The 57,183-nt window shown below is 59.7% G+C and carries 50 protein-coding genes and 1 pseudogene (1 of these 51 only partly in view); 28 read left to right on the top strand and 23 right to left on the bottom strand.

What is annotated here, in order from left to right:
- Positions 1–144 precede the first annotated feature (144 nt).
- Complete coding sequence (locus ASC74_RS09995; protein ID WP_056741249.1) at positions 145–969, bottom strand: SDR family oxidoreductase; 825 nt, start codon at positions 967–969, stop codon at positions 145–147.
- A 140-nt stretch (positions 970–1,109) separates the two neighbouring features.
- Positions 1,110–2,150: a threonine aldolase family protein gene (locus ASC74_RS10000; protein ID WP_046045314.1), complete on the bottom strand. Its 1,041-nt coding sequence runs from the start codon at positions 2,148–2,150 to the stop codon at positions 1,110–1,112.
- 133 nt (positions 2,151–2,283) lie between these two features.
- Between ASC74_RS10000 and ASC74_RS30920 the strand changes: the two are divergent.
- The 8 genes and pseudogenes from ASC74_RS30920 (at position 2,284) to fdhA (ending at position 11,995) form a co-directional block, all read left to right on the top strand.
- A pseudogene (locus ASC74_RS30920) lies at positions 2,284–2,615 on the top strand (TraX family protein).
- A gap of 284 nt (positions 2,616–2,899) precedes the next feature.
- On the top strand, positions 2,900–4,153 hold the full coding sequence (glyA, locus tag ASC74_RS10010; protein WP_033053962.1) for a serine hydroxymethyltransferase: 1,254 nt from the start codon (positions 2,900–2,902) through the stop codon (positions 4,151–4,153).
- Between the two features lie 23 nt (positions 4,154–4,176).
- Positions 4,177–5,427 (top strand): sarcosine oxidase subunit beta, encoded by a 1,251-nt coding sequence (locus ASC74_RS10015; protein ID WP_007947735.1) that lies wholly within the window; start codon positions 4,177–4,179, stop codon positions 5,425–5,427.
- Positions 5,428–5,441: 14 nt separating this feature from the next.
- The gene (locus ASC74_RS10020) at positions 5,442–5,771 is read left to right on the top strand and encodes a sarcosine oxidase subunit delta (RefSeq protein WP_008147095.1); all 330 of its coding nucleotides are present in this window, start codon (positions 5,442–5,444) and stop codon (positions 5,769–5,771) included.
- Positions 5,768–8,785 (top strand): sarcosine oxidase subunit alpha, encoded by a 3,018-nt coding sequence (locus ASC74_RS10025; protein ID WP_056741251.1) that lies wholly within the window; start codon positions 5,768–5,770, stop codon positions 8,783–8,785. The genes ASC74_RS10020 and ASC74_RS10025 overlap by 4 nt, the downstream gene beginning before the upstream one ends.
- A 166-nt stretch (positions 8,786–8,951) precedes the next feature.
- A complete protein-coding gene (locus ASC74_RS10030) occupies positions 8,952–9,584 on the top strand; it encodes a sarcosine oxidase subunit gamma (protein WP_056741252.1) in 633 nt (210 codons plus the stop codon).
- A 126-nt stretch (positions 9,585–9,710) separates the two neighbouring features.
- Complete coding sequence (gene purU, locus ASC74_RS10035; RefSeq protein ID WP_008147101.1) at positions 9,711–10,568, top strand: formyltetrahydrofolate deformylase; 858 nt, start codon at positions 9,711–9,713, stop codon at positions 10,566–10,568.
- Positions 10,569–10,795: 227 nt separating this feature from the next.
- Positions 10,796–11,995 (top strand): formaldehyde dehydrogenase, glutathione-independent, encoded by a 1,200-nt coding sequence (gene fdhA / locus ASC74_RS10040; RefSeq protein ID WP_007947729.1) that lies wholly within the window; start codon positions 10,796–10,798, stop codon positions 11,993–11,995.
- Positions 11,996–12,082: 87 nt separating this feature from the next.
- On the opposite strand, the gene ASC74_RS10045 is transcribed toward fdhA, so the two are convergent.
- The 3 genes from ASC74_RS10045 to ASC74_RS10055 are packed head-to-tail and all read right to left on the bottom strand — an operon-like array spanning position 12,083 to position 14,033.
- Complete coding sequence (locus ASC74_RS10045) at positions 12,083–12,757, bottom strand: anti-sigma factor (RefSeq protein ID WP_056741253.1); 675 nt, start codon at positions 12,755–12,757, stop codon at positions 12,083–12,085.
- Positions 12,754–13,389: a sigma-70 family RNA polymerase sigma factor gene (locus tag ASC74_RS10050; protein WP_056741254.1), complete on the bottom strand. Its 636-nt coding sequence runs from the start codon at positions 13,387–13,389 to the stop codon at positions 12,754–12,756. Before ASC74_RS10050 ends, ASC74_RS10045 begins: the two co-directional genes overlap by 4 nt.
- 53 nt (positions 13,390–13,442) lie before the next feature.
- Positions 13,443–14,033 carry a fasciclin domain-containing protein gene (locus ASC74_RS10055; RefSeq protein WP_056741255.1) on the bottom strand — a complete coding sequence of 197 codons (591 nt, stop codon included), beginning with the start codon at positions 14,031–14,033 and terminating at the stop codon, positions 13,443–13,445.
- 214 nt (positions 14,034–14,247) lie between these two features.
- Here ASC74_RS10055 and ASC74_RS10060 point away from each other — a divergent pair, with 214 nt between their 5' ends.
- Positions 14,248–14,808, top strand: a complete 561-nt coding sequence (locus ASC74_RS10060) for a DUF2780 domain-containing protein (RefSeq protein ID WP_056741256.1) — start codon at positions 14,248–14,250, stop codon at positions 14,806–14,808.
- A 1-nt stretch (position 14,809) separates the two neighbouring features.
- Here ASC74_RS10060 and ASC74_RS10065 read toward each other — a convergent pair whose 3' ends face one another.
- Complete coding sequence (locus tag ASC74_RS10065) at positions 14,810–15,697, bottom strand: acyltransferase (protein ID WP_056741257.1); 888 nt, start codon at positions 15,695–15,697, stop codon at positions 14,810–14,812.
- A gap of 269 nt (positions 15,698–15,966) precedes the next feature.
- On the opposite strand from ASC74_RS10065, the gene rloA2 reads away from it, so the two are divergent.
- From rloA2 to creD, 4 genes are all read left to right on the top strand, one after another.
- Entirely contained in the window at positions 15,967–16,473 is a 507-nt protein-coding gene (gene rloA2, locus ASC74_RS10070; RefSeq protein WP_033053442.1) for a retropepsin-like aspartic peptidase RloA2, read from the top strand.
- A gap of 74 nt (positions 16,474–16,547) precedes the next feature.
- On the top strand, positions 16,548–17,228 hold the full coding sequence (gene creB, locus ASC74_RS10075) for a two-component system response regulator CreB (RefSeq protein WP_056741258.1): 681 nt from the start codon (positions 16,548–16,550) through the stop codon (positions 17,226–17,228).
- Positions 17,228–18,646 (top strand): two-component system sensor histidine kinase CreC, encoded by a 1,419-nt coding sequence (gene creC, locus ASC74_RS10080; protein ID WP_056741259.1) that lies wholly within the window; start codon positions 17,228–17,230, stop codon positions 18,644–18,646. The genes creB and creC overlap by 1 nt, the downstream gene beginning before the upstream one ends.
- Before the next feature lie 88 nt (positions 18,647–18,734).
- Positions 18,735–20,105: a cell envelope integrity protein CreD gene (gene creD, locus ASC74_RS10085; RefSeq protein ID WP_056741260.1), complete on the top strand. Its 1,371-nt coding sequence runs from the start codon at positions 18,735–18,737 to the stop codon at positions 20,103–20,105.
- Between the two features lie 210 nt (positions 20,106–20,315).
- On the opposite strand, the gene ASC74_RS10090 is transcribed toward creD, so the two are convergent.
- The 8 genes from ASC74_RS10090 to ASC74_RS10125 form a co-directional block, all read right to left on the bottom strand.
- Entirely contained in the window at positions 20,316–20,945 is a 630-nt protein-coding gene (locus ASC74_RS10090; protein WP_056741261.1) for a glutathione S-transferase, read from the bottom strand.
- Positions 20,946–21,153: 208 nt separating this feature from the next.
- Positions 21,154–21,333 (bottom strand): hypothetical protein, encoded by a 180-nt coding sequence (locus ASC74_RS10095; RefSeq protein ID WP_046045329.1) that lies wholly within the window; start codon positions 21,331–21,333, stop codon positions 21,154–21,156.
- Complete coding sequence (locus ASC74_RS10100; protein WP_056741333.1) at positions 21,330–22,460, bottom strand: PepSY-associated TM helix domain-containing protein; 1,131 nt, start codon at positions 22,458–22,460, stop codon at positions 21,330–21,332. The genes ASC74_RS10095 and ASC74_RS10100 overlap by 4 nt, the downstream gene beginning before the upstream one ends.
- A gap of 72 nt (positions 22,461–22,532) precedes the next feature.
- On the bottom strand, positions 22,533–24,962 hold the full coding sequence (locus ASC74_RS10105) for a TonB-dependent siderophore receptor (RefSeq protein WP_056741262.1): 2,430 nt from the start codon (positions 24,960–24,962) through the stop codon (positions 22,533–22,535).
- 218 nt (positions 24,963–25,180) lie between these two features.
- Positions 25,181–26,149, bottom strand: coding sequence for a FecR domain-containing protein (locus ASC74_RS10110; protein ID WP_056741263.1), 969 nt, complete (start codon positions 26,147–26,149; stop codon positions 25,181–25,183).
- Positions 26,146–26,664: an RNA polymerase sigma factor gene (locus tag ASC74_RS10115; RefSeq protein ID WP_056741264.1), complete on the bottom strand. Its 519-nt coding sequence runs from the start codon at positions 26,662–26,664 to the stop codon at positions 26,146–26,148. The genes ASC74_RS10110 and ASC74_RS10115 overlap by 4 nt, the downstream gene beginning before the upstream one ends.
- A 221-nt stretch (positions 26,665–26,885) precedes the next feature.
- Complete coding sequence (locus tag ASC74_RS10120; protein WP_056741265.1) at positions 26,886–27,593, bottom strand: 3'-5' exonuclease; 708 nt, start codon at positions 27,591–27,593, stop codon at positions 26,886–26,888.
- On the bottom strand, positions 27,590–29,524 hold the full coding sequence (locus ASC74_RS10125) for a putative nucleotidyltransferase substrate binding domain-containing protein (RefSeq protein ID WP_330219781.1): 1,935 nt from the start codon (positions 29,522–29,524) through the stop codon (positions 27,590–27,592). The genes ASC74_RS10120 and ASC74_RS10125 overlap by 4 nt, the downstream gene beginning before the upstream one ends.
- A gap of 260 nt (positions 29,525–29,784) precedes the next feature.
- Here ASC74_RS10125 and ASC74_RS10130 point away from each other — a divergent pair, with 260 nt between their 5' ends.
- The gene (locus ASC74_RS10130) at positions 29,785–30,231 is read left to right on the top strand and encodes a response regulator (protein WP_056741267.1); all 447 of its coding nucleotides are present in this window, start codon (positions 29,785–29,787) and stop codon (positions 30,229–30,231) included.
- Between the two features lie 69 nt (positions 30,232–30,300).
- Here the strand turns inward: ASC74_RS10130 and ASC74_RS10135 are convergent, their stop codons facing one another.
- Positions 30,301–32,478, bottom strand: coding sequence for a malate synthase G (locus tag ASC74_RS10135; RefSeq protein WP_056741268.1), 2,178 nt, complete (start codon positions 32,476–32,478; stop codon positions 30,301–30,303).
- A gap of 477 nt (positions 32,479–32,955) precedes the next feature.
- On the opposite strand from ASC74_RS10135, the gene ASC74_RS10140 reads away from it, so the two are divergent.
- On the top strand, positions 32,956–33,474 hold the full coding sequence (locus ASC74_RS10140; protein ID WP_007947710.1) for a glycine cleavage system protein R: 519 nt from the start codon (positions 32,956–32,958) through the stop codon (positions 33,472–33,474).
- A 215-nt stretch (positions 33,475–33,689) separates the two neighbouring features.
- On the opposite strand, the gene rarD is transcribed toward ASC74_RS10140, so the two are convergent.
- The 5 genes from rarD to ASC74_RS10165 all read right to left on the bottom strand — a co-directional run bounded on the left by rarD (position 33,690) and on the right by ASC74_RS10165 (position 39,497).
- Positions 33,690–34,577, bottom strand: a complete 888-nt coding sequence (gene rarD / locus ASC74_RS10145; RefSeq protein WP_056741269.1) for an EamA family transporter RarD — start codon at positions 34,575–34,577, stop codon at positions 33,690–33,692.
- A 191-nt stretch (positions 34,578–34,768) separates the two neighbouring features.
- A complete protein-coding gene (locus tag ASC74_RS10150) occupies positions 34,769–35,743 on the bottom strand; it encodes a serine/threonine protein kinase (protein WP_008147144.1) in 975 nt (324 codons plus the stop codon).
- Positions 35,744–35,968: 225 nt separating this feature from the next.
- The gene (locus ASC74_RS10155) at positions 35,969–37,870 is read right to left on the bottom strand and encodes a PhoX family protein (protein WP_056741270.1); all 1,902 of its coding nucleotides are present in this window, start codon (positions 37,868–37,870) and stop codon (positions 35,969–35,971) included.
- 58 nt (positions 37,871–37,928) lie between these two features.
- Entirely contained in the window at positions 37,929–38,693 is a 765-nt protein-coding gene (locus tag ASC74_RS10160; protein WP_056741271.1) for a TOBE domain-containing protein, read from the bottom strand.
- 63 nt (positions 38,694–38,756) lie between these two features.
- The gene (locus ASC74_RS10165; RefSeq protein WP_056741272.1) at positions 38,757–39,497 is read right to left on the bottom strand and encodes a ComF family protein; all 741 of its coding nucleotides are present in this window, start codon (positions 39,495–39,497) and stop codon (positions 38,757–38,759) included.
- 92 nt (positions 39,498–39,589) lie between these two features.
- Between ASC74_RS10165 and bioB the strand changes: the two genes are divergently transcribed.
- From bioB to ASC74_RS10195, 6 genes are all read left to right on the top strand, one after another.
- Positions 39,590–40,645 (top strand): biotin synthase BioB, encoded by a 1,056-nt coding sequence (gene bioB, locus ASC74_RS10170; RefSeq protein WP_008147151.1) that lies wholly within the window; start codon positions 39,590–39,592, stop codon positions 40,643–40,645.
- 175 nt (positions 40,646–40,820) lie between these two features.
- Positions 40,821–41,999, top strand: a complete 1,179-nt coding sequence (bioF, locus tag ASC74_RS10175) for an 8-amino-7-oxononanoate synthase (RefSeq protein ID WP_056741273.1) — start codon at positions 40,821–40,823, stop codon at positions 41,997–41,999.
- The gene (locus tag ASC74_RS10180) at positions 41,992–42,723 is read left to right on the top strand and encodes an alpha/beta fold hydrolase (RefSeq protein ID WP_056741274.1); all 732 of its coding nucleotides are present in this window, start codon (positions 41,992–41,994) and stop codon (positions 42,721–42,723) included. The genes bioF and ASC74_RS10180 overlap by 8 nt, the downstream gene beginning before the upstream one ends.
- Positions 42,716–43,528, top strand: a complete 813-nt coding sequence (bioC, locus tag ASC74_RS10185) for a malonyl-ACP O-methyltransferase BioC (RefSeq protein ID WP_056741275.1) — start codon at positions 42,716–42,718, stop codon at positions 43,526–43,528. Before ASC74_RS10180 ends, bioC begins: the two co-directional genes overlap by 8 nt.
- A complete protein-coding gene (gene bioD, locus ASC74_RS10190) occupies positions 43,525–44,205 on the top strand; it encodes a dethiobiotin synthase (protein ID WP_056741276.1) in 681 nt (226 codons plus the stop codon). The genes bioC and bioD overlap by 4 nt, the downstream gene beginning before the upstream one ends.
- Before the next feature lie 107 nt (positions 44,206–44,312).
- Positions 44,313–44,609 (top strand): hypothetical protein, encoded by a 297-nt coding sequence (locus tag ASC74_RS10195; RefSeq protein ID WP_056741277.1) that lies wholly within the window; start codon positions 44,313–44,315, stop codon positions 44,607–44,609.
- 50 nt (positions 44,610–44,659) lie between these two features.
- On the opposite strand, the gene ASC74_RS10200 is transcribed toward ASC74_RS10195, so the two are convergent.
- Complete coding sequence (locus ASC74_RS10200; protein WP_056741278.1) at positions 44,660–45,901, bottom strand: hypothetical protein; 1,242 nt, start codon at positions 45,899–45,901, stop codon at positions 44,660–44,662.
- A 455-nt stretch (positions 45,902–46,356) separates the two neighbouring features.
- On the opposite strand from ASC74_RS10200, the gene ASC74_RS10205 reads away from it, so the two are divergent.
- The 4 genes from ASC74_RS10205 (at position 46,357) to ASC74_RS10220 (ending at position 53,503) form a co-directional block, all read left to right on the top strand.
- Complete coding sequence (locus ASC74_RS10205) at positions 46,357–48,162, top strand: phenylacyl-CoA dehydrogenase (RefSeq protein ID WP_056741279.1); 1,806 nt, start codon at positions 46,357–46,359, stop codon at positions 48,160–48,162.
- Positions 48,163–48,360: 198 nt separating this feature from the next.
- A complete protein-coding gene (locus ASC74_RS10210; protein ID WP_056741280.1) occupies positions 48,361–49,650 on the top strand; it encodes a GGDEF domain-containing protein in 1,290 nt (429 codons plus the stop codon).
- Between the two features lie 90 nt (positions 49,651–49,740).
- Positions 49,741–51,537 carry an acyl-CoA dehydrogenase C-terminal domain-containing protein gene (locus ASC74_RS10215; RefSeq protein WP_056741281.1) on the top strand — a complete coding sequence of 599 codons (1,797 nt, stop codon included), beginning with the start codon at positions 49,741–49,743 and terminating at the stop codon, positions 51,535–51,537.
- Between the two features lie 187 nt (positions 51,538–51,724).
- The gene (locus ASC74_RS10220; RefSeq protein WP_056741282.1) at positions 51,725–53,503 is read left to right on the top strand and encodes an acyl-CoA dehydrogenase C-terminal domain-containing protein; all 1,779 of its coding nucleotides are present in this window, start codon (positions 51,725–51,727) and stop codon (positions 53,501–53,503) included.
- 227 nt (positions 53,504–53,730) lie between these two features.
- Here the strand turns inward: ASC74_RS10220 and ASC74_RS10225 are convergent, their stop codons facing one another.
- Positions 53,731–54,660, bottom strand: coding sequence for a LysR family transcriptional regulator (locus ASC74_RS10225; protein ID WP_056741283.1), 930 nt, complete (start codon positions 54,658–54,660; stop codon positions 53,731–53,733).
- A gap of 169 nt (positions 54,661–54,829) precedes the next feature.
- Between ASC74_RS10225 and ASC74_RS10230 the strand changes: the two genes are divergently transcribed.
- The 3 genes from ASC74_RS10230 to ASC74_RS30930 all read left to right on the top strand — a co-directional run bounded on the left by ASC74_RS10230 (position 54,830) and on the right by ASC74_RS30930 (position 56,901).
- Entirely contained in the window at positions 54,830–56,113 is a 1,284-nt protein-coding gene (locus ASC74_RS10230; RefSeq protein ID WP_056741284.1) for an aspartate aminotransferase family protein, read from the top strand.
- Positions 56,114–56,337: 224 nt separating this feature from the next.
- Positions 56,338–56,658 (top strand): helix-turn-helix domain-containing protein, encoded by a 321-nt coding sequence (locus ASC74_RS10235; RefSeq protein WP_056741285.1) that lies wholly within the window; start codon positions 56,338–56,340, stop codon positions 56,656–56,658.
- Positions 56,659–56,742: 84 nt separating this feature from the next.
- Positions 56,743–56,901, top strand: a complete 159-nt coding sequence (locus ASC74_RS30930; protein WP_007904205.1) for a YqaE/Pmp3 family membrane protein — start codon at positions 56,743–56,745, stop codon at positions 56,899–56,901.
- 152 nt (positions 56,902–57,053) lie between these two features.
- Here the strand turns inward: ASC74_RS30930 and ASC74_RS10240 are convergent, their stop codons facing one another.
- On the bottom strand, positions 57,054–57,183 hold the 3' end of the coding sequence (locus ASC74_RS10240) for an alpha/beta hydrolase family protein (protein ID WP_056741286.1). Its footprint extends 1,697 nt past the window's final position; the window shows 130 of its 1,827 coding nt (coding positions 1,698–1,827); its start codon lies beyond the right edge, outside the window; its stop codon occupies positions 57,054–57,056.

Consider the following 57,183-nt stretch of genomic DNA (forward strand, 5'->3'; position numbering starts at 1 on the left):
GAACTCACTCGAATAAGATTTACGCATATCCAGACACCTCAGATTTGGGCGCCATCATAGCGCCCGATTGAAGTGTCCAAAATCATTAGGCCAGTTCAGGCTCGCTCCCACAGGTTTTGTATTCTTTTCTGATCGGTTGTTTCTTCAGTCGACAAACAGGTCCGGCATCAGCGGGTCGGTGGTGTCAGGCGCGAACCGATACGGTTCAAAATCCGTCACCCCGTGTTCACCCAGGATTTCCTCATCAATCAGCAATCGCCCAGTAATGCTGCGACCGCTGCTGCTCAGAATCACATGGGCGGCATCGGCCATGATCGCGGGCGTGCGCGCATGCTTGAACGACTCGCGTGATCCGAGCTGAAACTCGATCGCTGCGGTCGCAATCATCGTTTGCGGCCACAACGAATTGACACTGATGCCGTAGTTTTTGAATTCCTCGCTCATGCCCAATGTCAGCATGCTCATGCCGTATTTGGTAACGGTGTAAGGGCTGTACTGCGCAAACCATTTGCTCGCCAGATTCAGTGGCGGGGAAAGGCTGAGGATGTGTCCGCCGCTTTTCTTCAGATAGGGCAGGGCGGCCTGGCTGCACAGGAGCACGGCGCGGGTGTTGATCTGGTGCATCAGGTCGAAGCGCTTGAGTTCGATGTGTTGAACCCCGGTCAGTTTGATCGCCCCGGCGTTGTTGATCAGCGCATCAATGCCGCCGAAATGCTCGTTGGCCTTGGCCAGAGCCTCGCGCACCGCGACTTCATCACGCACATCCACCTGCAAGGCCAACGCCTTGCCGCCCGCGGCTTCGACTTCCTTGGCCACGCTGAAAATCGTGCCCGGCAACTTGGGGTGCGGCTCGGCACTTTTGGCGGCAATCACAATGTTGGCCCCATCCCGCGCAGCCCGCAGCGCGATCTCACGACCAATCCCGCGACTGGCACCGGTGATGAACAGGGTTTTGCCTTTCAGTGACATGCGTACGCTCCTGATTATTATTGTCTGAGCGGAGGGCTCGACAACAATGTAGACGATGGAGCAAACGCAGGCGGGTGGGGTGGACGTGAACCTTGTGGTGAGGGGATGAATCCCCTCACCACAAGGGATCGGGTTGCAGCTTAGCGGGACATGACTTCGCGAATATCCGCCGCCAATTCCCGTACGCGTTCTTCTTCGGTGTCCCACGAGCACATGAAGCGTGCGCCGCCGTTGCCGATGAAGGTGTAGAAGCGCCAGCCCTTGGCCGTCAGCGCAGCGATGGCCGGTTCCGAGAGTTGCAGGAACACGCCGTTGGCCTGTACCGGGAACATCAGTTCCACACCTGGAATGTCACTCACCAGTTCAGCCAGCAGCTGCGCGCAGTGGTTGGCGTGGCGGGCGTATTTGAGCCAGGCGTCGTTTTCCAGAATCCCGACCCACGGCGCCGACAGGAAGCGCATCTTCGAGGCCAGTTGCCCGGCCTGTTTGCAGCGGTAGTCGAAGTCTTCAGCCAGCTTGTGGTTGAAGAACAGAATCGCTTCCCCCACCGCCATGCCGTTTTTCGTGCCGCCGAAGCACAACACGTCGACGCCGGCCTTCCAGGTCAGGTCGGCCGGCGAGCAGCCGAGGAAAGCGCAGGCGTTGGAGAAGCGCGCGCCGTCCATGTGCAGGTTCAGGCCCAGCTCTTTGCAGGTGGCGCTGATGGCGCGGATTTCTTCCGGGGTGTAGACGCTGCCGACTTCGGTGGCCTGGGTCAGGGTCACGACGCGCGGTTTCGGGTAGTGGATGTCCTGGCGCTTGAGCGCGATTTCGCGGATCGATTCCGGGGTCAGCTTGCCGTTCTCAGTGCGGGCGATGAGCAGCTTGGAACCGTTGGAAAAGAATTCCGGTGCGCCGCATTCGTCGGTTTCGACGTGGGCGGTTTCCGAGCAGATCACGCTGTGGTAACTCTGGCACAGCGACGACAGGGCCAGGGAGTTGGCCGCGGTGCCGTTGAAGGCGAAGAATACTTCGCAGTCGGTTTCGAACAGTTTGCGGAAATCGTCGGACGCGCGTGCCGTCCATTCGTCGTCGCCATAGGCGCGTTGGTGGCCGTGGTTGGCCTGTTCCATGGCGGCCCAGGCTTCAGGGCAGATACCGGAATAGTTGTCGCTGGCGAATTGTTGGCTCTTATCGGTCATGGCCCTGCTTTCCGTGGTCGAGGCTCTTATGGTGAAGAACCTCGTGGTCAATGATGGTGCGCACTTTACCGAAGATCATCCGGAGAGCACACGCGATGCGTCTGACAGAAAAATACAAAGACGACGGGCAATTATGCACAGGACGCAAAGGGATGGGGCACTGGATCTGCTCAAGTGGCTGGCGCTGTTGAGCATGGTGCTCGATCACCTGCGATATGTTGGTTATTCCGTCGATCTGCTGTATGTGCCGGGGCGGTTGGCGTTTCCCTGGTTCTGTCCGCGCGGTTTCACAATGTTGAAGCCATCCTCGGCATCGCCGCTTGTCTGATTGCGCCACTGGCCGGCCTGCTTTTGCTGCGTTACGCCGGCCGGTTCAATCCTCGGCTACCGATGCGTCGCTGGGCGTATGTGCTGTATCCGCTGCATTTTTTACTGTTGCTACTTGTCCGCCAAGTCGCCTCATAACCCTGTGGGAGCGGGCTTGCTCGCGAATGCGGTGTGGCATTCAGCATTGTTGTCGACTGGCGCACCGCATTCGCGAGCAAGCCCGCTCCCACAGGGGTTCCTTGTTGATTTGAGGAGTGTGTTCGGCATGCCATTCTCCGCCATGTCGTAAACGCACCTTTGCGTGGCGTCCGTAGGCATTTGGCCTGTCTGCGCCGGTCATACCATCGCATTCAAAGGGCACTGTCGAAACACCAGTGCCTTACCGAGACGAATGGCGCATAGATGCCGCTGGGAGAGACGCGATGTTCAGCAAGCAAGACCAGATCCAGGGTTACGACGATGCACTGCTGGCGGCGATGAATGCCGAGGAGCAACGCCAGGAAGATCACATCGAGCTGATCGCTTCAGAGAACTACACCAGCAAACGCGTCATGGAAGCGCAAGGCAGTGGCCTGACCAACAAATACGCCGAAGGCTATCCGGGCAAGCGCTACTACGGTGGCTGCGAGCACGTCGATAAAGTTGAAGCGCTGGCCATCGAACGCGCCAAGCAACTGTTCGGTGCCGATTACGCCAACGTGCAGCCGCACTCCGGTTCCTCGGCCAACAGCGCCGTGTACCTGGCTCTGCTGCAAGCCGGCGACACCATTCTGGGCATGAGCCTGGCCCATGGCGGTCACCTGACCCACGGCGCCAAAGTGTCGTCCTCGGGCAAGCTGTACAACGCCGTGCAGTACGGCATCGACACCAAAACCGGTCTGATCGACTACGACGAAGTCGAGCGCCTGGCCGTCGAGTGCAAGCCGAAGATGATCGTCGCCGGCTTCTCTGCTTACTCCAAGACCCTCGACTTCCCACGCTTCCGTCAGATCGCCGACAAGGTCGGTGCGCTGCTGTTCGTCGACATGGCTCACGTTGCAGGTCTGGTCGCTGCCGGCCTGTACCCGAACCCGCTGCCGTACGCCGATGTGGTCACCACCACCACCCACAAGACCCTGCGCGGTCCACGTGGCGGCCTGATCCTGTGCAAGTCCAACGAAGAAATCGAGAAGAAGCTCAACGCGGCAGTCTTCCCGGGTGCCCAGGGCGGCCCGCTGATGCACGTGATCGCTGGTAAAGCGGTGTGCTTCAAGGAAGCGCTGGAACCAGGCTTCAAGGCTTACCAGCAACAAGTGATCGACAACGCCCAGGCCATGGCCGGCGTATTTATCAAACGCGGCTACGATGTAGTGTCCGGCGGTACCGATAACCACCTGTTCCTGGTCAGCCTGATCCGTCAGGGCCTCACCGGCAAAGAGGCGGATGCAGCACTCGGTCGCGCCCACATCACCGTGAACAAGAACGCTGTCCCGAACGATCCACAGTCGCCGTTCGTGACCTCAGGCCTGCGCATCGGCACCCCGGCGGTGACCACTCGCGGCTTCAAGGTTACCCAGTGCGTCACGCTTGCCGGCTGGATCTGCGACATCCTCGACAACCTCGGCGACGCCGATGTCGAGGCCAATGTTGCGCAGCAAGTTTCGGCCCTGTGCGCGGACTTCCCGGTTTATCGCTGAGCGCGGTTTTGGAGTAAATGACTATGCAACGCTACTCGGGCTTCGGCCTCTTCAAACACTCCCTCAGCCATCACGAAAACTGGCAGAAGATGTGGCGCACGCCGACCCCTAAAAAGGTCTATGACGTGGTCATCGTCGGCGGTGGCGGGCATGGTCTGGCGACCGCCTACTACCTCGCCAAAGAGCACGGCATCACTAACGTGGCCGTGGTCGAAAAAGGCTGGCTGGGCGGCGGTAACACCGCGCGCAACACCACCATCGTTCGCTCCAACTACCTGTGGGACGAGTCGGCGCACCTGTACGAACACGCGATGAAATTGTGGGAAGGCCTGTCCCAGGACCTGAACTACAACGTGATGTTCTCCCAGCGCGGCGTTTACAACCTGTGCCACACGCTTCAAGACATTCGTGATTCCGAGCGTCGGGTCAGCGCCAACCGCCTCAACGGTGTCGACGGCGAACTGCTCGATGCCAAACAAGTGGCCGACGAGATTCCGTACCTCGATTGCTCGAAAAACACTCGCTATCCGGTGATGGGCGCTACCGTCCAGCGTCGCGGCGGCGTGGCCCGTCACGATGCCGTGGCGTGGGGCTTTGCCCGTGCCGCCGATGCCTTGGGCGTTGACCTGATTCAACAGACCGAAGTGATCGGCTTCCGCAAGGAAAACGGCGTGTGCATCGGTGTTGAAACCAACAAAGGCTTCATCGGCGCCAAGCGCGTTGGTGTGGTCACTGCCGGTAACTCCGGGCACATGGCCAAGCTCGCCGGTTTCCGTCTGCCGATCGAATCGCATCCGCTGCAAGCGCTGGTGTCCGAGCCGATCAAGCCGATTATCGACAGCGTGATCATGTCCAACGCCGTACACGGTTACATCAGCCAGTCCGACAAGGGCGACCTGGTGATCGGCGCCGGCATCGACGGCTACAACGGCTACGGCCAGCGTGGTTCGTACCCGGTGATCGAGCACACCATTCAGGCCATCGTCGAGATGTTCCCGGTGTTGTCCCGCGTGCGCATGAACCGTCAGTGGGGCGGCATCGTCGACACCACGCCAGACGCATGCCCGATCATCTCGAAAACTCCGGTCCCGAACATGTTCTTCAACTGCGGTTGGGGCACCGGTGGCTTCAAGGCAACACCTGGCTCGGGCAACGTGTTTGCCGCGAGTCTGGCCAAGGGTGAAATGCACCCATTGGCTGCACCTTTCTCCATCGACCGTTTCCACAACGGTGCGTTGATCGATGAACACGGCGCTGCTGCGGTTGCCCACTAACAGGAGAAATCCCCATGTTGCATATCTTCTGTCCTCACTGCGGCGAACTGCGCTCCGAAGAGGAATTCCACGCATCCGGCCAGGCGCACATCCCGCGTCCACTGGATCCGACCAACTGCACCGACGAGGAGTGGGGCGACTACATGTTCTTCCGCGATAACCCTCGCGGTCTGCACCACGAGCTGTGGGATCACGTCGCCGGTTGCCGTCAGTACTTCAACGCCACCCGTGACACCGTGACCTACGAGATTCTCGAAACCTACAAGATCGGCACCAAGCCACAATTCACCGACAAGACCGATAGCCCGAAAGCGGCCGCCACGGCTCTGGGAGAGAAGGTATGAGCCAGATCAATCGCCTGTCCAACGGTGGACGGATCGACCGCAACAAAGTGCTGAGCTTCACCTTCAACGGCCAGAGCTACAAGGGCTTTGAGGGCGACTCCCTGGCCGCCGCCTTGTTGGCCAACGGTGTCGACATCATCGGTCGCAGCTTCAAGTATTCCCGTCCGCGTGGCATCTTCGCCGCCGGTGCCGAAGAGCCGAACGCCGTGCTGCAAATCGGCGCGACCGAAGCCACGCAGATCCCGAACGTACGCGCCACGCAACAAGCGCTGTATCAAGGTTTGGTCGCCACCAGCACCAACGGCTGGCCGAGCGTGAACAACGACATGATGGGGATTCTCGGCAAGGTCGGCGGCAAGCTGATGCCGCCGGGCTTCTACTACAAAACCTTCATGTACCCGCAATCGTTCTGGATGACTTACGAGAAGTACATTCGTAAAGCCGCCGGTCTTGGCCGCTCTCCGACCGAGAACGATCCGGACACCTACGACTACATGAACCAGCACTGCGACGTGCTGATCGTCGGCGGTGGCCCTGCTGGCCTGGCCGCTGCACTCGCTGCTGCCCGCAGCGGTGCCCGTGTGATCCTCGCCGATGAACAGGAAGAGTTCGGCGGCAGCCTGCTCGACTCCCGCGAAAGCCTCGACGGCAAGCCTGCTGCCGAATGGATCGCCAGCGTCATCGCCGAACTGAAAGACACCCCGGACGTGCTGCTGTTGCCGCGCGCCACAGTCAACGGTTACCACGACCATAACTTCCTGACCATTCACGAGCGCCTGACCGATCACCTCGGCGACCGCGCCCCGATTGGCCAGGTCCGTCAGCGCATCCACCGGGTTCGCGCCAAGCGTGTAGTGCTGGCGACCGGCGCTCACGAGCGTCCACTGGTTTACGGCAACAACGACGTGCCGGGCAACATGCTCGCCGGCGCTGTGTCGACTTACGTGCGTCGTTACGGTGTGGCACCGGGTAAAAAACTGGTGCTGTCGACCAACAACGATCACGCCTATCGCGTTGCTCTGGATTGGCTCGACGCCAGCCTGCAAGTCGTCGCCATCGCCGATGCCCGCAGCAATCCGCGCGGTGCGCTGGTTGAAGAAGCACGCGCCAAAGGCATCCGCATCCTGACCGGCAGCGCCGTGATCGAGGCCCGTGGCAGCAAGCACGTGACCGCCGCTCGCGTTGCCGCGATCGATGTCAAAGCGCACACCGTGACCAGTCCTGGTGAGTGGCTCGAGTGCGACCTGGTTGCCAGCTCCGGCGGTTACAGCCCGGTGGTTCACCTGGCGTCGCACTTGGGTGGCAAGCCGATCTGGCGTGAAGACATCCTCGGTTTCGTACCGGGCGAAGCACCGCAGAAGCGCGTGTGCGTCGGTGGCATCAACGGCGTTTATGGTCTCGGCGATTCCCTGGCCGATGGTTTTGAAGGCGGCGCTCGCGCAGCCAGTGAAGCCGGTTTCAGCGTGGTCGAAGGCACCTTGCCGAAAGCCCTGAGCCGTCTGGAAGAGCCAACACTGGCGCTGTTCCAGGTGCCGCACGAAAAGAACACCGCACGTGCGCCGAAGCAATTCGTCGACCTGCAAAACGACGTCACCGCGGCCGCCATCGAACTGGCAACCCGCGAAGGCTTCGAGTCGGTCGAACACGTCAAACGCTATACCGCACTGGGCTTCGGTACTGACCAGGGCAAGCTCGGCAACGTCAACGGTCTGGCCATTGCCGCCCGTTCGTTGAACGTGACCATCCCGCAGATGGGCACCACCATGTTCCGTCCGAACTACACGCCGGTGACCTTCGGCGCTGTGGCCGGTCGTCACTGTGGGCATATCTTCGAGCCTGTGCGTTTCACCGCGCTGCATCACTGGCACGTGAAGAACGGCGCCGAGTTCGAAGACGTCGGTCAGTGGAAGCGTCCTTGGTACTTCCCGAAAAACGGTGAAGACCTGCACGCTGCCGTGAAACGCGAATGCAAAGCCGTGCGCGACAGCGTCGGCCTGCTGGATGCTTCGACCCTGGGCAAAATCGACATCCAGGGCCCGGATTGCCGTGAGTTCCTCAACCGCATCTACACCAACGCCTGGACCAAGCTCGACGTGGGCAAGGCTCGCTACGGCCTGATGTGCAAAGAAGACGGCATGGTCTTCGACGACGGCGTAACTGCCTGCCTCGCCGACAACCATTTCGTGATGACCACCACCACCGGCGGCGCTGCACGCGTGCTGCAATGGCTGGAAATCTACCACCAGACCGAATGGCCAGACCTGAAGGTGTACTTCACCTCCGTGACGGATCACTGGGCAACCATGACCTTGTCCGGGCCGAACAGCCGCAAGCTGCTCAGCGAAGTCACCGACATCGACCTGAGCAACGAAGCGTTCCCGTTCATGACCTGGAAAGAAGGTCTGGTCGGCGGTGTGCCGGCGCGGGTATTCCGGATTTCGTTTACCGGTGAACTGTCGTACGAAGTCAACGTGCAAGCCGACTATGCAATGGGCGTGCTGGAAAAAATTGTTGATGCTGGCAAGCAGTACAACCTGACGCCATATGGCACCGAAACCATGCACGTGCTGCGGGCCGAGAAGGGCTTCATCATCGTCGGCCAGGACACTGACAGCTCGATGACCCCGGACGACCTGAACATGGGCTGGTGTGTCGGTCGCACTAAACCTTTCTCGTGGATTGGCCAGCGTGGCATGAACCGCGAAGACTGCGTGCGTGATCAGCGCAAACAGTTGGTTGGCCTGAAGCCGATCGATCCGACCAAATGGCTGCCAGAAGGGGCGCAACTGGTGTTCAACACCAAGCAAGCGATCCCGATGACCATGGTCGGTCACGTCACCTCCAGCTATTTGCACAACTCCCTGGGCTATTCGTTTGCCATGGGTGTGGTCAAGGGCGGCTTGAAGCGCATGGGTGAGCGTGTGTTCGCACCGCTGGCCGATGGCAGCGTGATCGAGGCGGAAATCGTTTCTTCGGTGTTCTTCGATCCAAAGGGTGATCGCCAGAACGTTTGATGGCTTCAAGGCTTGTGGATGGGCAATGACACCGAGTCGGCCCATTCGCGAGCAAGCCCGCTCCCACAGGGGAATGCGGTCGAATGTGGGAGCGGGCTTGCTCGCGAAGGCGGCGGTACAGCCACCACAAGGGCCGGAACCAACAGAATTTCAGGACAGGTGCTTTATGACCGCAGCCAATGTTTACCAACAACGCCCAACCACTGGGGCCAAGGCCGAGTCGTCGCTGCATCATGCCGACCTCGCCAGCCTGGTGGGCAAGGGCCGCAAAAGCGCCGGCGTGATCGTGCGTGAGAAAAAACTCCTCGGCCACCTGACCATTCGTGGCGATGGCCATGATGCGGCGTTCGCTGCCGGTGTGCACAAAGCCCTCGGTATCGAATTGCCGGGTGCGCTGACCGTCGTCGTCAAAGGCGAAACCAGCCTGCAATGGATGGGGCCGGATGAATGGCTGCTGATCGTGCCGACCGGTGAAGAGTTCGCCGCCGAGCAAAAACTGCGTAAAGCGCTGGGCGACCTGCACATCGCAATCACCAACGTCAGCGGCGGCCAGCAGCTCCTCGAACTGAGCGGCCCGAACGTGCGCCAGGTGCTGATGAAGTCCACCAGCTACGACGTGCACCCCAACAGCTTCCCGGTGGGCAAGGCTGTGGGGACCGTGTTTGCCAAGTCGCAACTGATGATCCGCCATACCGCCGAAGACACCTGGGAACTGCTGATTCGTCGCAGCTTCTCGGATTACTGGTGGTTGTGGTTGCAGGATGCTGCGGCTGAATACGGCCTCAGCGTCCAGGCGTAACGATCGTTCCCACGTTCTGCGTGGGAATGCATCCCGGGACGCTCCGCGTCCCAAAGCGGACGCAGAGCGTCCATGGCGGCGTTCCCTCGCAGAGCGTGGGAACGATCAGATAGGAGTCACCGCATTATGAGCCGCGCCCCAGACACATGGATTCTGACCGCCGACTGCCCAAGCGTTCTCGGCACCGTGGACGCGGTGACCCGCTTTCTGTTCGAGCAGGGCTGCTACGTCACCGAACACCATTCCTTTGATGATCGGCTCTCGGGCCGTTTCTTCATTCGCGTGGAATTCCGTCAGCCCGACGGCTTTGACGAACAGGCCTTCCGCGCGGGGCTCGAAGAACGCGGCCAAGCCTTCGGCATGATCTTCGAACTGACCGCGCCGAACTACCGCCCGAAAGTGGTGATCATGGTCTCCAAGGCCGATCACTGTCTCAACGATTTGCTCTACCGCCAGCGCATCGGTCAATTGTCGATGGACGTGGCCGCCGTGGTTTCCAACCACCCGGACCTCAAGCCGTTGGCGGACTGGCATCAGATTCCGTACTACCACTTCCCGCTGGACCCGAACGACAAACCGTCGCAGGAGCGTCAGGTCTGGCAGGTGATCGAAGAGTCCGGCGCCGAACTGGTGATCCTTGCCCGCTACATGCAAGTCCTGTCGCCAGAGCTGTGCCGCAAACTCGACGGCAAGGCGATCAACATCCATCACTCCCTGCTGCCGGGTTTCAAGGGCGCCAAGCCTTATCACCAGGCCTACAACAAGGGCGTGAAACTGGTCGGCGCCACGGCGCACTACATCAACAACGACCTGGACGAAGGCCCGATCATCGCCCAGGGCGTAGAGGCTGTGGACCACAGTCATTACCCCGAAGACCTGATCGCCAAGGGGCGAGATATCGAAGGGCTGACCCTGGCCAGGGCCGTTGGTTATCACATTGAACGACGGGTGTTTTTGAACGCCAACAGAACGGTCGTTCTTTAGATTTTTGGGGCCGCTACGCGACCCATTCGCGAGCAAGCCCGCTCCCACAGGGATTTGTGTCGGGACACAGATCTCAGACACACCCTAAATCCAATGTGGGAGCGAGCTTGCTCGCGATGGCGGCATAACAGACAACACAAGACACACAAGCAATAACCCGAGCAATCAACGCGCCGCCGTTCCATAGCGACGCGACCGCTACATAAAAACAACAGCGAGGTGAAAGCATGTCTGGCAATCGTGGTGTGGTGTATCTCGGCAATGGCAAAGTCGAAATACAGAAAATCGACTATCCAAAAATGCAGGACCCGCGCGGCAGGAAGATTAACCACGCTGTCATCCTGCGTGTGGTTTCCACCAACATCTGTGGTTCCGACCAGCACATGGTGCGTGGCCGTACTACCGCTCAAACCGGCCTGGTACTGGGCCACGAGATCACCGGTGAAGTGATCGAGAAGGGCAGCGACGTCGAAAACCTGCAAATCGGCGACCTGGTGTCCGTACCGTTCAACGTGGCTTGCGGGCGCTGCCGTTCCTGCAAGGAAATGCACACCGGCGTTTGCCTGAGCGTTAACCCGGCGCGTCCGGGCGGTGCTTACGGTTATGTCGACATGGGCGACTGGACCGGCGGTCAGGCTGAATACGCGATGGTGCCGTATGCCGACTTCAACCTGCTGAAACTCCCGGATCGCGATCGCGCGATGGAAAAAATCCGCGACCTGACCTGCCTCTCCGACATCCTGCCGACCGGTTACCACGGCGCAGTGACGGCGGGCGTTGGCCCGGGCAGCACCGTGTACATCGCTGGTGCCGGTCCTGTCGGTCTGGCTGCTGCCGCTTCCGCTCGCCTGTTGGGCGCAGCGGTGGTGATCATCGGTGACGTCAACACCGTCCGCCTGGCGCACGCCAAGGCTCAGGGTTTCGAAATCGCCGACCTGTCCCTGGACACCCCGCTGCACGAACAGATCGCTGCACTGCTGGGCGAGCCAGAAGTGGATTGCGCCGTCGACGCCGTGGGCTTCGAAGCGCGCGGTCATGGTCATGACGGCGTGAAACACGAGGCTCCGGCCACCGTGCTCAACTCGCTGATGGGCGTGGTTCGGGTTGCCGGCAAAATCGGTATCCCAGGCCTGTACGTGACTGAAGATCCGGGTGCAGTCGATGCAGCCGCGAAAATGGGCAGCCTGAGCATCCGCTTCGGTCTGGGCTGGGCCAAATCCCACAGCTTCCACACCGGCCAGACGCCAGTGATGAAGTACAACCGCCAGCTGATGCAGGCGATCATGTGGGACCGTATCCACATTGCTGACATCGTTGGCGTGGAAGTCATCAGCCTGGATGACGCGCCACGTGGTTATGGCGAGTTCGATGCGGGCGTGCCGAAGAAGTTTGTGATCGATCCGCACAAACTGTTCAGCGCAGCGTAAGGCTTTACGCAAAACAAAACGGCGACCCTCGGGTCGCCGTTTTTGTTGAGCCTCCGATCGTTCCCACGCGGAGCGTGGGAACGATCATTAAAGGGCCGCCAATGCGCCTTGATACAGAACGGGTCCCGTTGGTTGCCCCGTCGGCGAACCACCCTTCGGTTCAAGACTGACCGCCAATGCAATCGGTTTGCCAATCAGCGTCTTCTGTACGTCGCTCAGTTCAACCTTGCCTTTACCGCCCGCCGGAATCACCCCAAGTGAAATCGGCTTGCCATCCGCCGGAATCGCCCACAACTCCAGACTGCGCCCCGGATCAACCGCCGTCAGCGTCAGCGGCTCAACGTTCAAATAATCCTCATGCGCTTCAACCTTCAGCGCAGGCTGCGCGTCGGCCGTCAGCAGCGTGGCGGTGTAACGCGCACTGTCGCGGTTATAAATCACACCCAACGTCACGGCGATCACCAGTGAGCAAACCGCAGCCGTCACTCGTAACCAGCTCCAGAACGGACGTTTTTCCGGCATGTGCAGCACTTGCGGCTCAATCCGTGCCGTAATTCCCTGCCACACCCGATCCGGCACCGGCTGCTCGGGCAGCGCTTCGGTCAAACTGGCCAGGCTTTCCTGCCACTGCGCCAATTCAGCACGAAGCGCCGCGTCTTCCAGCAACAGCTGTTCGAAACGCCGACGAGCGGCAGACGGCATCAAGCCAATGGCGTAATCGGCGGCGAGGGCGCGGCGCAGGGTCGGGGTTTGATAGTTCATGATTCAAGGCACCTGCGCAGTCGCTCCATACCGCGGCGGATCCAGGATTTCACCGAGCCCAGCGGCGCGGCCAGGTGTTCGGCGAGCTCAGAGCAGGACAGCCCCTGAAAGTAAGCCACGGTGATCGATTGACGCTGCATGCCGTCGAGGCTTTCCAGGCAGCGGTTCAAGGCGTTGGCCTCACGGGCACTGCTTAGCTGTTCGTGGGCCGATGGGCTTTCATCCACCAGCGCCTGTTCTTCAAGGTCACTCAACGGCCGGTCGCGGTGTTTGCGCAACTGATCGATGGCCTGATGACGGGTGATGTTGATCATCCAGGTCAGCGGTGCCGACAGATGCGCCTCGTAGCGCGAGGCGTTGTTCCAGATGCGCACGAAGCTTTCCTGCAGCACTTCTTCAGCCAGATCCGGCCGCCCCATGAATCGCAGCGCTACGCCATGCAGCCGTGGGCCGACGCTGCGGTAAAGCGTCTCGAAAGCGCGGCGGTCGCCCAGTGAACACTGGGCCAGAAGCTGCCTGAGCTGATCGGCGTCGGCGATGGGAATGGCAGTTCTCCAGGCAATCGAGGTGGGCTGGGTGAGGTGCCGGTTGCAGGCAGAGGTTAGTTCACGGTGCGCGGTAGTTCCATTCATGGGCGGTCACCTCGGAAACCGCCGACCCTGATGCGCAGGGTCGGCGGCACGCCTCAGCTTTTCGGCATCAGTACTTTGTCGATGACCTGAATCACACCGTTGGACTGGTACACGTCATAGGTGGTGATGTCGGCGACGTCACCTTTTTCATCCTTGATCGTGATGTTGTGCGGACCGTTCATCATTGCCCACAGCTTGCCGCCTGCGACGGTGGTCAGTTCGGCCGTGCCGCCACCAGCCTTGATCTTCTCGGCCAGGGTCATCATGTCGAGTTTCCCGGCGACCACGTGGTAGGTGAGGACGTGAGTCAGGGTCGCCTTGTTGGCGGGTTTGAGCAGGGTATCGACAGTCCCGGCCGGCAGGGCGGCGAAGGCCGAGTTGACCGGGGCGAACACGGTGAACGGGCCTTTGCCCTTGAGGGTGTCCACCAGGCCTGCGGCTTTCACGGCGGCGACCAGGGTGGTGTGGTCGGCGGAGTTCACCGCGTTATCGATGATGTCCTTGCTCGGCATCATGCTCTGGCCGCCGACGATGACCGCGTGGCTCGTGTCTGCCGCTTGCACAGTGTTCAGGACGAATCCGCCGCCAAGGGCCAGGGTCAGCAGGCTGGCAATCAACGGCGTTTTGATCGAAGTGCGTTTCATGGTGATGATCCTCGTAAGGGAATCGGCCAGGAATGTCTGTCCGTGCTTGATATACGCGGGCGGGGCCAGACTGGATGCAGCGCCGGTCAATTCTTTTTCGACTGTTCGTCGGCGGCTCGCCAAGACTCGGAACAATCCCCTGGGATGCCAGTCCAACACACGGTTTTTCGCCGCCCATTGCCGGGCGGTTTTCATGGCACATGAGGATGTCTGAATGAAGATTTCACGCGGTTTTGCACTGGCTTCGCTGATGTGTCTGGCGGCCAGTCCGGTCTTTGCTCAGTTCAGCCTGTTCGATGCGGCCAATGCCATCTCTGGCACGCAGGACGATGACGCCGCCGCGGCCGCGCCGACCGCGATGACCGCGCAGACGGCCGGTCTGCTGAGTGCGCTCAGCCAATTGAACGTGACGCCAGAACAAGCCATTGGCGGTGCCGGGGCGATGCTCGGTCTGGCGAAGAATCAATTGAGTTCGACCGACTACTCGGAGTTGTCCAAAAGCGTGCCCGGAATCGACTTACTGTCCGGTGGCGGTCAACTTGGCCTCCTCAGCGGCTTGCTTGGCTCGTCCGGTCAAGCGGCAGGTCTGGGCAACGTCTTGGGCAACCTGAATAACACCAACGACCTGAACAGTGCCTTCAACGCATTGGGCATGGACACTGGCATGATCGGCCTGTTTGCCCCCGTGCTTCTGCAATTTTTCGGTCAGCAGGGCGTCGGCGGTTCGCTGCTGACAAACCTGGGCGGGATCTGGGGCGCAGGCACCGGTACCTGATTCAGCGGCGCTCGGCGCGCAACGCGTCGATGCGCTGGTCCTTCTCGATCCAGAGATGGTTGACCCAGTTCTGGATGGTTTCGCGAAACTGCGGATCGTTTTCGTAGTCGCCCTGCCACAGTGCCGGGTCGAGTTCGCGGGTCTTGATGTCGATGATGACTTTCGGCACGTTGCCGCTGAGCAAATCCCAGAACCCCGGAATCGCCTGCTGCGGATACACCACCGTCACATCAAGGACGGCGTCCAGCTGTTCGCCCATTGCCGCCAGAACAAACGCCACGCCGCCAGCCTTGGGCCTGAGCAGGTGGGTGAAGGGTGATTGCTGCTGGGCACGCTTCGCGGCGGTAAAGCGTGTGCCTTCCAGGTAATTGACCACCGTCACCGGCTGACGCTTGTACAACTCGCACGCCGCTTGGGTGATCTGCAGATCCTTGCCGGCCAGCTCAGGGTGCTTCGCCAGGAATGCCTTGGTATAGCGTTTCATGAACGGGTAATCCAGCGCCCACCACGCCAACCCGAGGAACGGCACCCAGATCAGCTCTTTCTTGAGGAAGAACTTGAAGAACGGCGTGCGTCGGTTCAGGGTCTGGATCAGCGCCGGGATATCGACCCAGGATTGATGGTTGCTGATCACCAGATACGACGTGTCGACCCGCAGGTCATCGCCGCCACGGATGTCCCATTGCGTGGGGATGCACAGGCGGAAAATCAGCTTGTCGATTTCGGCCCAGGTCTCGGCGATCCCCATCACCGTCCATGACGCGTAATCACGCAAGCGCCCGGGCAGGACCAGTTTGAGCAAGGCGAACACCATCAGCGGCCCGAACAGGACCAAGGTGTTGAGCAACAGCAGCAGGGTAACGAAACAGCCGGTGAGCAGGCGGCGCATAAATAACTCTTGAAAGCCTTTGGGCGCGCAATGATAAGCAGCTTCGGACGGCAGGCCAAATCGGTGACGACGAATGTTTCACCTTCAAACCGCTAACCTCTCTACACCGATCGTTCCCACGCTCTGCGTGGGAATGCAGCCCGGGACGCTCTGCGTCCCAGAAGCGTGACGCAGAGCGTCACATGAGGCATTCCCACACGGAGCATGGGAACGATCATGCGTACAACGGTCTAAAATCCCGCTGCCCACTCCTCAAGGAAGCCCATTACGTGAAATCCCTCCTTGCACTGCTTTCCCTCGTGGCCCTGCCGGTCCTGGCTGCTGAGCCGACCCTGTACGGGCGCTACGAATACATCGCGCTGCCGGAAATCGGTGGCGAAGTCCTCAAAGCCAAGATGGACACCGGCGCCCTGACCGCGTCGCTGTCGGCCAAAGACATCGAAACCTTTACCCGCGATGGCGACGAGTGGGTGCGTTTCCGCCTCGCCACCAAAGGCGCGAGCAACAAGGTCTACGAACACAAGGTCGCGCGGATCAGCAAGATCAAGACCCGCTCCGAAGAAGATGAGGATGACAAGGAAGCGGTCGAACCCACCAAGCGTCCGGTGGTCGATCTGGAACTGTGCCTGGGCAACGTCAAGCGCACCGTGGAGGTCAACCTCACCGACCGCAGCAGCTTCAACTACCCTTTGTTGATCGGTGCCAAAGCCTTGCGTGAGTTCGGCGCGGCGGTGAACCCGGCACGGCGCTTTACGGCGGACAAGCCCGACTGCTGATTTCAAGTGGTCTCATTGACGTGACGTGAGCCTTGGGGCACCGTTCGCCCACTTAACTCCCGGGCTCGGACGCCATGCCTCATATCCTGATTGTCGAAGACGAAGCGGCGATTGCCGACACCCTGATTTTCGCCTTGCAGGGTGAGGGCTTCACCACCACCTGGCTGAGCCTTGGCGCCGCTGCGCTTGAGCATCAGCGCCAGACCCCGGCCGACCTGATCATTCTCGACATTGGTCTGCCGGACATCAGCGGCTTCGAGACCTGCAAGCAATTGCGGCGTTTCAGCGAAGTGCCGGTGATTTTTCTCAGTGCCCGTGATGCCGAAATCGATCGCGTCGTGGGCCTGGAAATCGGTGCCGACGATTACGTGGTCAAGCCGTTCAGCCCTCGGGAAGTGGCGGCGCGGGTCCGGGCGATTCTCAAGCGCATGGCGCCGCGAGCGACAGCCGAGGTGCCATCGGCGCTGTTTCGCATTGACGGCGAACGGGTGCAGATCAGCTACCGCGGTCAGCTTCTAACCCTGACCCGCCATGAGTTTCGTCTGCTGCAATGCCTGCTGGACCAACCCGAACGGGTCTTCAGTCGCGAGCAATTGCTCGATGCGCTGGGCGTCGCTGCAGATGCCGGGTACGAGCGCAGCATCGACAGCCACATCAAGAGCGTGCGCGCCAAACTGCGCCAGGTGAAAGCCGACGGGGACCCGATCCAGACCCATCGCGGCCTCGGCTACAGCTACAACCCGGGGCATAGCTGATGCCTCTGGGGATTCGGATTTTTCTGGTTTATGTGCTGTTTATCGGCCTGACCGGCTACTTCGTGCTGAACACCGTGATGGAAGAAATCCGTCCCGGCGTGCGTCAGTCCACCGAAGAAACGCTGGTCGACACCGCCAATCTCATGGCCGAAATCCTGCGCGACGACTTCAAGGCCGGCACCCTGAACCAGAATCGCTGGCCCGAGCTGCTCAAGGCTTATGGCGAACGGCAACCGAAGGCGAACATCTGGGGATTGCCGAAAAATCAGGTCAACCACCGGATCTACGTCACCGATGCCAAGGGCATTGTGGTGCTGGACTCCAGCGGTGTGGCAGTGGGGCAGGATTACTCGCGCTGGAACGATGTTTTACTAACCCTGCGGGGCGAATATGGCGCTCGTTCCAGCCGCAGCGATCCGGACGATCCGAACTCCTCAGTGATGCACGTCGGCGCCCCGATTCGCGACAACGGCCAGATCATCGGCGTGGTCACCGTCGCCAAACCCAACAGCTCGTTGCAGCCATACGTTGATCGCACCGAACGGCGATTGCTTGCCTGGGGTGCCGGTTTGATCGGCCTCGGTCTGCTGTTTGGCGCGCTGTTGTCGTGGTGGTTGAGCGCGGCGCTGCGGCGGCTGACTGCTTACGCTCAGGCCGTCAGTGAAGGCCGACGGGTCGAGGTTCCGCACTACCGTGGCGGCGAACTGGAACAGCTGGCGACGGCGGTGGAGCAGATGCGCACGCAGCTCGAAGGCAAAGCCTACGTCGAGCGTTACGTGCACACATTGACCCACGAACTGAAAAGCCCGCTGGCGGCGATTCGCGGCGCGGCGGAGTTGCTGCAAGGCGAGATGCCGCTGGCCCAGCAGCAGCGTTTTGTCAGCAACATCGACAGGGAAAGCGCGCGGATGCAGCAGTTGATCGAGCGCCTGTTGAATCTGGCCCTGGTCGAGCAGCGCCAAGGGCTGGAAGAGCGGGTGGCGGTGCCGCTGGCGAAGTTGGTAGATGAGTTGCTGAGCGCTCAGGCGGCGCGCATCGAAGGCAAGCAGTTGCGCGTGGAACAAACCATTGCGGCGGATCTGGTGCTGACCGGTGAACCGTTCCTGTTGCGTCAGGCGCTGGGCAATCTGCTGGAGAACGCGTTGGATTTCACCCCGACTCAGGGTTTGTTGCGATTCAGTGCTGAGCGCATTGGGGAGCAAATTGAGTTCAGGCTGTTCAACCAGGCTGAGGCCATTCCCGACTATGCGTTGCCGCGACTGAGCGAGCGTTTCTATTCACTGCCGCGACCGGACAGCGGGCGCAAGAGCACGGGGTTGGGGCTCAACTTCGTTGAAGAGGTGGTCAAGTTGCATGGTGGAGCGGTCAGCATCGGTAATGTCGATAACGGCGTAGAGGTCATGTTGCACCTGCCTTAGCGTCAGTCTCCACACACTCTCCACATTCCTCCCATAAATCCCCCACACACCCAACCCAGACTCTCCCCATCCAAACAGGGAGAGTCCCATGAACCGTAGCCTGACCCTAAAACTGGGGGCGATTGCCCTTTTGATTCTGCTGTTGATGATTCCTCTGCTGCTGATCAACGGGATCATCAATGACCGTCAGCGACTGCGCGACGGCGTGCTCGAAGACATCGCCCGCAGCTCCAGCTACAGCCAGCAACTGAGCGGTCCGATCATGGTGGTGCCGTATCGCAAAGTGGTGCGGATCTGGAAGACCAATGAGAAAACCAACAAGCGCTACCAGGAAACCGGCGAAGAACGCGGCCATCTGTATTTTCTGCCGGAGCGTTTCGAGCTCGACGGCAAGGTGCAGACCGAATTGCGCTCGCGGGGTATTTACGAGGCGCGGCTGTACCACGCCGACAACCACATCAGCGGCTTGTTTTCGATTCCCGCGCAACTGGGTATCAAGGAAGATTTCGCCGATTATCAGTTTGATCAAGCGTTTCTGACGATAGGCATCAGCGATATCCGCGGGATCGAAAATGCCCTGAAACTGGACCTCAATGGTCAGAGCCTGGACTTTGAACCGGGCACGCAGCTGGGCTGGCTAGGCGAGGGGGCACACGTCATGTTGCCCGCGCTGGACAGGCACAAAGGCGCGGAACTGGCGTTCGCCTTTGACCTGCGCCTGCAGGGCACCGGCCAGTTGCAGATCACTCCGGTCGGCAAAACCAGCAAGGTGCAACTGGCGGCCAACTGGCCTCACCCGAGCTTTATCGGCAACTACTTGCCGGCTCAGCGTGAAGTCACCGGGACAGGTTTTACCGCGAATTGGCAGACTTCGTTCTTTTCCACCAACCTGGAAGAAGCCTTGACCAACTGCCTGACCAGCGACCGTTGTGACGAGTTCAAGAGCCGCAACTTCGGGGTGAGTTTCATCGATCCGGTGGATCAGTACCTCAAGAGTGATCGGGCGATCAAATACGCGCTGCTGTTCATTGCCCTGACCTTCGCCGGATTTTTCCTGTTCGAAGTGCTCAAAAGCATGGCCGTGCACCCAATCCAGTACGCGTTGGTGGGCGTAGCCCTGGCGTTTTTCTACCTGCTGTTGCTGTCGCTGTCCGAGCACATCGGCTTTGCGCTGGCGTACCTGTTGTCGGCGGGCGGCTGTGTGTTGTTGATCGGTTTTTATGTCTGCCATGTGCTGCGCAGCGTGCGTCACGGCTTGAGTTTTTCGGCGGGATTGGCGGCGTTGTATGGCTTGCTCTATGGCTTGCTGAGTGCAGAGGATTACGCGTTGTTGATGGGGTCGTTGCTGTTGTTCGGGTTGTTGGGCGTGTTTATGGTGCTGACCCGCAAGCTGGACTGGTATGGGATTGGGCAGAAGTCGGCCAAGCCGTTGGTGTTTGATATTGGGGCAGTGGAATGAGCCGGTCGTTGGGGTTGCGCGAGGATCAGCGCGAGGGCGAGGTGTTGGCGACGCTGATATTCGGATTGTTTCCGTTAGATCCGGTGTGGTGCCATCGCGAGCAGGCTCGCTCCCACATAGGATCTCCAGTGAACACAAAATTCGTGCACACAACTGATCAACTGTGGGAGCGAGCCTGCTCGCGAAGAGGCCCTGACAGCCAGCGAAACTCTAAACCTTCGGCATAGTCGCCAGCATCGAAGCCCGCTGACTCACCTCAAAATACCAGTTCGCCAGCTTCGGATTCGTCGTGCGCCATTCCAGATCCGGATGGCGCAAATCCAGGTAGCCCAACGCACAGGCAACACTGATCGCCGCCACATCGAAATGGCTGGTCAGCTCGGCAATCGCATCCATCTCCAGCAATGCCAGGCCGCGACGAATCTTCTCGCGCTGGCCATCGAGCCATGCGTCCCAGTGTTTTTCCGGGGCACGCAGGGCGACTTCATAACGAATCAGCACCGCAGCGTCCATGATCCCGTCGGCCAGGGAGGCCAGGGTCAGGCGCCGCCAGCGAGCCGAGCCGTTACGCGGGATCAGCGGGTTGCCGACGTGCTGGTGGTCGAGGTAATCGAGGATCACTCGGCTGTCATGGATGACGTTGCCATCGGCCAGGCGCAAGGCCGGGATTTTACCCAGCGGATTGTCTTCGTTGAGTATCAGGTCCGGGCTGACCGGCGTGAGCACGCAGTCTTGCAGCGCCACGCGGTCCTGTTGACCGGTTTCGTGCAGCAGCACCATGACTTTGCGAACGAAGGGCGACAACGGGTTGTGGAACAGGGTCATGCTGGGGGCGGACATGGGCGCGTCTCGGTGTGTGGGGCAGTGCTGGGCAGCATAGCGCGTTGATCCGGGAGCTCAAGATCGAAGTAAATACCTAACCCCTGTGGGAGCGGCGGTGCGGCGATCCGACTTGCTCGCGAAGGCGGTGTGTCAGTCAGCATCAATGTTTACTGACACACCGCCTTCGCGAGCAAGTCGGATCGCCGCACCGCCGCTCCCACAGGTTTTAGTGGTGTTGCAGCAGGCCGCGCAGGGCGAGGATTGCGGGAACGCCCAGGCCAAGCCAGCTCAAGGCGTCCCACACGCCGTCCCCCAGTAACGCGGCGAACAGCCCCGCAGCGCTGAGCAGGGCGATAACCGTGGGGGTGGAAAAGACCTTCCAGAAATTCGATTGCCGCGGCCTCATGCTGGACTCTCCGCGTTCTCGAGCCCCGGTTTCGCCGCCTTGCGCCGCACCACCCACAGGTAAACTCCGCTACCGAGGACGATGATGGTCAGCACATCCAGGGTCGCCCAGAGGATCTTCATCGGCATGCCGCCGTAATCACCGAAGTGCAACGGTTGAGACATGCCCATGGCGTCCATGTACCACGGGCGTTCGGCCACGGCGGTGACTTGCAGGGTGCTGGCGTCGATCAGCACCGGTGTCAGCAAGTGCGAGGTCAGTTGGGTACTGCCTTTCATGAAGACCGCGTAATGGTGTTCGCTGGAGAAGCGTGTGCCGGGGAAGGCGATGAAGTCCGGCTGCATGTCGGGTGCGACTTCCTTGGCGATGTCGAGCAGGCGGGTCGCGGGCGCCAGTTGTGTCAGCGGCGGCGCATCGCGGTACGGCGCGACCATCGCGCTCAGGCTGTCGTTGCGCCACGCGGCAATCAACAGGTCGGCGCAGGCGCTGATGACGCCGGTGACACCGACCACCAAGGCCCAGGTCAGCGTCACCACACCGATCAGGTTATGCAGATCGAGCCAGCGCAGACGCGTGGATTTGTCCTGGCGCACGGTGGCGAATTTCAAGCGCCGCATGAACGGCAGGTACAGCACCGTCCCGGAGACAATCGCCACCACGAACAGAATCCCCATGAATGCCAGCAGCAACTTGCCCGGCAGACCGGCGAACATGTCCACGTGCAGGCGCAACATGATCATCATGAAGCCGCCATTGGCCGATGGCATCTCCAGCGCTTCGCCGGTACGGGCGTCGAGCATGAAGGTGTGAGACGAATTCGGTTCAGTGCCGGCGGTGGCCGCCATGATCGTAATCGCGGCGTTGGGCTCGTCTTCGTCGAAGCCGAAATACTGCATGACTTCGCCAGGGCGATGCTTTTCAGCGGCCTGCACCAATTGCTGCAAATTCAGCTGCGAGGTGTCCGCCGGCATCGCCTTCAATTCAGCGGCATCGCCCAGCAAGTGGTCGATCTCGTGATGGAAGATCAATGGCAGGCCGGTCAGCGCGAGCATCAGCAGGAACACGGTGCAGATCAGGCTGGTCCAGGTGTGGACGAAGGACCAGCGGCGAATTGTTTTGCTTTTCATTTCATAGCCTTCAGAAATACCAAAGCCGTCCATGTCGGACGGCTCGGGACTTGGGCGTGTCAGGTCAGGCCATTACCACTTGTAAGTGGCACTGGCGACGACGCTGCGTTGGTCGCCGTAGTAGCAGTAGAAGCTGTCGCACGTGGAGATGTAGTCCTTGTCGAACAGGTTGGTGGCGTTCAGTGCCAGGGAGGCGCCTTTGAGGCTGTTGTCCAGACGGCCCAGGTCGTAATGAACCGCGGCGTCGAACACGGTGTAGGCGTCAGCCTTGCCGAGCGAGGTATTGCCCTGGTCGCCGTAGGTATTGCCGGTGTAGCGAGCGCCGGCGCCGATGCCGAAACCGTCCAGCACACCGTTGTGCCAGGTGTAATCGGCCCACAGCGAAGCCTGCTGGTTAGGCATCAGTTGCAGACGATTGCCTTTAAAGTCGCCTTTCTGCACTTCGGATTTGGCCAGGGTGTAAGCGGCGATGACCTTGAGGTTCTCGGTCACATCGGAAACGGCTTCCAGTTCCAGGCCTTTGACTTTCACTTCACCGGTCTGGCTGGTGACCGAAACGTTCTCCGAGTTGGTCGTGGTGACGGAGACGTTTCTCTGGGTCAGGTCGTAGACCGCAGCGGTCAGCAGGGTGTTGCTGCCAGGCGGTTGGTACTTGATGCCCAGTTCCCACTGCTTGCCTTCAGTCGGCTTGAGCGAATCGGTCGGCGATGCCGTGGCATTGCTGGTCGGCTGGAACGACTCGGCATAAGACAGATAGGGCACGAAACCCGAGTCGAACACGTAGCTGATCGCCGCATTGCCGCTGAAGTTCTTGTCGCGCTCGGTGTTGGTGGCATCGCCTTTGTTGAAGAATTTGGTGCCGGTGTGGACCCAGTCTTCACGACCACCCAACGTCAGGCGCCATTGGTCGAGGGCCATCTGGTCCTGGACGTACAGGCCGGTCTGGTAGGTCTTCTGGTTGTAGTCGTAAAACGCCGTTGAGCGTGGCGGACGAACGATGGGCTGGCCATAGATCGGGTTGTTGACGTTGGTGGTCAGACCGTCACCGAAGATCGAGGTGTAGTTGGTGTTGGTGCGCTGGTGATCGAGGCCGATCAACAGGGTGTGACGGATGTCGCCGGTCGCGAAGTCGCCCTGGAAGTTGTTGTCCACGGCGAACTGGCTGATGTCCTCGTCGACACTGGTGCTCGATCGGCCAACGTTGCCGTCGGCATCGACCTGGGTGAATGGGTAGGCGCCGGGGGTGAGGGCCTGGAAGGACAGGTCCGATTTGGTGTAACGCAGGTTCTGCTTGAACTGCCAGACATCGTTCAAACGATGTTCAAAGGCGTAGCCCAGTGCGTAGTAGGTGCGGTCGTAGAATTCCCAGTCCGGGTCGCCGAGGTTCTTGTGATGGGAAATCTTGCCGAGCGGCGAGTGGATCCTGGTGCCCTGCACCGGCAGGAACTGGCTGGTGATGCCGGTATCGTCGTGGGTGAATTGCGTCAGCAAGGTGAACTTGGTGTCTTCGTCGATGTTCCAGGTCAGGCTCGGCGCGATGTTGTAGCGCTTGTTGTCGACGTGGTCGACCTGCGTGCCGCTGTCGCGCAGCACACCGCTCAAACCGTAGAGGAACTGGCCTTCGTCATCGATCTTGCCGGTGCTGGCGAAGTTGATCTGGCGATGGTTGTCGCTGCCATATTGCACCTGGATTTCGCTGCTCGATTCGGCGCTGGGGCGACGGCTGACCATGTCCAGCAAGCCGCCTGGCGGGGTCTGGCCGTAAACCGACGAGGCCGGGCCGCGCAGCAGAGCGAGGCGGTCGAGGTTCCAGGTTTCCTGTTTCGGGTTGGCGTACACGCCTTTTGGCAGTGGCAGGCCGTCGAGGAATTGCGTCGGTTCGAAACCGCGCACACGCAACCAGTCGGCGCGGGTGTCGCTGCCGTAGCTGCTGGCGGTGATGCCGGGCATGTAGCGCACCGCGTCATCGAGGCTGTGCACATTGCGGTCGTCCATTTGCTCGCGGGTGGCGATCGAAATCGAGCGCGGTGCTTCGACCAGCGCGGTATCGGTCTTGGTGCCGGCGGCGGTGCGGGTCGCCAGATAACCTTCCACCGGTCCCCAGGCACTTTCGGTGTTTTCCACGCCAATGACGGCGGTTTCCGGCAGGGCCATCACGCCTTCAGGCACGGCCACCAGGCTGTAGGTGCCAGCGCTACTTTGTTCCAGTTGCAGACCTGTGCCGCGCAAGGCTTCGCGCAGGGCGCCGGCTGCGTCGAACTGGCCTTTGACCGGCGCCGAGGTCTTGCCCGCTGCCAGTGAAGGATTCAACGACAGCGCCAGACCGGCCTGGCTGGCGATCTGGTTCAGGGTGCTGGCCAATGGCGCGGCCGGCAGGTTGTAGGCGCGAACGCTGGGCGCCTGTTCAGCGGCCATCAGCTGACTGCTGGCCAGAGGGGCACAAAGGGCAATGGCAATCGCCAGCAAACTGGGGCGCAACAAGGTGTCGAGCGAACGGGACATACAGCGGCTCCTGAATGGAAATGTTTCTCAATTGCCTAGGTGCCGAACGAGAATTCAAAAGTGATAGGGCTGATTGAAAATAATTTCGATTCAGTAAACAGGTCGTTTTGATGTGGCGAAGCTGATGGCCCCTTCGCGAGCAGGCTCGCTCCCACAAGGGAACGCATTTCAAATGTGGGAGCGAGCCTGCTCGCGAAGGCGTCTTACCTGGTTCAACATCACTTGGCTTCAGCCTTCGCAACCGTCACCCACCACGGCGTGTGCTGTTCGATCTGCACCGGCAGGGTCGGCAGCAGGGCGCTCAGGGCCAGATCGGTGTCGTGCAGCGGGAAGCTGCCGGTGATTCGCAGGTCGGCGATTTCAGGTGCAACCCCCAAATACCCGCGGCGATAACGACCGAGTTCATGGACCAGGTCTTCCAGCCGTGCGTTGTCCACCACCAGCATGCCGCGGGTCCAGGCATCGGCGCCGAGGTTGAGCGCGACGATCGGCCCGAGGCCATTGCTGCGCATCAGGACTTGCTGGCCTTCACGCAGAATCTGCTCTTCAGGACTCGACTCGGGATGGGCCGCCACCGCCGACTTCAGCACGCTCAGGCGCGTACCGTCTTCTTCACGCTTGACCAGGAACCGCGTCCCCAGTGCACGCAGGCTGCCTTCGCGGGTTTCGACGATAAACGGCCGGGCGTCGCCATGGCCGGTTTCGACGAGGATTTCCCCTTCCTGGAGGATGATCAGCCGTTGTTTTTCATCGAAACGCACATCCACGGCGCTGTGGGTGTTGAGGTTGATCAGCGTGCCGTCGGTCAGGCGCAGGGTGCGTTGCTCGCCGGTGGCGGTGCGCTGGTCGGCCAGCCAATAGTCGATCGGCAGATAACGATCACCGGCGAACAGCGCCAACCCGATCACCGCAACGATGCTGGCCACGCCGCTGCCGAGTTTGCGCACGCGCCGGCGAATGCTTTCGCGCGATTGCAGTAACGCGGTGCGGGCCGGACCGCTGGCAACACTGAAGCGCTGATCGAGCATGCCCAGTTGGCGCCAGGCCCGCGCATGTTCTTCGTGGGCAGCGTGCCATTTGGCGAACTCTTCGCGATCCACCGGGTTGCCGGAATCCAGGGACAACTGCCAGGCAATCGCGGCATCCAGCACCTGCGCGGAGACGGGTTTGGAGCTGACCGGACTCATACCGGCTCACCGTACAGCGCGATGTAGCACTGACGAATGCCCTGGGCCAGGTACTGACGCACCCGCGGCGCTGACACGCCCAGGCGCTCGGCGATTTCGGCGTGGCCGAGGCCGTCGAGACGGTTATAGAGAAACGCTGCCCGGGCCTTGCTTGAAAGCTTGCCAAGCAGGCGGTCGATGGCTTTGAGGTCTTCGAGGATCAGTTGCTGTTCCTCCACCGACGGTTGTTCACCTGCGGGGATCAGCATCAGTTCGGTGAGGTAGGCCTGTTCCAGCGCGGCGCGGCGGAAATAGTCGAACAGCAGGCCTTTGGCAATCGCCACCAGAAACGCGCGCGGTTCACGCGGCTCCTTCAGTTCTTCACGACCCAGCAAACGCACGAAAGTGTCCTGACTCAGGTCTTCGGCTCGTTGCGGACAGGCCACATTGCGTCGAAGCCAGGCCAACAGCCAGCCGCGATGGTCGCGATACAACGCACCAACGAGCTCACTTTGAGGGCTTTGGACTGACGACACGTGGCAGCACCGATTGGGAAGTATTAACTAACGAGAATTGTTCTCGATTGTGGCAGAGGCGGAGGAGGTAAGCAATTGGCGCTGGTCGGGTGGCCGCCAACGTCGGTGTATTGGCGCAAAACCCCTGTAGGAGCTGCCGAAGGCTGCGATCTTTTGACTTTGGATTTTAAGATCAAAAGATCGCAGCCTTCGGCAGCTCCTACAAAGGATTGCGGTGTCTTTTAGAAAGAAGGTGCTCGCTGTCTGCGCTTCCACTGACTCAACCGCTGCTGCAGATTCAACGGGCTATGAATCTGCATCTGCCGCGCCCGGCTGAACAAAATCAACGCCAGTTCAGCGGTGGCCAACGCATCGGCACTGGCATTGTGGCGCTCGAACACTTCCAGTTTGAACCAGTCGATCCACTGATCCAGCCCGGCGTCGCGAATGTGCGCCTGAGGGCAAAGCAGCGGTGCGATATCAGCCACATCCAGAAATGGATGCTGCAACTTGTAGCCCAGATGGTCTTTCAAGGCGCGCCCGAGCATGTGCTGATCGAATGGCGCATGAAACGCCAACACCGGACTATCGCCAACAAACTCCATGAATTCGACCAGGGCCTGAGCCGGATCGCTGCCCGCGGCAATCGCACTCGGCCCCAGGCCATGGATCAACACGCTGGGAGCCAACTTCATGTCGGTGCATTGCAACGTGCGCTCGAACTGCTGGCTGAAATCGATCGCGCCGTCCTCGATCACTACCGCGCCGATGGACAACACTCGATCCTTGTTCAGGTTCAGCCCGGTGGTTTCCAGGTCGAGCACCACCCAGCGCTGTTCGCGCAGGCTGCATTCGCCCAGCTCTGCCGCCGGGGGCAAGCGTTGCAGACGTTGTTGGAGTTCGCCGGGAAGGCTCGGACCTGCCGGGCGCAGCCATGAAAACAGACTCATAGCTGATACCGCAGGGCCAGGCTGCTTTGCAGGCGTTGTGCCTGGCGCAGGGATTCACGCAGGATCCGTCGATCCAGATGATTGAGGCTGTCCGGATCGACCCGGTTGGAGTAGGGCAAGTTCTCCCGGGTTTGTAGCTGATGTTGCTGCATGCGGGCTTGCTGGATGAAGTGATAGGCCTCTTCGTACGCCGCACCGTCCAGCCGTTCGATGACTTCTTTGTCCACCAGTTGGCGAAAGCGTTCCAGCGTGTTGTTCGCCTCGATCCCATGGGCCAACGCAAGCAGTCGGGCACCGTCGACAAACGGTGTCAGCCCCTGGACCTTCAAGTCCAGAGTGGCTTTCTCGCCATTCTTGCGAGCCAGTACGAACTCACGGAAACGCCCTACGGGCGGACGGTTGCGCAGGGCGTTCTCGGCCATCATCCGTTGGAACAGTCGGTTGTCATTCACCTGATCGAGAATTCCCCGGCGCAGCTGCTCGCAGCCTTGCTCGTCACCCCAGACCACGCGCAAATCGAAATAAATGCTCGAACCCAGCAGGTTCTCCGGTGTTGCCTCGCGAATAAACGCCGCAAAACGTCGCGACCATTCGGCCCGGGACAGACACAGCTCAGGGTTGCCGGCCATGATATTGCCCTTGCACAGGGTGAAACCGCAGAGCGCCAGGCTCTGGTTGATGTGCTGGGCGATGGGCAGCAATTTGCCGCGAATCTCGGCGGCGTGGGCCGCGTCCCGGGCTTCGAACAGAATGCCATTGTCCTGATCGGTGTGCAGCGTCTGCTCGCGGCGGCCTTCGCTACCGAAGCACAGCCAACTGAACGGAATCCCGGGGTCACCTTTCTCGGCGAGGGTCAGTTCGATCACCCGGCACACGGTGTGGTCGTTGAGCAAGGTGATGATGTGCGTGATCTGAGTTGAAGAGGCACCGTGGGCCAGCATGCGCTCCACCAGTTGGCCGATCTCGCCGCGCATCGCGACCAGATTTTCCACCTTCTGGGCGCTGCGGATAGTCCGCGCCAGATGCACCAGATCGACTCGCTGCAGGGAAAACAGGTCGCGTTCCGAAACCACGCCGCACAGGCGATGATCCTTGACCAGGCAGACGTGGGCGATATGCCGCTCGGTCATGGCAATCGCCGCATCGAAGGCGCTGTGGTCCGGCGACAGGTAAAACGGCGCCCGGGTCATATGGCGTTCGATAGCTTCGTTGAAATCGTTAGTGCCGTCGGCCACCACATGGCGCAGGTCGCGCAGGGTGAAAATGCCCAGCGGCGCTTTATGTTCGTCGACCACCACAATGCTGCCGACCTGCTGCCCGTGCATCAGGGTCACGGCTTCACGCAGTGGCGTGGTCGGGCTGCAGGTCACCGGGTGGCGCATGGCCAATTCGCCCAGGCGGGTATTGAGCGAGTACTGGGTGCCGAGGGTTTCCACGGCTTTTTGCTGGACTTGCTGGTTGACCTGATCCAGCAGGCTGCTCACGCCGCGTAGGGAAAAGTCGCGAAACGCGTTGGAAAGTGCGAACAGTTTGATGAACGCCAGCTTGTTCAGCTGTAGGCAAAAGGTGTCTTCGGAGGCCAGATGTTCGGTACGAGTCGCGCGCTCACCCAGCAGCGCGGCGAGGGGGAAACACTCGCCGGTGGTGATTTCGAAGGTGGTTTCGGTGCCGCCCTTGGCCGTATGGGGGCGTTCACCCACGACCCGGCCCTGTTTGACGATGTAGAAATGCTCAACCGGGCCGTCGGCGGGCTTGAGGATGCTCTCGCCGGGCGCATAAAAACGCAGCTGACACTGCTCGACCAGGTACGCCAGGTGGGCGTGTTCCATTTGATTGAAGGGCGGGAAGCGCTGAAGGAATTGCAACGTGCCCTGGATGTTCTGCAACACCGCGGTTTTCCCTGCCTGTGTGAAGGCGTCCTCTTTACTCATAACCATTACCGCAGTCTTTTTTTGAATTGTTGTTGTCGGATGACTGAGCCATGGTCGGCCCCTGCGCGCGGGGTGCCCATTGGACGTAAGTCTAGGTAGGCAGGGAAGCTGTCGGTATTTGGGAAATGTCTGACGCAACGGTGGGAAAAACCTCCTACATTGGCTATAGGAAACTTTTCCGACGACGTGCACATTAAAGGCCTGCTTAGCGATGTCTGACGGATGTGCTAGGGAATAGAAATGAAAACGTAGAGTAAGCCATGTCCGACCACGATATTTTGAGTGACGCCGAGCGCAAGGCGCTGAGTGACGTCATGCTGGAACCTGACCTGCCGCCGCAGCGGGTGCTGATCGTCGACGACGATAAAGATGCGCGCGAGTTGCTGTCGGAGATTCTGGCGCTGGACGGGGTGCGCTGCATGACTGCCGCCAGTGGCGAAACCGCACTCAAGATGTTGGAGACGATGCCCTCGATTGGCCTGGTGATCACCGATCTGCGGATGGGCAATGTCGATGGTCTGGACCTGATCCGCCAGGTCCGTGAATCGGTTCGTGCAGCAATGCCGTTCATCATCGTTTCCGGTGACGCCGACGTGAAAGATGCGATCGCTGCGATGCACTTGAGCGTGGTCGACTTCCTGCTCAAGCCTGTCGATACCGGCAAGCTGTTGGAGCTGGTCAAGCATGAGTTGGGAATGGATGCGTAGGAACCGATTTGAAACAAAAAAGCCCTGATCTTTCGATCAGGGCTTTTTTTGTCCGACGTCAGCGCTTAGTTACAGGCCATTGGCAGCCTTGAACTCGCGGCGACGACGGTGCAGGACCGGCTCGGTGTAGCCGTTCGGCTGCTTCGTACCTTCGACCACCAGTTCGACGGCCGCCTGGAAGGCGATGTTGCTGTCGAAGTTTGGTGCCAACGGACGATACAGCGGGTCATTGGCGTTCTGACGGTCAACCACTGGCGCCATGCGCTTGAGGCTTTCCATGACCTGATCTTCGGTGACGATGCCGTGACGCAGCCAGTTGGCGATGTGCTGGCTGGAAATACGCAGCGTCGCACGGTCTTCCATCAGGCCGACGTCGTTGATGTCCGGCACTTTCGAGCAACCGACGCCTTGGTCGATCCAGCGCACCACGTAACCGAGAATGCCCTGGGCGTTGTTGTCCAGTTCGTTCTTGATCTGTTCCGCGGTCCAGTCTGGATTGACGGCCAACGGGATGGTCAGGATGTCATCCACCGAAGCGCGTGCACGTTTGGCCAGTTCGGCCTGACGGGCGAACACATTGACCTTGTGATAGTGCAGCGCATGCAGCGCAGCCGCGGTCGGCGATGGAACCCAGGCAGTGTTGGCACCGGCCATCGGGTGAGCGATTTTCTGTTCGAGCATCGCTGCCATCAGGTCCGGCATGGCCCACATGCCTTTACCGATCTGCGCGCGACCTTGCAGGCCGGTGCTCAAACCGATATCGACGTTCCAGTTCTCGTAGGCGCCGATCCACTTCTCAGCCTTCATGTCCGCCTTGCGCACCATCGGGCCGGCTTCCATGGAGGTGTGGATTTCATCACCGGTACGGTCGAGGAACCCGGTGTTGATGAACACTACACGCTCGCTGGCAGCCTTGATGCAGGCCTTGAGGTTGACCGTGGTACGGCGTTCCTCGTCCATGATCCCGACTTTCAGCGTGTTGCGCGGCAGACCGAGCACTTCTTCGATGCGACCGAACAGTTCGTTGGTGAACGCCGCTTCTTCCGGGCCGTGCATCTTCGGTTTCACGATGTAGACCGAGCCGGTACGGCTGTTCTTACGCGAGTTGTTACCGTTGAGGCTGTGGATTGCCGCGAGGCTGGTGACCAGACCGTCAAGGATGCCTTCCGGCACTTCGTTGCCATCCTTATCGAGGATCGCGTCGATGGTCATCAGGTGACCGACGTTGCGCACGAACAGCAGTGAACGACCGTGCAGGCTCAGTTCTTTACCATCGACACCGGTATAAGTGCGGTCGGCGTTCATGGTGCGGGTAAAGGTCTGACCGCCCTTGGAGACTTCTTCCGACAGATCGCCCTTCATCAGGCCGAGCCAGTTGCGGTAGATCACCACTTTGTCATCGGCATCGACGGCGGCGACGGAGTCTTCGCAGTCCATGATGGTGGTCAGCGCGGCTTCCATCAGGATGTCTTTGAGGCCGGCAGCGTCGGTCTGGCCGACCGGGGTGCTGGCATCGACCTGGATTTCGAAGTGCAGGCCGTTGTTTTTCAGCAGGATCGCGGTCGGTGCGGTTGCATCGCCGTGGAAACCGATCAGCTGTGCATCGTCGCGCAGGCCGGTATTGCTGCCGCCTTTAAGGGCGACCACCAGTTTGCCGTCAACGATCTTGTAGCCGGTGGAGTCGACGTGAGTGCCGGCAGCCAATGGCGCCGCTTCGTCGAGGAAGGCACGGGCGAAGGCGATGACCTTGTCGCCGCGAACCTTGTTGTAGCCTTTGCCTTTTTCCGCGCCGTCAGCTTCGCTGATGGCATCGGTGCCGTAGAGCGCGTCATACAGCGAACCCCAACGGGCGTTCGAGGCGTTGAGCGCGAAACGGGCGTTCATCACCGGGACCACAAGCTGTGGACCGGCCATGCGGGCGATTTCGTCATCGACGTTTTGCGTCGTTGCCTGGAAATCGGCCGCTTCTGGCAGCAGATAACCGATGTCTTGCAAGAAGGCCTTATAAGCCACGGCGTCGTGCGCCTGGCCGGCACGGGATTGGTGCCAGCCATCAATACGAGCCTTGAAATCATCGCGTTTGGCGAGTAGGGCTTTGTTCTTCGGCGCCAGGTCATGAATGACCTTGTCGGCACCGGCCCAGAACTTATCGGCGGTGAGGCCGGTACCGGGAATGGCTTCGTTGTTCACGAAGTCGAACAGGACTTTGGCGACCTGCAGGCCACCGACTTGAACGTGTTCAGTCATTGCTTGCCTCACTCTGCTCAGCTATTTCGCTTTTCAGCTCTTCAATTTAACAATGAAGCCTCTGGCATTTAAACCACAAACCTTTTGACCAGTACATGCCATTGCGGGCGGCTGGGTTATGACCAATCAACGGCGTTGAGGCCTTGCTGACGGGGCTTTCAGGGTTGTGGCTGCACCTGCGGCAGACATCGATCCAGCGTTATGTAGTGCGCGCTGCGGCATACTACATGATGAATTGCGCTTGTGAAAATTAGACTAATTACGTCGTTCTGCGACGCTATGACGCATTGCGGTCACGTCGGGGTACGGGATGTTCTCAAAAAACCATTGGATTGTTCCAGTTAAATATAAAAACTTGTACACATAATCTTCATTGCCCTGCTATGGGGCTTTGGTTTTCTGAGACGCCGAGCCGATTCTCGCCCCTTGCCTATACTTGCTTTTCTATAACAAAAGTCATGACAAGAGGGCTGCGCCATGGACCACCTCGTACTCACTGTTTTCGCTCCGGACAAGCCAGGGCAGGTCGAGCGCATTGCCCAATGCATCGCCGAGCACGGCGGCAACTGGCTGGAGAGCCGCATGTCGCGCATGGCCGGGCAGTTCGCCGGGATTCTTCGGGTGGGCGTGCCGGCCGAGGCCTACGATGAATTGGTCGATGCCCTACAGGCATTGTCCGCCCATGGCATTCGCGTGCTGATTGCCGAAAGCGGCATCGAGCAATCCTGCACCTGGAAACCGATTGCCATGGAATTGGTGGGCAATGACCGCCCAGGGATCGTGAGAGACATCACCCGTCTGCTGAGCGAGCAGGGCGTGAATCTGGAAAGGTTGGTCACTGAAGTACGTCCGGCGCCGATGAGCAGCGAGCCTTTGTTCCACGCCGAAGCGATTCTGGCGGTGCCGCTGACGCTGTCCCTGGACGTGCTGCAATCGCGCCTGGAAACCCTGGCGGATGATTTGATGGTCGAATTGGTGCTGCGCAGTGAACCCTGAACAGGTTATCCAAGTTATACGTGCACCTGCCTGTGGATAACCTGTAGAGACAGCCCGCCAGGCCACGTCGGCCGGGGTTCTTCAGGATTTGATCAAAAAACCAGCAGTTTCATGGACTTGCGCACAAACGCCGGGGATCACGTTGTGGATAACCTTGGGAAGGATCGATGCAAGCCACGGGAGCCGTGGCTTGCAGAGGTTTGGGTGTTTTTTGATCAGCGGCGGCGTCGCAGACTTATCCACGCGTCGACGCTGTAAACCGCCAGACCGGCCCAGATAAAGATGAACGCTACCAGTGTGCTCGACGACAAATGTTCGCCAAACAGCAGAACGGCCTGCAACAGCACCAGCGTCGGCGCCAGGTACTGGAGGAATCCCAGCGTCGTGTAGGGCAAATGCCGTGCAGCGGCGTTGAAACACACCAGCGGCACCAGCGTCACCGGACCAGCGGCCACCAGCCACCAGGCTTCGGACGTGGTCCAGAATTCGGGCTGAGCGCTGGTGGCCGTCTGATTGAATAGCAGCCAGGCAATCGCAATCGGCACCAGCATCCAGGTTTCCACCACCAGCCCCGGCAACGCCTTGACCGGTGCCTGCTTGCGGATCAGTCCGTAGAAACCGAACGTCAGCGCCAGCACCAGGGACACCCACGGCAGACTGCCGACTTGCCAGACCTGCTGCGCGACGCCGACCGCCGCCAGGCCAACCGCCAGCCATTGCATGCGCCGAAGTCGTTCGCCAAGGATCAGCATGCCCAACAGCACGTTCACCAGCGGGTTGATGTAGTAACCGAGACTGGCTTCGAGCATGCGCCCGTTGTTCACCGACCAGACGTAGGTCAGCCAGTTGGCCGCGATCAGCGTGCCGCTCAGGGCCAGGATCGCCAGGCGTTTCGGGTTGTCACGCAACTCGCGCCACCAGCCCGGATGTTTCCACACCATCAGCAGCAAGGCGCCGAACAGCGCGGACCAGAGCACTCGGTGGATGATGATCTCCACGGCGGGCACGCTGGCGATGGCTTTGAAGTAGAGCGGGAAAAGTCCCCAGATGATGTAGGCACTCAGGCCCAGAATGTACCCGCGACGCGGGTTGGCGGCTTGCATTCAGAATCCTTGCTTAGGCAGCTAACAAAGAAGGGATTGTAAGGAGGTTTGCAGGAATGGTCGCGGACCAATGTGGGAGCGGCGGTGCGACGATTCGACTTGCTCGCGAAGGCGTCAGTACAGTCGACATCATCGGTGAATGGCAGTCCGTCTTCGCGAGCAAGCCCGCTCCCACAGGGGATCTGTGGTGGTCAGAAGAGTTTCAGGGGTTCTTCATTCAGGGCCGCCAGTTGTTCACGCAAGGCCAACACTTGGTCCCCCCAATACCGTTCACTGCCGAACCACGGAAAACTGTGCGGGAACGCCGGGTCATCCCAGCGGCGGGCGAGCCAGGCGCTGTAGTGCATCAGGCGCAAGGCGCGCAGGGGTTCGATCAACGCCAGTTCCCGCGGATCGAAGTCGTGGAACTCACTGTAGCCGTCCATCAATTCCGACAACTGACCGAGACATTCCTGACGATCACCCGCCAGCATCATCCAGATGTCCTGCACCGCCGGGCCCATGCGGCAGTCGTCGAGGTCGACGATGTGGAACATCTCGTCGCGGCACATCATGTTGCCAGGGTGGCAGTCGCCGTGCATGCGGATGTTCTTGTGCGGCGTGGCCTTGTAGACCTCTTCCACCCGCTTGAGCAGGTCGCGGGCCACGGACTCGTAGGCCGGCAGCAGGCTTTTGGGTACGAAATTGCCTTCGAGCAATGTCGTCAGCGAGTCATGACCGAAGTTCTTCACACCCAGTGCTTCACGGTGCTCGAACGGCTTTGTAGTGCCGACGGCGTGCAAGCGACCGAGCAGTTGCCCCAGGCGATACAACTGATCGAGATTGCCCGGCTCCGGCGCACGGCCGCCACGGCGGGGGAACAGGGTGAAACGGAAACCGTTGTGTTCGTGCAGGCTGGCACCGTTGTGAATCATTGGCGCGACCACCGGTACGTCGCATTCGGCGAGTTCGAAGGTGAATTGGTGCTCTTCGAGAATTGCTTCGTTGGTCCAGCGCTGCGGACGGTAGAACTTGGCGATCAGCGGCTCGGAGTCTTCGATACCGACCTGATAGACACGGTTCTCGTAGCTGTTGAGCGCCAGAATGCGCGCGTCGCTGAGAAAGCCGATGCTTTCGACGGCATCGAGCACGAGGTCTGGGGTAAGGGTTGCAAACGGGTGGGCCATGCTGACTCCTGCGCGCAGCAGGCTGCCGCGTCCGGCCAAGCATGGTAGCGCAGACGGGGCTTCTTTAGGGGGTTGGGCTTGAGATGAGTGTTGTCTGGGCTGACGCCTTCGCGAGCAAGTCGAATCGTCGCACCGCCGCTCCCACATTAGATCTAAGGTGTGCCGCAATTTGCATTCACACTGAAGATCCACTGTGGGAGCGGGCTTGCTCGCGAAGGGGCCTTATCAGGCGCCGACGACCCTGCCATCTTCCCTGGAGATCGCCATCACCGAAGACCGCGGCTTACCATTCGGCAGATGCTCAGGGAACGTCGACCCACCGTTCTCCCCCGGATGCTGAATCCCGACAAACAAGGTCTTCTGGTCTGGCGAGAAGCTGATCCCCGTCACTTCGCAACCCACCGGTCCGACCATGAAGCGACGAATCTCCCCGGTCACCGGATCAGCGCAGAGCATCTGATTATTGCCCATGCCCGCGAAGTCGCCGGCGTTGCTCGAATCGCCATCGGTGAGAATCCACAACCGCCCAGCCTTGTCGAAACCCAAGCCGTCCGGGCTGTTGAACATGTTCTGCGGCGTGATGTTCGACGAGCCTCCCTTCGGCGAACCGGCGTGAACACCCGGGTTGCCCGCGACCACAAACAGATCCCAAGCAAAGCTTTTCGAGCCGTGATCGTCACGGTCAGTGCGCCAGCGCAGAATCTGCCCATAGACGTTCTTCTCGCGCGGGTTCGGCCCGCCCACCGGTTGACCATCCTCGCCACGCTTGGCGTTGTTGGTCAGCGTGCAGTAGACCTGGCCATCCTTGGGGCTGACGACGATCCATTCCGGGCGGTCCATGCGCGTGGCTTTCACCACACTGGCCGCGAGGCGGGCGTGAATCAGCACTTCGGCCTGGTCGGCGAATCCGCTGCTGGCATCGATGCCGTTTTTACCGTGGGTCAGTTCGATCCACTCGCCCTGGCCTTTCGGGTGATCGGCGTTGCCGTCGCCCGCGTCGAAGCGCGCCACATACAAGGTGCCGTGATCCAGCAGGTCGCGGTTGGCCTTGGGGTTTTTGTGGTTGATCTTGTCGCGGCTGACGAATTTGTAGATGAACTCGCCGCGCTCATCGTCGCCCATGTACACCACGGCGTGACCGTCACTGGTTTCGGCCAGGGCGGCGTTTTCATGTTTGAAGCGTCCCAGCGCAGTGCGTTTGACCGGCGTCGATTGCGGGTCGAACGGGTCGATCTCCACGACCCAACCGTGACGGTTGAGTTCGTTGGGGTTTTTCGCCAGGTCGAAACGCTCGTCGTGCGGGTGCCAGTTGATCTCTTTGCTGGCCGTCACCGCGCCGTAGCGTTTCTGCGCGGCGTCGAACTTTTGTTCGGCATTGCTGCTGCCGAAGCAGTCAGTGAAGTTTTCTTCGCAGGTCAGGTACGTGCCCCACGGCGTCTTGCCGTTGGCGCAGTTCTGGAAGGTGCCCAGGACGTTCTTGCCGTGCGGATCAGCGCTGGTTTTCAGCAGTTCGTGGCCGGCGGCCGGGCCGCTCAGGCTGATTGGCGCGTTGCCGTGAATGCGCCGGTTGTAGCGCGAGCCCTGGACGAAATGCCACTGACCGTTCTTGCGCTGCACTTCGATCACCGACACGCCTTCGCAGGCCAACGCCTTGCGCACGTCAGCAGCCGATTGCGGCATGCCGCCGTGGGCGTAGAGGTAGCGATAGTTGGTGTATTCGTTGTTGATCGCCATCAGCGCCCGGTTGTGGTCACCGGGAAACTCGAACAGGCTCATGCCGTCGTTGTTGTCGCCGAACTGGACTTCCTGATGCTCGGCTGTGCCGTTGCCACTCGGGTCGAACACCGGGCCATTCTTCTGCAGGGGTTGGCCCCAACTGATCAATACCGAAGATTTGTAACCTGGCGGCAGGGTGATGGCATCGCTGGTGGCGGCGGGAATACTGTCAAAACCCAACAGTTTGCTGGAGCCGGCGCTGACGCTGGCGGCCAGCACGCTGCGGCTCAGCAGGTTGCCGCCCATGAACATCGCTGCACCGCAGAGGGCGCCGGCGCTGATGAAACCACGGCGGCTGAGGCCGACCATTTTCTCGAGGTCGGTGGATTGGTTGTCTTCTAATAGGCTCACATCAGGCTCCCTGCGGGTTTTTGCAGTCACCTTAATGAGCGTTAATGACACTTGTGTTTCAAAGCGGTGTACCGAGTAAAACGTTGGATGGCGCGAACTGCACCAGCACCGGTTTATTGGCGGCGAGGCCGAGGGTTCTCAAGTGCAGCGGTTCGGCCAGCGCACAGAGTGTCTGGCCATTGGGCAGGCCGATGCGCACTTCGCTGGGGCCGTCCTCGGCGTCGAGAATTTCCTCGATGATGCCCTTCAGGCAATTATTGCCGGGTGTTGCCACTTGATCGATGCCCAGCAACTCCAGCCAGCCGGCCTTGATCAGTGCGACCACTTCGGTGCCGGTTTCGAGGTCCAGACGCAGGGTGCTGTCGTGAGTGATCTGCGCATCGATGCTCAAGCCTTCGGCCAGTTCAAGGCGAATCCGGTCGTTGTGCCCTTGGTTATCAATTGCCACGACCTTGCCATGCAGTTGATTGCGCGCACTGGTTCTGAGCATCAGTCGGCCGAGCAGGTCGAGATCGCTGGCATCTTCGGCGGCTTCCAGCACCTGAGCCTGCAAAGCTTGCAGCTTTTGATACAGGCGCAATACGCGCTCGCCTTCGCTGGAGAGTTTGGCGCCACCGCCGCCCTTGCCGCCGACACTGCGCTCCACCAACGGTTTTTGCGCGAGGTTGTTCAGCTCGTCGATGGCGTCCCAGGCCGCTTTGTAACTCAGCCCCGCGCTTTTCGCGGCGCGGGTGATCGAGCCCTGTTCGGCGATGTGTTGCAGCAACGCGATGCGCTGCGGACGACGGACGATGTGCTGGGACAACAACGTAGGCAAGGACATGGCAAGACGCTTTGGGCTGTGGCGATGGGAAGGACGTTGGCGGCTTGGGGCCCGGGAGTCAAGTCAGGGCGCATCGCCGGGTTTGGGTGTGCGGGCCAGGCAATAGACGTCGACACGTGCGGCGCCGGCGTCCATCAACAGGCGAGCCAGGGCCTGGGCCGTGGCGCCGGTGGTCAACACATCGTCCACCAATGCGAAATGACGACCCTTGATGCACACATCGGGCGTCAGGGCGAAGGCGTTGCGCAGGTTCTTTTTGCGGGCCTCGGCATTCAGGTCCTGTTGGGCGCTGGTGTCCTGAATCCTCAGCAACAGCGTTTCATCGCACGGAATGTCGAGGCGGGTGCTGAGCCAGCGGGCGAGCATCGCGGCTTGGTTGAAGCCCCGTTTACGCAGTCGTTTGGAGGCCAACGGAACAGGGATGAGCGCGTCGGGTCGATTCAGGTCTTCATCGAAGCGATGTTGCAGGAACTGAGCGAGAAGCTCGGCAAGCAGGCGACCAAACGGCCACTTCGCAGAGTGTTTGAAGCGTGTGATCAACGTGTCCACCGGAAAACTGTAAGTCCAGGGCGTAGCGACCCGTTCAAACGCTGGCGGTTGTTTCAGGCATTGGCCGCAGGTCAGGCCAGCAGCGGGCAACGGCAGGGCGCAGGTTTGGCATTGATCGCCCAGCCAGGGCAACTCCGTTTCACAGGCCGTGCAGAGGGGGGGGCATTCATCGGCGGGTTCTGAACAGAGCAAACAGAATTGTTCGTTTTTTAACCAGATGTAAACCGGTCCTTCGTATCGTGGTTGACAGCGCATGAGTCTTCCTTAAATATGCCGAACATCCGTGTCGCGTCTGTGGGTATTCCATTCCCCAGCCGCTTGCCAAGCATAAAACAAAGGAAACGCCCATGAGCGCCAGCACCACTGCAACCCTGCGTCATGACTGGTCTTTGGCCGAAGTCAAAGCACTCTTCGTTCAGCCATTCAATGACCTGTTGTTTCAGGCGCAGACGGTGCACCGCGCGCATTTCGACGCCAACCGGGTCCAGGTGTCGACGCTGCTGTCGATCAAGACCGGTGCCTGCCCGGAAGATTGCAAATATTGTCCGCAGTCCGGTCACTACAACACCGGCCTGGAAAAAGAAAAGCTGATGGAAGTGCAGAAGGTCCTCGAAGAGGCCGCTCGCGCCAAGGCCATCGGTTCGACCCGTTTCTGCATGGGCGCGGCGTGGAAACATCCGTCGGCCAAAGACATGCCTTACGTGCTGGAAATGGTCAAAGGCGTGAAAGCCATGGGCCTGGAAACCTGCATGACCCTCGGTCGCCTGGATCAGGACCAGACCGTTGCACTGGCCGACGCCGGCCTCGACTACTACAACCACAACCTCGATACCTCGCCGGAGTTCTACGGCAGCATCATCACCACTCGCACCTACAGCGAGCGCCTGCAAACCCTGGCTTACGTGCGTGAATCGGGGATGAAGATCTGCTCCGGCGGCATCCTCGGCATGGGCGAGTCCCTCGATGACCGCGCCAATCTGCTGATCCAGCTGGCCAACCTGCCAGAGCACCCAGAGTCGGTGCCGATCAACATGCTGGTGAAAGTCGCCGGTACGCCGCTGGAAAATGCTGACGATATCGACCCGTTCGACTTCATCCGCATGCTGGCTGTCGCACGCATCCTGATGCCGCAATCCCACGTGCGCCTGTCCGCCGGCCGCGAAGCGATGAACGAGCAGATGCAGGCCCTGGCGTTCTTCGCCGGCGCGAACTCGATTTTCTACGGCGAAAAACTGCTGACTACCGCCAACCCGCAGGCAGACAAGGACATGCAACTGTTCTCGCGCCTGGGCATCCTGCCGGAAGCGCGCGAAGAGCACGCTGACGAAGTGCATCAGGCCGCGATCGAACAAGCGCTGGTTGAGCAGAAGAGCAGCGAGCAGTTCTATAACGCTGCTGTCTGAAATCCTGCATTCATCTCCTGAATGAATGCAAAACCCCTGTGGGAGCGAGCCTGCTCGCGATGGCGCCAGTTCAGTCGACTTCAATGTTGAATGAGGCACCGTCATCGCGAGCAGGCTCGCTCCCACAGGGGTAGCGATCAATTTGATTTATGTAATCTGACTGCCCGAGGTCCGCATGTCTTTCGATCTCAGCGCGCGCCTTGCTGTCCGTCGTGCCGAAAATCTCTACCGCCAACGCCCATTGCTCGAAAGCCCCCAAGGCCCGGAAGTGGTGGTCGATGGTCAGCCGTTGCTGGCGTTCTGTAACAACGACTACCTGGGCCTGGCCAATCACCCGCAAGTGATCGAAGCCTGGCGCGCCGGTGCGGCCCGTTGGGGCGTCGGCGGCGGCGCGTCGCATTTGGTTATCGGCCACAGCAGCCCACATCATGCGCTGGAAGAGGCCCTGGCCGATTTCACCGGTCGACCGCGCGCGCTGTTGTTTACCACCGGTTACATGGCCAACCTCGGCGCGGTCACCGCGCTGGTCGGGCAGGGCGATACGGTGCTGGAAGACCGGCTCAATCACGCGTCCCTGCTGGATGCGGGTCTGTTGTCCGGAGCGCGTTTCAATCGCTATCTGCACAACGACGCGGCGAGTCTGGCCAAGCGTCTTGAGAAGGCGACCGGCAATACCCTGGTGGTCACCGACGGCGTGTTCAGCATGGACGGCGACATCGCCGACCTGCCGGCGCTGGCTCGGGAGGCGAAAGCCAAAGGTGCCTGGTTGATGGTTGATGACGCTCACGGGTTTGGTCCGCTGGGCGCCAATGGTGGCGGGATCGTCGAGCATTTCGGCCTGAGCCAGGAAGACGTGCCGGTACTGGTCGGCACCCTTGGCAAGGCGTTTGGTACCGCCGGGGCTTTTGTGGCTGGCAGCGAAGAGCTGATCGAGAGCCTGATCCAGTTCGCCCGTCCCTACATTTACACCACCAGCCAGCCGCCGGCGCTGGCCTGCGCGACGCTGAAAAGCCTCGAATTGCTGCGCACTGAACACTGGCGTCGTGAGCATCTGAAGACGCTCATTGCCCAGTTCCGCCACGGTGCCGAACAAATCGGCCTGGAGTTGATGGACAGCTTCACACCGATCCAGCCGATCATGATCGGCGATGCCGGGCGTGCGGTTCGACTGTCGCAGATGCTGCGTGAGCGCGGTCTGATGGTCACTGCGATCCGTCCACCGACCGTGCCCGCCGGCAGCGCCCGACTGCGGGTGACCCTGACCGCCGCGCACAGCGAGGCGCAGGTACAGCTATTGTTAAATGGACTGGCCGATTGTTTTCAACAACTGGGACCGGAGCCAAGCCATGCGTGATCGTCTGATTCTGCTGCCCGGCTGGGGTCTCGGAATTTCTCCCCTGGAGCCCTTGGCGGCAGCGTTACAAGGACTGGATGAACACTTGCGGGTCGAGATCGAGCCGTTGCCGGAACTGGAATCGAGCGATCTTGATGAGTGGCTCGATGAGCTGGATTCGACGGTGCCTCAGGACGTCTGGCTCGGCGGCTGGTCGCTCGGCGGCATGCTCGCTTCAGAGTTGGCGGTCCGGCGCGGCGATCGCTGCTGCGGCTTGCTGACCCTGGCGAGCAATCCTTCTTTTGTCGCTCATGAGCAATGGCCGAGCGCGATGCCTGCCGAAACCTTCGATGCGTTTCTGGCCGGTTGCAAGGCTGATCCGCGCATGACATTGAAGCGTTTTTCGCTGCTCTGCGCTCAGGGAGCCGAAGACCCGCGCGGGTTGTCTCGGCTGTTGCTCGGTGGCGCGCCACACACCTCGGCAGAGGTATTGATGAGCGGCCTGGAGTTGCTCGCACAATTGGATACCCGCCAGGCTTTGCAGGTGTTTCGCGGTCCGCAATTGCACTTGTTCGCCGGCCTCGATGGACTGGTTCCAGCCGAAGCGGCGGGCGACCTGCTGACATTGCTGCCGGATGTTGAAATTGGTCTGATCGAGCAGGCCAGTCACGCGTTTCTTCTGGAAGACCCTCACGGTGTGGCGGGGGCGATTCAGGCCTTTTTGCATGAGTCCGGTGATGACTGATTTATCCCTTCCCAACCTGCCCGGCGGCTTGCCCGACAAACGCCAGGTGGCGGCATCTTTTTCCCGTGCGGCGGCAAGCTATGACAGCGTGGCCGAATTTCAGCGCGACGTTGGCAGTGAATTGTCGAGTCGTTTGCCGGAGGACTTCGTGCCGGGTGTGTGGCTGGATCTGGGCTGCGGCACCGGGCATTTCAGTCGTGCATTGGGCGAGCGATTTCCTGCCAGTCACGGCCTGGCCCTGGACATCGCCGAAGGCATGCTCAATCACGCCCGCCCGTTGGGTGGTGCAACGCATTTCATCGCCGGCGATGCCGAGCGGTTGCCGTTGCAGGATTCGACCTGCGATCTGATCTTCTCCAGCCTGGCGGTGCAGTGGTGCGCGGACTTCGCTTCGGTGCTCAGTGAAGCCAATCGGGTGCTGAAACCAGGCGGAGTTTTTGCGTTTGCTAGTCTGTGCGTAGGCACATTGTTCGAGCTGCGTGACAGCTGGCGTCAGGTGGATGGCATGGTGCACGTCAACCGCTTCCGCGAGTTCGGGGTTTATCAACAGCTTTGCGCGGACAGTGGGTTGAGCGTCGCGAGTCTGGAAACCCGACCGCACGTGTTGCATTACCCGGATGTGCGCAGCCTGACTCATGAGCTGAAGGCGCTGGGTGCACACAACCTGAACCCCGGTCGGCCGGGTGGTTTGACCGGCAGGGCGCGGATCCTCGGATTGATCGAGGCTTATGAGCAGTTTCGTCAGGCCGAAGGATTGCCGGCGACTTATCAAGTGGTCTACGCCGTTTTGGAGAAACCTTTATGAGCGCAGCCTATTTCATCACCGGCACTGACACCGATGTCGGCAAGACCACTATTGCCGCAGCTTTGCTGCATGCGGCGCGGGCGGCCGGTTTGAGCACGGCGGCGGGCAAACCGGTCGCCTCCGGTTGCGATGTGACGCCCAAGGGCTTGCGCAATGCCGATGCGTTGGCGTTGCTGGCGGAGTGCTCGGTGCCTTTGACTTATGCGCAGGTCAACCCAGTGGCGTTCGAACCGCCGATCGCTCCGCATCTGGCAGCGCGGGAGGCCGGCGTGGCATTGACGGTGCAATCACTGTTGACGCCCATGCTGGAGATTCTCGATATGCAAGCGGACTTCACCTTGATCGAAGGTGCTGGAGGCTGGCGGGTGCCGTTGGCGGATCAGGACAATTTGTCGGACCTGGCGATGGCGCTGGATCTGCCGGTGATCCTGGTGGTGGGTGTGCGCCTGGGTTGCATCAACCATGCGCTGCTGACGGCCGAGGCGATTGCTCAGGACGGTTTGCAGCTGGCGGGGTGGGTGGCCAATATCATCGATCCGAAGACTTCGCGTCTGGAAGAAAACCTCGCGACACTCGCTGAGCGGATCCCGGCACCGTGCCTTGGGCGAGTGCCGAAACTCAAGTTGGTGACGGCTGAAGCGGTGGCGGAGTATCTGCAGCTGGATCTGCTGGACTAGGGTTTTAACTATGACAAGGCACTGTGCCATTAGTGTTTTTGTCGGGTCTTTTGTCAGTGGGTCTGCTTCAATGGCTGCTGTTGATCCTTTGTAGGACGAGTTCTCCCATGGAAATCTCAGGAAACACCGCTTTTTATGCCGGTCTGAGCACTATTCAGACAGGGCAGAACCGTGTCGATCAGGCCTCTGGCCAGATCGCCAACACGACGATCGAGCGTTCGGTCACCAGCCAGTCTTCCGAGGCTCAAGTCGACCGACTGCGCTCGGTTGATCGCAGCCGACAATCAGACTTGGCCAGCAATATGGTTGAGATGTCCCAAGGCAAGATCCAGGCAGAACTGGGCGTCAAAGTCGCCAAGGCTTCTGACGAAATGCTCGGTACGTTGATTGATACTTTCGCGTAACCCATGTTCCGTGCCACAGGCGCGGGCACTGAAGATAGTAGGCGAATCAATTACTGTCCAAGCAGCCCCACAACGTAGGAATAGCGAATTTCACGGGCGGTGTTTGTTTCGCCAGCCGAGATAATTCTATTTGTGCGGGGCTGTATCGCAACGTCCCAACACAGACCGCTAGTTACAATTGCCCAGCCTTTTTCCTTGAAGCTTGAATCGAGTGTGCCGTTTTGCAGGAAGCGCCCCATGATCAGAAGCTTGCCGTTATCGTCCGTGTCTGTTGAGCCAGCAACGACAATCTTGCCATCGGGTTGAATCGCAACGGTGTTCCATTCGGGATGCTTTAACCCCTCGTGAATCAGCACTGGCTTACCGTCATTGAACTGCGGATCAAGCTTCCCGTGGGTGTCAAATCGCATCAACAGGCAACTGCGCTGGGGGCCTGTCGTGTAACCGGCGCAAACCAATTTCCCGTCACTCTGAACAACCATTTGTTCCAGGATGCAATGGTGATTGGCGATTCCCCACTTTGCATAACCTTCTATTCCAAAACCAAGGTCTGGAACACCGTCGGCGCTATAGCGGGACAGCGTTATTTGCAGATCACCTTGACCCACGATCATTCCGCCTACAACGATCTTGCCATCCGGTTGAAGCTGAACACTCGATGAGTGAGTGGTGAAGTTACCGAATCGCAGGTCGATGAAGCCTGCCCCTTCGCCGAAGGTTGGGTCCAATTGGCCGTCACTTTGTAAGCGGGCAAGGCGGCTAATGACATCGAGGGAATTGTTGGGAGGCAGTTGATAACAGCAAGTAACGAGGATTTTGTCTGCTTGCAGGCAGCCGTCAGTCATGCGGCGAGGTCGTGCGGGAGCTACAGCGCCTTCAGGAGTAATACCGAGGATTTGATGACCGAAAACCGGGTCCGGGCTGCCACTGGCATTGAAGCGTGTTACGGCGGGTCGGCTCACGCCATTGGTGATCGAGTCGCAAATAAGTACCGTTTTTCCGTCATCCTTTTGCCATAGCAATCGAGTGGGAATCGACGTTCCGGCGTTTTCGAATTTTCCTCGAGTGGGCGTGAAACCTTCAATACCGAAACCGTCAGCACTGGCACGGGTAAAGAGATATTCCCCGTCTACCGAGATTGCCAGATTGAGCTCTCCGTCAGAAGTCACTGCCAGTGCGCGGGCGCTGCTGGGAATTTTGCCTTCAGGTGTGAATCCACCGCTGTTTTTACCGAACGTTGGATCGTGGTCACCCGCCTGCGTTGCTTGTGGCTGATTGATAGAACTGTTCATGTCTGTTCCGTGGGGGCTGTGAATAAGTCGTCTGCCTGCTGCTCGCCGAGCAGGCCTTAAACACAATGAAAACCTATTCAAAGAAGATAAATACCTGTCATAAATGACAGGTATTTGTGGCCTTTGTGGCCATAGTATTGTCCTCCCGGGCCAGATGTTTCTTCTGGTGGGTATAGGCGCAGTGATGGGATGTTTTTCCTGACTCGAACTCTTCTTGCGTCCCGGCTCCCTTCGTCTGACCCGATTTTCATTTGTCAGAAATATCGGGCGGCGCAGAATCAGCGCGGATCTACGTTGAGCTCTAAATGTTGCTTTACTAAGGATGATGACAAACGGCAAAAGATCGGTGCTTGACAAGATTTGGGCGTAAACGTATGTTTCAAACAACTGTTTGACCGCCACAACAAATCAACGCGGTCGTTCATTCCCGGTTACATCAGCAGAGGTTTATCGCTATGCCTGACTACAAGGCCCCCTTGCGTGATATTCGCTTCGTTCGTGACGAACTGCTCGGCTACGAAGCGCACTATCAGAGCCTTCCGGCTTGCCAGGACGCAACTCCAGACATGGTTGACGCCATTCTCGAAGAAGGCGCCAAGTTTTGTGAGCAGGTGCTGGCTCCGCTGAACCGCGTGGGTGACACCGAAGGCTGCACCTGGAGCGAGTCCGGCGTTAAAACCCCGACGGGCTTCAAAGAAGCCTACAAACAATTCGTCGAAGGCGGCTGGCCAAGCCTGGCCCATGACGTAGAGCACGGCGGCCAAGGCCTGCCGGAATCTCTGGGTCTGGCCGTCAGCGAAATGGTTGGCGAAGCCAACTGGTCGTGGGGCATGTACCCAGGCCTGTCCCATGGCGCGATGAACACGATTTCCGAGCACGGCACGCCTGAGCAGCAAGAGGCTTACCTGACCAAGCTGGTTTCCGGCGAATGGACCGGCACCATGTGCCTGACCGAACCGCACTGCGGCACCGACCTGGGCATGCTGCGCACCAAGGCCGAACCTCAGGCCGACGGTTCCTACAAAGTCTCCGGCACCAAGATCTTCATCTCGGCCGGTGAACACGACATGGCCGACAACATCGTCCACATCGTGCTGGCACGTCTGCCGGATGCACCGGCTGGCACCAAAGGCATTTCGCTGTTCATCGTTCCCAAGTTCATGCCGAACGAAGACGGTTCGGTCGGCGCACGCAACGCTGTGACCTGTGGTTCCCTGGAACACAAGATGGGCATCCACGGTAACGCCACCTGCGTGATGAACTTCGACGCAGCCACTGGTTTCCTGATCGGCCCGGCGAACAAAGGCCTGAACTGCATGTTCACCTTCATGAACACGGCACGTCTGGGTACTGCGCTGCAAGGTCTGGCTCACGCCGAAATCGGCTTCCAGGGCGGTCTGAAATACGCTCGTGATCGCCTGCAAATGCGCTCTCTGACTGGCCCGAAAGCGCCAGAAAAAGCCGCTGACCCGATCATCGTTCACCCTGACGTACGTCGCATGCTGTTGACCATGAAGGCTTTCGCCGAAGGCAACCGTGCGATGGTTTACTTCACCGCCAAGCAAGTCGACATCGTTAAATACGGCGTGGACGAAGAAGAGAAGAAGAAAGCCGACGCACTGCTGGCCTTCATGACTCCGATCGCTAAAGCCTTCATGACTGAAGTCGGTTTCGAATCCGCTAACCACGGCGTGCAAATCTACGGCGGCCACGGCTTCATCGCCGAGTGGGGCATGGAGCAGAACGTTCGCGACAGCCGTATTTCGATGCTGTACGAAGGCACCACCGGTATCCAGGCACTCGACTTGCTGGGCCGTAAAGTGCTGATGACTCAAGGTGAGGCCCTGAAAGGCTTCACCAAGATCGTCCACAAGTTCTGCCAGACCAACGAAGGCAACGAAGCGGTCAAAGAGTTCGTCGAGCCATTGGCTGCACTGAACAAAGAATGGGGCGAGCTGACCATGAAGGTCGGTATGGCTGCCATGAAAGACCGCGAAGAAGTCGGCGCGGCGTCGGTGGATTACCTGATGTACTCCGGTTACGCCTGCCTGGCTTACTTCTGGGCTGACATGGCGCGTCTGGCTGCCGAGAAACTGGCTGCCGGCACCACCGAAACAGCGTTCTACACCGCCAAGCTGCAGACTGCGCGCTTCTACTTCCAGCGCATCCTGCCGCGTACCCGTACTCACGTTGTCACCATGCTGTCGGGCGCTAACAACCTGATGGACATGAAAGAAGAAGACTTCGCGCTGGGTTACTAAGTCCCACGCTGTCGCTTCATAAAGCCGCTGCTTCCTCGGGAGCAGCGGCTTTTTTGTGCGCGATATCTACGCGTAAATATTCCTGACTAAAACGCTAAGAAGAATGCCTTTGCTGCCGTTAAAGAGGGTGGCGATGTGACATGTCGCTCAAAGAGCAGGCACAATGCCATCTTTGTTTGCCGGGTCGGAGCTTTACCCTTGCCGCGTTCTTCCGCTGTACGTTTCAGCCATTTCCTGCCGTCATTACTGCTTTTACTCGCGGGGCTTGCGGCTGCGTACGTGAAGGATCTGAACGTCTTTTTCACCTCGCTGTTCAACGTACTGCCAACCCTGGTGTTGTTGCTCGGAGGTGCTTACTGCGCGGTTTACCGACGACAGCGCGAGCTGTTCCTGATGGTCACGGTGTACATCGCCTACTTTTTGCTCGACACCCAGACCGACTTTTACCGCGATAACGGCAAGGTCCGCGAAGACGCAGCCGTGGTGTTCCATTTGTGTTGCCTGCTCTTGCCGCTGCTGTTCGGCATCTTCGCCGCGTGGCAGGAGCGCACTCATTTGTTTCAAGACATGGTGGCGCGGTTCGCTGTGTTGCTGGCGTTCGGTAGCGTCGCGCTCGGTCTCGAACAAAGTTATCCACAAGCGCTGTTGATGTGGCTCTCGGAAATTCGCTGGCCGGCACTGCATGGCGCCTGGATGAGCCTGATCCAGTTGTCTTATCCCGTGTTCATCGCCTCTTTCGTGCTGCTGGCCTGGCAATACTGGCGCAACCCGAGACCCTTGCATGCTGCCCAACTGGTGGGCTTGCTCGGGTTGTTCTGGATGTTGCCGAAAACCTTCATCCTGCCGTTCACCCTGAACATCATGTGCAGTCAGGTGATGTTGATGATTGCCGCAGCGGTCGCCCATGAGGCCTACCAAATGGCCTTCCGCGACGAACTCACCGGCCTGCCGGGCCGCCGAGCCCTGAACGAGCGGATGCAGCGATTGGGGCGCAATTACGTGCTGGCGATGAGCGACGTCGATCACTTCAAGAAATTCAATGACACTCACGGTCACGATGTCGGCGATCAGGTATTGCGACTGGTCGCCAGCAAGCTGTCGAAAATCGGCGGAGGCGGTAGGGCGTATCGCTACGGCGGTGAGGAATTCGCCCTGGTGTTCGCAGGCAAGACCCTCGAAGAGTGCATGCCGCACCTGGAAGTCATCCGCGAGTCCATCGCCACCTACAACATTCAACTGCGCAATCAGGACAGCCGTCCTCAGGACGACCAGCAAGGCCGTCAACGTCGCGCAGGCTCGGGCGCCTCAAGTGTGTCGGTCACCGTCAGCATTGGCGTGGCCGAACGACTGGAGCAGCGCACTCCCGAGAAAGTGCTCAAGTCCGCTGACGAGGCGCTCTACAGTGCCAAGGGCGCGGGGCGCAACTGTGTCGTGGCTTTCGGTCAAAACCGTCGTGGCGCAGTGCGCATGGACGCCGCTACTGATTGAGTGATGATGGCGCATTCAGCGTCTGGACTGTAATTGTGAGGCCGGGTGCGCGGCAGTAGGTTTGGGGAATCTGCTGCCGGAGAAATGACCATGCCTGAGTACAAAGCTCCCCTTCGCGACATGCGCTTTCTGATCGACCACGTCTTCGATTTTCACAGCAACTACGCCGCGCTGGGCGCCACCGATGCCAGCCCTGACATGGTCAATGCGATCCTCGAAGAAGGTGCAAAGTTCTGTGAGAACGTTCTCGCACCGCTGAACCGAAGTGGCGACGAAGAAGGCTGCCATTTCGACAATGGCGTGGTGACTACGCCTACAGGCTTCAAGCAGGCCTTCGCACAATATGTTGAAGGTGGCTGGCATGGTCTGGCGGCTGATCCGGTTTACGGTGGCCAGGGTTTGCCGAGTTCACTGGGGCTGGTGATCAGCGAAATGGTCGGCTCCAGCAACACCTCCTGGGGCATGTACCCCGGTCTGACTCACGGTGCAATGTCGGCGATCCACGCCCATGGCACTGAAGCACAGAAACAGACTTACCTGAGCAAACTCACCGCCGGCCAATGGACCGGCACCATGTGCCTGACCGAAGCTCATTGCGGCACTGACCTGGGCATCATCAAAACCCGCGCCGTGCCTGCGGCTGACGGCAGCTATGCAATCTCCGGCAGCAAGATCTTCATCTCCGCCGGCGAGCACGACATGAGTGAAAACATCATTCACTTGGTGCTGGCGAAACTGCCGGACGCTCCGGCCGGGACCAAGGGCATTTCGCTGTTTATCGTTCCTAAATTCCTACCCAATGCCGAGGGTGAGGCGGGCGAGCGCAACGGCGTTTCCTGTGGCTCGATCGAACACAAAATGGGCATCAAGGCCTCGGCTACCTGCGTGCTGAACTTCGACGACGCCAAGGGCTTCTTGATCGGTGAGCCGAACAAGGGCCTGAACTGCATGTTCACCATGATGAACCATGCACGACTGGGCACCGGCATGCAGGGCTTGTGTCTGGGGGAGGCGAGCTTTCAGGGCGCGATCAAATACGCCAACGACCGACTGCAGATGCGAGCGCTGACCGGCCCGAAAGCGCCGGAAAAAGCTGCCGATCCGATCATTGTTCATCCTGATGTGCGCAGGATGTTACTGACCATGAAGGCCTTCAACGAAGGCAATCGGGCGCTGACCTATTTCACCGCGCAGTTGCTGGACGTGGCGCATCTGAGCCCGGATGTGACGGCGCGTCAGGATGCCGAAGACCTGCTGGCGTTCCTCACGCCAATCTGCAAAGCCTTCATGACCGATACCGGACTGGAAGTGACCAACCACGGCATGCAGGTGTTCGGTGGTCACGGTTTTATCCGCGAGTGGGGTATGGAGCAGCTGGTACGCGACTGCCGGATCGCACCGATCTACGAAGGCACCAATGGCATTCAGGCGCTGGACTTGCTTGGCAGAAAAGTCCTCGGCAGCCAAGGCAAATTGCTGCGCGGGTTCACCAAAATCGTTCACAAGTTCTGTGCGGCAAACGCCGGACATCCGCAACTCGCCAACTACGTGGCGCAGCTCAACAACCTGAATCAGCAGTGGGGAGAGGTGACCACCAAGGTCGGTATGGCGGCGATGAAAAATCCGGATGAAGTCGGCGCGGCGTCGGTGGATTACCTGATGTATAGCGGTTACATCATCCTCGGCTATTTGTGGCTGCGTATGGCGCTGGTCGCTCAGGCGCAGCTCGATTCGGGCAGCGGCGATGCCGATTACTGCCAGGCAAAACTGGCAACCAGCGAGTTTTACTTCAAGCGTTTGCTGCCACGCACGGCGGCTCATCGGGCGGCCATCGAGGCGGGCAGCGATTGTCTGATGAACCTGCCTGCGGAGTTATTCGCACTATAGTGTTTCAAGCCGAGGTAAAAGAGCCCGCCTGGTTGCGGGCTTCTTTAATGGTTCGCTTTTCAGTGACTAAAAATAACAAAACGGTCATGAGCTGACCCTATGTGTCGTAAAAGTTGTTGGGTTACACTCGAACCCAACGAAAGCACCACTCCTACGAATCACCTGTTTAGATCTTGCGAGGTTTGCCATGGCTGACTACAAAGCGCCCCTGCGCGATATGCGCTTCGTCCTCAATGAAGTGTTCGAGGTCGCCAAACTCTGGGCCGAGCTGCCTGCGCTGGCCGAGACTGTCGATGCTGAAACGGTCGAAGCCATTCTCGAAGAAGCCGGCAAGGTCACCAGCAAAAGTATCGCGCCCCTGAGCCGTGCGGCTGACGAAGAAGGTTGCCATTGGGCGGACGGTGCCGTCACCACGCCGGCCGGTTTCCCACAGGCTTATCAGACTTACGCTGAAGGCGGTTGGGTTGGTGTCGGTGGCGATCCGACCTACGGCGGCATGGGCATGCCCAAGGCTGTTTCGGCGCAGGTCGAAGAAATGGTCAACTCCGCCAGCCTGTCGTTCGGTCTGTACCCGATGCTGACCGCGGGCGCTTGTCTGTCGATCAACGCCCACGCCAGCGAAGCGCTGAAAGCCGCGTACCTGCCGAACATGTACGCGGGCGTTTGGGCCGGCTCCATGTGCCTGACCGAGCCACACGCCGGTACTGACCTGGGGATCATCCGCACCAAGGCCGACCCTCAGGCCGATGGTTCCTACAAGGTCAGCGGCACCAAGATCTTCATCACCGGTGGTGAGCATGACCTGACCGAGAACATTATTCATTTGGTACTGGCCAAACTGCCGGATGCACCGGCGGGGCCGAAAGGCATTTCGTTGTTCCTGGTGCCCAAGTTCATGGTTAATGCCGATGGCAGCCTGGGCGTACGCAACCCGGCGACCTGTGGTTCGATCGAACACAAGATGGGCATTCAGGCGTCCGCGACCTGTGTGATGAACTTCGACGAGGCGGTGGGTTATCTGGTCGGTGAGCCGAACAAAGGCCTGGCCGCGATGTTCACCATGATGAACTACGAACGTCTGGGTGTTGGTATTCAAGGCCTGGCCAGCGGCGAGCGCTCGTACCAGAACGCCGTTGAATACGCCCGCGATCGTCTGCAAAGCCGCTCGCCGACCGGCGCGCAGAACAAGGACAAGGTCGCTGACCCGATCATCGTCCACCCGGACGTGCGTCGCATGCTGTTGACCATGAAAGCCTCGAATGAAGGCGGTCGTGCCTTTTCGACCTACGTTGCCATGCAACTGGACACCGCCAAGTTCAGCGAAGACGCCACGACCCGCAAACGCGCGGAAGATTTGGTGGCCTTGCTGACCCCGGTGGCCAAGGCGTTCCTCACCGACCTGGGTCTGGAAACCACGATTCACGGTCAGCAGGTTTTCGGCGGCCACGGTTACATCCGTGAGTGGGGCCAGGAGCAACTGGTTCGCGACGTGCGCATCACCCAGATCTACGAAGGCACCAACGGCATTCAGGCGCTGGACCTGGTAGGGCGCAAGATCGTCGGCACCGGCGGGGTGTTCTACAACCTGTTTGCCGACGAGATCCGTCATTTCACCGCGACTGCCAGTGCTGATCTGGCCGAGTTCACCAAGCCGCTGAACGATGCGGTAACTACCCTCGACGAACTGACCGCGTGGCTGCTCGATCGGGCGAAAAGCAACCCGAACGAAATCGGCGCTGCCTCGGTCGAGTATCTGCAAGCATTCGGTTACGTGTCGTATGCGTACATGTGGGCACTGATGGCCAAGGCCGCTTTTGGCAAAGAGGCGCAGGACGATTTCTACGCGAGCAAGTTGGGCACGGCGCGCTTCTATTTCGCACGTCTGCTGCCGCGTATTCACTCGTTGAGCGCGTCGGTGAAGGCCGGCAGCGAGTCGTTGTTCCTGCTGGACGCAGGGCAGTTCTGACAATGTAGCGTCATGTAAGCATTCTCTTACATGACGTGCTGCTCTTCTCCCATAGATGAAGATTGGATCCACAGCTAATCTACTTCACATGGACGTCGCGCAGGAAGCGCAAAGCAACAACACGGACACGTAGGATTCTGCCAGGACGGCGGAGTGAAATGGATGTCAGGGAAACAGTCTGCAAAGCCCCGCTTCGGCGGGGTTTTCTTTTGCCTGCAGAAAAGTGCTCAGCTCATCTCATCCAGTGTTGCCGGGCTGCTCAAACGCCCCTCCGAGCCATTCATCACTTCTTCCAGCAACGTACGCAATAAGGCCAGCGATGCCTGTTGTCGCTGCACATCCCGACACACCAATCCAACTTTCAGCGGCACCCTCGGCTCGCTCAATGGTTTCCACAACAGTTCCTTATTGCCGTGTGCCTGTTGCGAGCGTCCGGGCAGCACCGTCGCCAGCCGCGTGTGCGGCAGGCTGTCGAGAATCCCCGCCATGTTGTTCAGTTCTGCTTGTACCTGCGGACGTCGTCCCAGATTGGCCAGTTGTGCCTGCCAGATCTGCCGTACTTGAAACTCTTCACCCAGCAGCAACATCGGCAATTCGGCGGCCTGACTCATCGAGACTTTCTTGAATTCCCGCAACGGGTGATCTGCCGGGATGACCAGGGTAAGTTCGTCTTCGTACAGCATCACGCCATGTAATCCCGGCTGACGAGGCGGCAGATAGCTGATGCCGATGTCCAGCGAGCCATTGAGCAAGCGCCGCTCGATTTCCAGCCCCGTCAGTTCATAGATCTGCACCACCAAATGCGGCTGCGCCTTGCGCACGCGTTCGAGCATCTGCGGCACCAGGCTGGTGTGGACAGTTTGCAATACGCCGATGGCCAACGTGCGCAGTGCTTGGCCCTTGAAGTTGCCCAAGGCTTCCCGTGCCCGCTGCAACCCATCCAGCAAGGGCAGGGCATGGTTGTACAAAGTATGAGCAGCCAGGGTGGGCAGCAGACGTTTGCTGCTGCGTTCGAACAGGCTCACATCGAGGTTTTGCTCGAGGTGGCGGATCTGCTGGGACAGCGCCGGTTGGGAGATTGAAAGCCGCTCGGCAGCCCGGCCCACATGACCTTCTTCGTAGACCGCGACGAAATAACGCAGTTGCTTGAAATCCATAAGGTGTGCTTATCGAAAATGCTGGGAAATCGAAATGGCTCAAGGCCTTGGCTGAGCCTAGTCTAACCGCATTAACAAGGCTTACAGGGCCACAGAGCGCGATGAATACCGTTTGCTTCGATGGTGTTTACATAGGTAAGGCAAAAAACCTCGCACGAGGTTTGATCAGATGAATTTGTTCAGCTTGCGGCGCAATCCACCGAGTCTTGATGACCTGGCCGTGGACGCCTTCTTGCCGTCCCAAGGCGACAATCTTTCCAGCGAGTGCCTGATGCCCAGTGTCGAGCGACCGAAACAGATATTCGTGCGCGGCCAGGGCTCATGGTTGTGGGACAGCGATGACCGCCCTTATCTGGATTTCTCACAGGGTGGCGGGGCCAATAGCCTCGGACACAGCCCTTCGGTTCTGGTCAACGCCATCGCGGCGCAGGCTCAGTCGCTGATTAATCCCGGTTTCGGCCTGCATAACCGCGGCATGCTCAATCTTGCTGAACGCCTATGCTCCAGCACCGGCAGTGATCAGGCGTATTTGCTCAACAGTGGCAGCGAAGCCTGTGATGCAGCGATCAAACTGGCGCGTAAATGGGGCCAACGGCATCGCGGCGGGGCTTCGCGGATTATCGTTGCCAACAACGGCTGCCATGGTCGTAGTCTGGGGACGATTTCGGCGTCGGACAGTTCGAATCTGACTAACCGATTCGAGCCGCTGCTTCCGGGCTTCAGTCACGTGCCGTTCAATGATCTTGCGGCCTTGCATGCGGCCGTCGACGCCCAGACCGTGGCGATCATGCTCGAACCGATCCAGAGTGAAGCCGGGGTAATACCGGCCACCGAGCATTACCTCAAAGGCGTCGAGCGCCTGTGCCGTGAGCTGGGTATTCTGCTGATCTTCGACGAAGTGCAAACCGGTATCGGTCGCTGTGGCACTTTACTCGCAGAACAATCCTACGACGTGCGGGCAGATATCGTTGTTCTGGGTAAAGGGCTGGGCGGTGGCGTGCCATTGGCAGCGTTGTTGGCGCGGGGCAAAGCCTGCTGTTTCGACATTGGCGAAGTGACCGGAACTCATCATGGCAATGCGCTGATGACGGCGGCCGGTCTTGCCGTCCTCGACAGCGTGCAGGACAAGGGATTTCTCGATCATGTCAGGGAAACCGGTCAGCACCTGAGCGAAGGTCTGCAGCGTTTATCCCATCGCTATGGTCATGGCGAGTTGCGCGGACAAGGACTGTTCTGGGGTCTTACCTTGTCCGACGAATCGGCTGACGCCGTCGTCAAAGCGGCGCTGTACGAAGGCTTGCTGCTCAACGCTCCGCAGCCTGACTGCCTGCGCTTTACCCCGGCCCTGACCGTCAGCAAAGCCAATATCGACGAAATGCTCCTGCGCCTGGCCCGCGCCTTCTCCCGCGTGCGCACTGCGCAACTGCAGTGCCGCAAAGGGATTGCCGTCTGATCAGACCCGCCCTACACGAATTACCGAACCGTCTCGCGGTATAACGCATCGCCCCATGCCTGATTCTTTTGGCGTGGGGCGTTTTTTTTGTCTCTGCGTTTTGCCAAATGCATTTCAGTGCTTGAGCCGTATCGGGATCAATGGCTTTTTAGAGGGTGTCGGCGGATTGACCGAGATGCAAGTCCAGCACCTGCTGGACACTAAGGAGTTTGTGGAGATATCTCATGAGTAAAAGATTCAAAAGTGAAATGTCGGAATCGATACACGAATCGGCCAGTGCCTTGTTTGCCATCGGTGCAATCAGTAAAGCAACCATGCGCGAATTCGACGAATCATGTCTTGCAACGGTTCCGGACGCGATCCCGGCCGAGCAGATCAAAGCGCTACGTGAACGCAACAACGTAAGCCAGCCAGTGTTCGCGCGTTATCTGAACACCAGCGCCTCGACGGTTAAACAATGGGAATCGGGAGACAAGCACCCCAGCGGAATGGCGTTGAAGTTGCTGAGCATCGTTCAGAAACACGGTCTTGAGATACTGGCCTGAAGAACCGCACTGAACCCTGACAAACGGCAAAGGTCGATTATCTGTAGGGCTCACGCGAGCCAACTTTAATCAGGAGCTGACCCCATGGACTTTATTCGCATCATCATCGCCATTCTGTTGCCGCCACTGGGTGTGTTTCTGCAAGTCGGTTTCGCCGGGGCGTTCTGGCTGAATATTCTGCTGACGCTGTGCGGTTACATCCCCGGGATCGTGCATGCGGTGTACATCATCGCCAAGCGTTGAGTTTCGCGGCGTTAGGCAGATCGCTTTCGCGAGCAAGCCCGCTCCCACATTAGATCTTCAGTGAGCACAGAATTTGTGTGCGACAGTGATCAAATGTGGGAGCGGGCTTGCTCGCGAAAGGGGCGCCGCAATTTCCGCACTCAGCGCGATCTTCAGCCCGCCAATTCCATCACCCTTCGATAAAACAACCACTCCTGCTCCAGCGCATGGGCCTGATTGCCGGCCTTGCGAAAGCCATGGCGTTCGTCGGCGTAGTAATGCGCTTCAACCAGAATGCCGTTG

Source organism: Pseudomonas sp. Root329 (assembly GCF_001424925.1).
Taxonomy (GTDB): Bacteria; Pseudomonadota; Gammaproteobacteria; order Pseudomonadales; family Pseudomonadaceae; genus Aquipseudomonas; species Aquipseudomonas arabinosi.

Excerpts from the sequence above, each read along its gene's own strand:
- ASC74_RS10205 (WP_056741279.1), top strand. The coding sequence starts at position 46,357 with ATGCCTGACTACAAGGCCCCCTTGCGTGATATTCGCTTCGTTCGTGAC.
- ASC74_RS10100 (WP_056741333.1), bottom strand. The coding sequence starts at position 22,460 with ATGAAAAGCAAAACAATTCGCCGCTGGTCCTTCGTCCACACCTGGACC.
- ASC74_RS10180 (WP_056741274.1), top strand. The coding sequence starts at position 41,992 with ATGCGTGATCGTCTGATTCTGCTGCCCGGCTGGGGTCTCGGAATTTCT.
- ASC74_RS10050 (WP_056741254.1), bottom strand. The coding sequence starts at position 13,389 with ATGAATGGAACTACCGCGCACCGTGAACTAACCTCTGCCTGCAACCGG.
- ASC74_RS10090 (WP_056741261.1), bottom strand. The coding sequence starts at position 20,945 with ATGTCCGCCCCCAGCATGACCCTGTTCCACAACCCGTTGTCGCCCTTC.
- ASC74_RS09995 (WP_056741249.1), bottom strand. The coding sequence starts at position 969 with ATGTCACTGAAAGGCAAAACCCTGTTCATCACCGGTGCCAGTCGCGGG.
- ASC74_RS10045 (WP_056741253.1), bottom strand. The coding sequence starts at position 12,757 with ATGAACTATCAAACCCCGACCCTGCGCCGCGCCCTCGCCGCCGATTAC.
- ASC74_RS10130 (WP_056741267.1), top strand. The coding sequence starts at position 29,785 with ATGTCCGACCACGATATTTTGAGTGACGCCGAGCGCAAGGCGCTGAGT.
- ASC74_RS10200 (WP_056741278.1), bottom strand. The coding sequence starts at position 45,901 with ATGAACAGTTCTATCAATCAGCCACAAGCAACGCAGGCGGGTGACCAC.
- ASC74_RS10020 (WP_008147095.1), top strand. The coding sequence starts at position 5,442 with ATGTTGCATATCTTCTGTCCTCACTGCGGCGAACTGCGCTCCGAAGAG.
- ASC74_RS10215 (WP_056741281.1), top strand. The coding sequence starts at position 49,741 with ATGCCTGAGTACAAAGCTCCCCTTCGCGACATGCGCTTTCTGATCGAC.
- ASC74_RS10055 (WP_056741255.1), bottom strand. The coding sequence starts at position 14,033 with ATGAAACGCACTTCGATCAAAACGCCGTTGATTGCCAGCCTGCTGACC.
- ASC74_RS10140 (WP_007947710.1), top strand. The coding sequence starts at position 32,956 with ATGGACCACCTCGTACTCACTGTTTTCGCTCCGGACAAGCCAGGGCAG.
- ASC74_RS10235 (WP_056741285.1), top strand. The coding sequence starts at position 56,338 with ATGAGTAAAAGATTCAAAAGTGAAATGTCGGAATCGATACACGAATCG.
- ASC74_RS10225 (WP_056741283.1), bottom strand. The coding sequence starts at position 54,660 with ATGGATTTCAAGCAACTGCGTTATTTCGTCGCGGTCTACGAAGAAGGT.
- bioD (WP_056741276.1), top strand. The coding sequence starts at position 43,525 with ATGAGCGCAGCCTATTTCATCACCGGCACTGACACCGATGTCGGCAAG.
- ASC74_RS10230 (WP_056741284.1), top strand. The coding sequence starts at position 54,830 with ATGAATTTGTTCAGCTTGCGGCGCAATCCACCGAGTCTTGATGACCTG.
- fdhA (WP_007947729.1), top strand. The coding sequence starts at position 10,796 with ATGTCTGGCAATCGTGGTGTGGTGTATCTCGGCAATGGCAAAGTCGAA.
- ASC74_RS10160 (WP_056741271.1), bottom strand. The coding sequence starts at position 38,693 with ATGTCCTTGCCTACGTTGTTGTCCCAGCACATCGTCCGTCGTCCGCAG.
- glyA (WP_033053962.1), top strand. The coding sequence starts at position 2,900 with ATGTTCAGCAAGCAAGACCAGATCCAGGGTTACGACGATGCACTGCTG.
- bioC (WP_056741275.1), top strand. The coding sequence starts at position 42,716 with ATGACTGATTTATCCCTTCCCAACCTGCCCGGCGGCTTGCCCGACAAA.
- ASC74_RS10060 (WP_056741256.1), top strand. The coding sequence starts at position 14,248 with ATGAAGATTTCACGCGGTTTTGCACTGGCTTCGCTGATGTGTCTGGCG.
- ASC74_RS10105 (WP_056741262.1), bottom strand. The coding sequence starts at position 24,962 with ATGTCCCGTTCGCTCGACACCTTGTTGCGCCCCAGTTTGCTGGCGATT.
- ASC74_RS10000 (WP_046045314.1), bottom strand. The coding sequence starts at position 2,150 with ATGACCGATAAGAGCCAACAATTCGCCAGCGACAACTATTCCGGTATC.
- ASC74_RS10015 (WP_007947735.1), top strand. The coding sequence starts at position 4,177 with ATGCAACGCTACTCGGGCTTCGGCCTCTTCAAACACTCCCTCAGCCAT.
- ASC74_RS10220 (WP_056741282.1), top strand. The coding sequence starts at position 51,725 with ATGGCTGACTACAAAGCGCCCCTGCGCGATATGCGCTTCGTCCTCAAT.
- purU (WP_008147101.1), top strand. The coding sequence starts at position 9,711 with ATGAGCCGCGCCCCAGACACATGGATTCTGACCGCCGACTGCCCAAGC.
- bioB (WP_008147151.1), top strand. The coding sequence starts at position 39,590 with ATGAGCGCCAGCACCACTGCAACCCTGCGTCATGACTGGTCTTTGGCC.
- ASC74_RS10195 (WP_056741277.1), top strand. The coding sequence starts at position 44,313 with ATGGAAATCTCAGGAAACACCGCTTTTTATGCCGGTCTGAGCACTATT.
- ASC74_RS10030 (WP_056741252.1), top strand. The coding sequence starts at position 8,952 with ATGACCGCAGCCAATGTTTACCAACAACGCCCAACCACTGGGGCCAAG.
- ASC74_RS30930 (WP_007904205.1), top strand. The coding sequence starts at position 56,743 with ATGGACTTTATTCGCATCATCATCGCCATTCTGTTGCCGCCACTGGGT.
- creB (WP_056741258.1), top strand. The coding sequence starts at position 16,548 with ATGCCTCATATCCTGATTGTCGAAGACGAAGCGGCGATTGCCGACACC.
- ASC74_RS10110 (WP_056741263.1), bottom strand. The coding sequence starts at position 26,149 with ATGAGTCCGGTCAGCTCCAAACCCGTCTCCGCGCAGGTGCTGGATGCC.
- ASC74_RS10025 (WP_056741251.1), top strand. The coding sequence starts at position 5,768 with ATGAGCCAGATCAATCGCCTGTCCAACGGTGGACGGATCGACCGCAAC.
- ASC74_RS10165 (WP_056741272.1), bottom strand. The coding sequence starts at position 39,497 with ATGCGCTGTCAACCACGATACGAAGGACCGGTTTACATCTGGTTAAAA.
- creD (WP_056741260.1), top strand. The coding sequence starts at position 18,735 with ATGAACCGTAGCCTGACCCTAAAACTGGGGGCGATTGCCCTTTTGATT.
- ASC74_RS10065 (WP_056741257.1), bottom strand. The coding sequence starts at position 15,697 with ATGCGCCGCCTGCTCACCGGCTGTTTCGTTACCCTGCTGCTGTTGCTC.
- creC (WP_056741259.1), top strand. The coding sequence starts at position 17,228 with ATGCCTCTGGGGATTCGGATTTTTCTGGTTTATGTGCTGTTTATCGGC.
- ASC74_RS10095 (WP_046045329.1), bottom strand. The coding sequence starts at position 21,333 with ATGAGGCCGCGGCAATCGAATTTCTGGAAGGTCTTTTCCACCCCCACG.
- ASC74_RS10125 (WP_330219781.1), bottom strand. The coding sequence starts at position 29,524 with ATGAGTAAAGAGGACGCCTTCACACAGGCAGGGAAAACCGCGGTGTTG.
- ASC74_RS10135 (WP_056741268.1), bottom strand. The coding sequence starts at position 32,478 with ATGACTGAACACGTTCAAGTCGGTGGCCTGCAGGTCGCCAAAGTCCTG.
- bioF (WP_056741273.1), top strand. The coding sequence starts at position 40,821 with ATGTCTTTCGATCTCAGCGCGCGCCTTGCTGTCCGTCGTGCCGAAAAT.
- ASC74_RS10120 (WP_056741265.1), bottom strand. The coding sequence starts at position 27,593 with ATGAGTCTGTTTTCATGGCTGCGCCCGGCAGGTCCGAGCCTTCCCGGC.
- rarD (WP_056741269.1), bottom strand. The coding sequence starts at position 34,577 with ATGCAAGCCGCCAACCCGCGTCGCGGGTACATTCTGGGCCTGAGTGCC.
- ASC74_RS10150 (WP_008147144.1), bottom strand. The coding sequence starts at position 35,743 with ATGGCCCACCCGTTTGCAACCCTTACCCCAGACCTCGTGCTCGATGCC.